The organism is Colwellia marinimaniae, assembly GCF_002207865.1.
In the GTDB taxonomy this organism is placed as follows: Bacteria; Pseudomonadota; Gammaproteobacteria; order Enterobacterales; family Alteromonadaceae; genus Colwellia; species Colwellia marinimaniae.
The window spans coordinates 1-57,671 of the sequence record NZ_BDQM01000019.1 but is presented as its reverse complement, the minus strand read 5'-3'; the positions used below and the strand labels follow the sequence as shown (position 1 = coordinate 57,671).

Below are 57,671 nucleotides of genomic sequence, written 5' to 3'. Positions count from 1 at the left end.
AGAGACTTCGAAGATGACGTTTACAAAGAGTTCCAGAGTATACTACATAGGCATGTAAATTTATAACCTAAGCCTTTGACTAATACAACTGCTTCAGTTTGATTTAAACATAATTAAACCGCAAGTTATTCACCTAAGACCCCCTTTATGCTGCCATAAACTCGTTCAAGTGCAGTGTAGTACGAATGGGATATTTTAAAATCACTTGCGGTGTCACCTAGGTGACACCTTTTACCCGCCACTATTATAAAGTCCAATTATGATTTTTTGATTGGACACTATTATGTCAGCCCCTATTCTTAACCGCCGCGATATTGAGTTTTTTCTTTACGAGATGTTTGACGTGGAATCGTTAACCAATCGTGAAAAATACCAAGATCATGATAGAACCACCTTTAATGGTGCAATCGACACCGCACAATCTATAGCTGAAAAGTACTTTATGCCTATTCGTCAGAAAGTTGATGCCAATGAGCCAACTTTTGATGGTAAAAAAATTCATTTAATACCTGAGATTAAAGTAGGTTTAGATGCCGTATTAGCAGCAGGTCTAAGCGCCCCAACCTCACTTTATGAAGATGGTGGTATGCAACTACCTATGGTTGCTGCCAGTGGCGCTTTTGCTTACCTTTCTGCTGTTGCTAGTACAAGCCTGGGTTACTTATCATTAACACACGCCAACTGTAACTTAATTGAAGCTCATGGCACTAAAGAACAAATTGAACAATGGGTTAAGCCCATGCGTGAAGGTCGTTACGCTGGTACCATGGCGATGACTGAGCCGGGTGCAGGCTCTGGTCTTGCAGATTTGACCACGACAGCAACCAAAGATGATCAAGGTAATTATCGCCTTACTGGCAATAAAATATTCATCTCTGGTGGCGATCACGACCTAAATGAAAATATCATTCACTTAGTACTGGCTCGTATTAAAGGCGCACCTAAAGGTATTAAAGGTATATCTCTATTTATTTGTGCCTAAATTTCTTGTCAATGAAGATGGCAGCATGGGTGATAACAATGAAGTTTCTTTGATAGTGCGTTTATCAATTTTTCCTGAGCCTAAACGCGGTAAGTGTTCATTGATAATTCAGACTTTACTAGGCACTTTAAATTTGGCTAAATGCTCAGCAACAAATTCTTGTAGTATCGCTCCGCTAATTTCTGCTGCAGCATTCTCTTCTGAAGTAAGGTCAACATAAACAACCGCGCCAACCACCTCCCCTAAACGTTCATCAGGTAAAGCAAAAACCGATGCTTCACCAACTAAGCTATGTTTATAAAGTGATGTTTCTACTTCTAAACATGAAATATTTTCACCACCTCGAATGATGATATCGTTAGCGCGGTCGACGATATAAATAAAACCCTCTTCATCTAAAAATCCTATATCACCCGTTCTAAAGTAGCCCTCAATTAAAGCTGCTTCTGTCGCTTGTTGGTTGCGCCAGTAGCCCAATATATTGGCCATGGTTTTAATAACAATTTCACCTGATTCACCCGCTGCCAGCGCTTTGTCGTCTTCATCCAGTATTTTTACTTCAACGATAGGTGGTGTAGGCAAACCGGCACTATTGGGTTTTTTCACATAGTCAACAGGTCCATTAACTGCACCTAAGGCATTAGTTTCGGTTAAACCATAACCACAACTCGGGTTACCTGATTTAAATGCGTCATAAATTTTACGAACATGTTCAGGGGGCCTAGCTGCGCCGCCAGCACATATATCGGTTAACGAACTTAAATCGTATTTTGATTTATTAGGATGATTCATTAACTCCATCGACATAGTGGGTACACCATTAAAATAGGTGATCTTTCTTTTTCTATTAGGCGTAACGCCATAACTTACAATATCTATTAATACATCAAGCTGCCCGCCAAAGGCACTATCGGTTCCTGTTCACCCCTTCATTATTCGTGCAACCAGTCCATCAGCCCAATCAAAAGTAACAGCCCAAATCATGCAAATGATAGCGGCTGCATAAACACCTATGATACAAAAATAAATTGCAAGTACTGTACAAGCCAGACCAGCAAGAGAGCAAAAGTTGGGAATATCCTTTACATAAGAGGGTATGGTTGGTTGCTGAGTTTCTGTTGTCATTCTGGTTCCTTGTAATTATTCAGTTCTACTTCATTTGAAGTGTGCTATCTTGGCTGCGAAATTATTACTATCATAGGATTATAAGAGAATGGTTGTTTATACAGTCGGTACATTTGATTTATTGCATGTTGGTCACCTTGCCTTGTTGGAATACTGCGCTAGCTTAGGTGATACAGTTGCCGTTGGTGTTGCCTCTGACGAAGTTGTTAAATTGTATAAGCCTAATGCTCCGGTTATTCCTCTTGAGCAACGTATAAAAATGCTTCTTGCTCTAGACTGTGTGGATATCGCACTTCCCTACCATGAACTTGATTATATCGCTGTTTGTAAGGAAGTTAAGGCTGATATTTTTGTGATTGGCGAAGACTGGGGGAGAAAACCTCATAATCAGGGTGTAGAAGAATATTTAAAAGATAATGGTAAGAAAATTGTTCAGGTTAACTATCATCCGCATAATTCATCGACTAAAATCAAAGCACAAATTATCGCTCAATATCAAATTGATGCAAATACATATAACAAATGATAAAATAAACTTGTGTAATGTCTTATATAAATAACAAAAGCATCTGAGGGACTTCCGCTTCGCCCGTCCCCGGATGCAGGGCGTTGGTACAAAATCTAATCCAAACCCTGTTTTTACAGTTTAAGCCTAATGTCGGCAGTGTGGTAGAAACGGTCTATATTAAATTATTATGTGTGGAACAGGGAACTTTAATACCGATAGGTGTTCTTATAATGCGTTTACTTGAATTCAGGTGAACGCTTTTTTTTGACCTGATTTTAAGTTTCTTTATTGATACAAAATATAATCCTAATCACTATTTTAACCAAATTAAATAATGTCTATTTTGTGGTAACAGTGTTCCTTATCTCGTAATCAATGACCAATAAAAAACAGATAACCGTAAGCTAACGGTGTTTTGAGTGTGATATTTTATTACTCTCCCGCAGTAATAAGCCTAGGTCTAGTTAACATAGACTAGGACTTACTTTAAAGGGTCATTCGAAGACATTAACGCCTGCTCAAACGCGGCCTTTAACACACCCTCAATTTTTGCTGGTTTTTCGGTTACTCTATCAACAAATACATGGGTCATAGTGCCATAAGCGCATTAAATATTGCCACGCCATATTCAACTGAAGATTTACCTATTCTGTTTACTCGAAAAGCGCCAAAAATTTTGTCTGGAAAAGCGATGCTCGAATAATAATTACAGGCTGAACTTACGATATAACCAATAATTGGACTGGTTTGAATATCGAAACCGGCATGTTCAATAAGGTAGTTATTGGCAATGCTATCAAAGTAAGAATAATAGGTGACATTATTGACATGCCCGTAGACGTCATTATCCATCCAACGCGTGGTAATTTCTTTCATAAGCGGCTTGGTAAATAGCCAAGACATCTTCATATAGCACATCTTTAGGATTATTAACCAATAAACGCGTTTGCATCATGGCATCTTGTGCCAACATGGCTAATTTATTCTCGGCTATGTTCATTGCTTTTAATGAGTTAGGTAACCCTAAACGTTGTATCAAATCTTCAAGGTAAGTAATTAAGTCATAACAAAGTAATTAAATAAAAGTAATTTGAACTTGCAGTATGTTTTGAGTGTATTCAAGTATTAGTTAACTAGATAATTTTGATAGATGATTTATTGAGTAAGTAAACCCTCTTTTGACATTGTCATTTCTATCACTTATAAACTATAAATGCGTAATTTCATTTTGAGCAAAAATCACTTTATTTTTTCCAGGTCCAACATCATCAAAAGCAAACAAGGAAGCAGCACTATACTCAGATGTATTAGCTTTGATACCAGCTAAGTCATCAATAAATGATCCTTATTTTCTTGGGTTGAGAATGTCTTTGAAGGAGACTAAACCTTACAACGAATTTATCAAAGATTGAGCTGACATAGCGATTATGTTCGGAAGTGTCTAAAACGAGAAAGGGCTGCACATTGTGCAGCCCTTTGAATGTGGCGGTGAATCCAGATTTGAACTCTATGCCGTAGGTGCTGCGCTACAAACCCTTGTTTTTTTTAACGTCAGAAAGCAAAAAACCCGTTAACCTTTCGATTAACGGGTTTTTCTAAATGTGGCGGTGAGATAGAGATTTGAACTCTAGGAGGGCTACAAACCCTCGCCGGTTTTCAAGACCGGTGCTTTCGACCACTCAGCCATCTCACCAAGTTACTTAAAAGGAAGGTTTTGCTATTCCTCGAAAGTGGGCGCATTCTAAATACTGGCACCTTCTTTGTAAAGCGTTAAATGCGAAAAATGTTAAATAAAGTCATCTAAACTGTTTGTTCGGCTTTTAAATAAGCAAGTTGTTTTAAAAATAAGCAAAACTTTGCTGATTTTACTTTCAAATAAAATATTATTTACTTAAGGTGTGACAGTGGTTAACAAATAGATATGAGTTGCATGATAGGATAAATCACCGGCTAGTCCTTTTAATGCTAACCCTATAAAACATAACTGATAAAAGTTTATAGTAAGGACTTTTTCTTATACATCTATAATCGCTTTTATATTTGTATTTATGCGATAATAGCTAAAAATACCGTTTAATTCATCGTTTTATCCTAGGTCGCGACGTTAGCATTATGATACCCACTGATTATTGGCTTAGCGCATAGTGTTTTATTTTAGGGCATTAGCCAGCGGCTTTTTTATACTTATCTTAAGTCACTCTGTTTACGCCAGTAATTTAATGGTCACACTCAACGGCCAATTGCCAAAAGTTGTCCATAACAATATACGTGCTCATTTAGGTAAGTTACCCAATAGTGTCTTAGAGCGCTCTGCTTTTATTTATAGCGCCAAAGATAACACCCGCGAAGCACTACAAGCGCTAGGCTATTATCAAGCAGAGATTATTAGCCAAGTAATTGACAACAATACTATTGCTGAAAAAACGAGTGCAAAGCCATGGCTGCTTAACCTTAACATAACGTTAAACGCTGCTACCTTAATAGATAAAGTGATTATTAGCCTTGATGGTGAAGCGAGTCAAGACCCCGCCTTCCAAGCATTACTTAATAATCATGGGATTAAACCAGGTGAAAACCTTCATCATGGCAAGTATGAAAAGTTAAAAGCAGATTTGCTTTCTTTAGCTTTACAGCGTGGGTATTTCAATGGTGCATTAACTGAAAGTAAAATAGTGATCAAAAATCAATATCATTACGCTGATATTACTTTGCGCTATACCAGTGGCCCTCGTTACCGGTTTGGCGACGTTACCTTTAATGATTTTGATCTAGAGCCTGAATTGTTATCCAATTTAATCCCCTTTCAGAAAAATCAATATTATAGTACCAGCGCTTTTCACCAACTACAGCATCAACTGGAAGCTACTCAGTACTTTGGCAGCATCATCGCAGTGCCCGCAGATAAAATTGAGGATAATATTAATCACCAATATACTTTACCCATTAATGTTGCTCTAACGCCCGCTAAAAGTCATCAATTCGACTTGGGCATTGGTTATGCCACCGATACCGATTTTCGTCTTTCTGCGGCTTGGCGTACGCCTTTAATTAATAAATATGGACACTTTCAAGAAACTAAATTTGAATATTCTGAAATAAATCCAACAGGTAAATTCATTTATAGTATTCCTTTAAACCACCTAAGCCGAGATTTACTGCAATTTCAAATGAACATTGAAAATGTGGATTATGCTGAGCAAAAAACAAAATTTTATTCCACTCAAATTGGCAGGCTGGTCAGTAATAATAAATGGCAAAGGCAAATTTATACTCGTTATCATAAAGAGGTCTGGCAATACGAACTTGATGAGCAAGTACCGAATATTGATTGGTCTGAGTTAGATGCAGCAAGTTATCTTATTCCTGGCATTACTTGGTCAAAAACAAAGCGCTCAGGCCCGCCATTAGATCCCAGTGAAGGCTTTCGCCAAACCTATAATATAGAAGGGGCGCATTTAAAAGCAGGTTCGGACAATAGTTTCTTTCGCATTCATGCCCGTTGGAATTACATTACCACATTGAAAACTAATCACCGTCTGGTTACCCGCGCCGAGTTTGGCGCCATTTATGTGGATAGAGACGCAGAATTAGCGCCATCATTACGTTTTTATGCCGGTGGTGATCAAAGCATTAGGGGCTTTGCCTATCAATCTATTGGTGCAACGATTCCCTCATCATCTGATCCTGAGCAAGGCGAGCCTATCGTGGTCGGCGGTACTCGCCTCTTAGTAGCAAGCATAGAATATCAATATTACCTGAACGATAAATGGCGTATTGCCCTATTTTCTGATGGTGGCAGCGCCGCCAATAAAGGTGAATTTAAACCCGTGTATTCTTTTGGCACAGGTTTACACTATATCTCCCCTGTGGGCGCGGTAAAATTTGATTTCGCCTATGGCATTGATGGTGATGATAGCAACTGGCGCATTCATATCAACTTAGGCGCCGAACTGTGATCTGGCGCAGAATAACCTATAAAATAGCAAAATGGTTAACGCTATTACTTTGTTTAGTCACTATTTTACTGACCACACCTATAGGCAGCCGCTTAACGATTAGCTTACTGAACAACATTGATGGCATTCATGCAGACTACAAAGCTGGCTCCTTAATCAGAGACATTGAACTCAACTCTTTTCATCTTAACTTAGCGACTTTAGACATTAAGATTAAGGATTTAGTTGCTGAAATTGATTTTTCATGTAGTTGGCAAAAAAAGTTATGTATTAAATCACTTAAGCTAGCTAGCTTTTCGCTAACCTATACAAAAAATAAAACGGCGGCTAAGCGTGCGAGTAATACGGTAAATGATGAGCGTTTGTTTGTTATGCCCTTTGCCATTGAAGCGCAAGCAATAACAATTAATAACAGCCATTTAGTCATTAACCAAACGGTAATAGATATTGAGCAGTTCACCGCGCAAGTAGATATTAAGGCAAGTCAATTTACTATCTTGCAGCCAAATGCCGACAAATTAACCATAACGTTCGACAAAAATAGCAACAATGAAAACAATAGTTCTAAACAAAATAACGCTGAAAACAGTAATAGCACAAATTCAATATATGCTGCTTTTAGTACACTACCAAAAGTCTATTTACCCATATCGTTAAATATTCAACAATTATTCGTTGATAAGTTACGCATAGTCGATGATCAAACACAGAAAAACATCACACTAAATAGTACCCTTAATAATGATATCCAATGGCCTTATCAACAAAACCACCTCACTGGCACTTGGGCTAAAAGTGATGTCAATATAACGGAGTTTAAGACCTCAACAGCAGACTATGCCATAAAACATTTAGCGCTAAACACGCAACTGATACCGCCTTATAAAATTAATGCTCAGTTGGTTGCACAATTAGATAAAGTACCACTTTGGCCGGAAGCGTCTGATTCAACCCTAGACATAAGATTGCAAGGTAGTGTTGATGAATTAAACGTAAAGCTAACCAGTCAGGGTAGCGTGGTATTAAACAGCCAAGGGACAATTAACTTAACCCACCAGCTACTTCCTTTTGAGCTACAATTATCGGCCGATAAACTACCCCTGCCCTGGTCTTTAGCGCAATACGGCCAGCCTTCATCACTTTACTTAGATCTGGTTGGTGATTTAAGCCAGCAAACAGTTAAATTAAGCAGCCAGCTCAATAGCTATGGTTATAAAAATGCCCAATTAAAGTTATCCGCTCATCACCAACAAGGTTTAATTAGCCTGGATAAATTAGCATTTAACGAGCCAGACTCAAATAGTCAATTAAATTTACATGGGCATATAGATTTTCAGTCTAAAGAAATAACGTGGCAATTATTTGCTGACTCTGCTGGTTTTACCTTGCCAGAAATTAACCTTAAAGCGTTAATTTTTCCAGAAAACACTGAGTTCAACATTAACACCAGCGCCAACGCCAGTGCAGACAAAAGCACTGAAGCCAAAACCAGCTTTATTGAAGACATATTACCAGATGTGATCAATGGACGAGTTTTAGGTAAAATAGCCAGTACTGGTGTCTGGTCAGAGTCACAATGGTCGCTCGCTATTACGGATACCGATGTTTCTGGCCGCATTAATGATTCGGAGCTAGTCATTCAAGGCGACATAGCCTTAAATCAATCTGGCTACTTCTCATCGGGTGATTTATCACAAGGTAAGCTGCTAATAGCCATTGATAATGATCAATTAACCTTACAAACGTCCCGCGATAATAACTGGCATGTTAACGGCCAACTCAGAATTAGTGACATTAACCGCTGGTATCCATTGGCTAGCGGCGCTATTACCAGTAATTTCACCATTAAGGGCAATAAACACCAGCCCATTATTGCCCTTAATAGTAAGCTAAAGCAGCTACATTGGCAGCAGTTTTATAGCCCCTCGGTAGAAATCACCGCGGTTTATCAGCCATTTAATAATCATAAAATCCAGCTAACAATACAAAATGAACGTTTGCACATCACTGTTAACAACGACAGCCTAAGTTTGCAAGATATAGCGCTTAATTTTTCTGGTGACTTTAATCAGCAGCAATTACAGCTCGATTGGTACGGCGATTTGGCGGGCAAACTAAAATTGTCAGGTCAATGGCATAACGCACTAAACGATTGGCAAGGCATAGTTGAATACAGTACCTTAACGTATAAAGACATCACTTGGCGCAATGATAACGCTTTTTCTTTAGCTTTTAATCTAGATAAACAGCAGTTACTCATCGAGAAACATTGCTGGCAAGGTACAGCAGTTAAAGTATGTTTACCTGACAATACCATTGTGGGTGCATCAGGTGATATTACTTTAGGGTTAAACATTGATTTATCCTTAATGGATGAATTGATTTTACCCGAGGGGGTACAACTAAAGGGTAATGTTGCCGGTGAAATAACCGCACAATGGTCACCCACTCAGGCAATATCGGCACAGGCTAACTTTGCCTTGTCACCAGGTAACATAAAGGTAAATGACGAGTACCATAAACAACAAATTGGCCAGTGGCACCAAGGTGGGTTTTCGTTCAAGGTAAACAAAAAGCAATGTACCAGTAAATTTCAGTTACAAGATATTCAAGAACAAGTACTTATTAACATCAACTCAACAGTTAACTTTATTGATGATTTTCCCATTGATGGGCAAATAGAAGTTAATCAGTTTAATTTACAACCTTTTCAAGCACTAATTAGCAAGGTAGTTCATTTACAAGGTTTGGTAACGGCCATGCTCAGCGTTAGCGGTACAATAAAGGCTCCTGTAGTCAACGGTAGTTTAGCACTAGAGAGTGGCGAGCTATTATTGAGTCAAAACCCCAACAAACTGACAGACATTAACGCTGAACTGCACATTAACAATAATCAGGCAACGCTGCTTGGGGAATTTTCTATAAAAGGTGACCAGGCCATGTTAAAGGGTCAGCTTGGCTGGCAAGATGGTTTTACTATGGAGTTAGATCTTACTGCCAAGCAGATACCCTTAGTATTTCCGCCACAATTGCTAATGACAATATCACCCGCATTGAATTTCTCTGTGCAAGATAAAGTATTAACCATTAGTGGCAATGTAACTGTGCTAGACGGTAGTTATAATATTGAAAAACTGCCACAAGGCAGTATTACCTTAAGTGATGATGTCATTATAGTTGATCAATATGGACGGGAAGTTGTTAAAAAATCATCTGGATTTGATATTAAAACCAATGTCAGCATTCATATCACCAAAGCGTTTAAAGTCTCTGGCCAAGGGTTAAAAAGTAATTTGTTTGGCCAATTACACGTTAGTCAACAGCTGAATCAACCGTTACAAATTTTCGGTAATATTCAATCAGCAAAGGGTACCTACCAAGCCTACGGACAACGATTAACGATTGAAAAAGGAGAACTGAGCTTTAACGGGCCGATTAATAATCCCTACTTTAATTTACGTGCGAGTAGACATATTAAAGCCGAAGATATTGAAGTTGGACTAAAAATAACTGGCTTAGCTGACACTTTAGCTATAGAACTATTCTCGACACCAACGATGGAAGCGCCTGAAATACTGTCTTATTTAGCCAGAGGGCGAGGTTTAGATTCTGGTGGCAGTAATGGCACAGCAGCGGCAAGTATGCTCATTGGTTTTGGCGTAACGAATAGTGTCGGCTTATTTGATCGATTAGAGCAGCTACCATTTATTAGTAATATTGCTATAGATACTGAAGGCGAAGGCGATACCACACAAGCGATCATAAGTGGCTATATTGGCAACCGTATCTATGTAAAATATGGTATTGGTGTCTTTGAGCCTATTAATGAATTGACGGTAAGGCTGTATTTACTTAATCGCTTATGGTTAGAAATTGTCAGTGGCATTGAACAATCAAGTGATCTCTATTATTCCTTTGATATTGATTGAAGGCCATAGATAAACGTTTTGTCTGGTAAATATTCAAAATAAATAAGCATCGCGTCGGGGGATTTCATCAATAAAGTAAATTACGGTGAATTACTCATTGATTGGCAACAAGACGATCCACAAATCACACTGAGTTTAAAAGAAGTTGATGGTAAGGTTTTTAGTCGACAAAAAATATCATAGTCGAGCATCAGCCCTTACGATAAAGAATAAAATATAGCGTTAAATCAAAAACGACAGCTATGTTTATTGCCATTTATAACGAGCATTATTTTTAAATTAGAGTTTCATAGGGATTGCTAGTATATTAGCTGATAACATCATTAACCTATTATTGACCTTTTATTGACACTATGATATTTACTCATTCTAAATTCTATCCGAGCAACGCATGCTAAAGTCTCACTTTATTCCACACGGAAGTATCGATATACAGCTGGATAATGACCTAGTTTCTATGGATATTTCAGGACCTTGCAATACTGAGTTTTTTGAACTTATGGCGGAAAAATTAGCGAAACTTATACCACAGCTAAATATGAATAACTATACTGGCTTAGTCATACTTCGCGATGAGGCACTAGCAACACCTGAAGCGATGGCATACTTCACCAACTATTTAAAAACAGTGCAAGTACGTGCTGTCGCCATCAACTTGCAGCATAGCCTTACTCCGTCAACCACTCATGACATTTGCAAAAAAGCTTACACTGAGGCCGGCGTAGAGCATCGCTTTTTCTATGATAACCATAGTGCTAATGCTTGGCTAAGAAGCTGTATGGCTACCCCGAGATAACATATTTAGCTAAAACGTTTTTAACATGGTTTAGGATAAACAGATCGTCCACATAAACCGCTAACCTTTCGATTAGCGGTTTTTCTATATGTGGCGGTGAATCCAGATTTAAACTCTACGTCGTGGCTGCTGCACTACCAACCCTCGTCGGTTTTCAAGACCAGCCCTAAATCATAATAATCCATTAGCTAACTGATTAATTCCGAATAAAAAACTCAGCTACAGGCCAATAAGAGCAAATTAAGGGTTAATAATATTGGTAAAACTATTAATAGATTTTATCTTTGTCTGTCAAATAACAGCTCAGCTAATTTATCGACTCAAATTTATAAATAATTTTCCGCTGATATTGTTGCTTTGGCATCAATATATTACTGGGGAAATGTTTATGATTGTCCGCATCGGTATAGTTTTGCGCTTCTAAACATAAACCTTGGTACGAGCTAAATTTGCCAGTTAAGTAAAAGCCCGTATAAAGCTGTATCGTTGCTTGGTCGGTATAAACAGACACACTTATTTGATTTTTTAATGAAGTAAGAATTGCTTTAGGCTGTTCAAACGGCGTGTTATCCAAAATAAAACAGTGATCATAACCGTTTTTTGTTTTAAGGGATTCATCTTCAGTATGCTGTTGTCGATGGCCAATAGCTGCAGGCTCTCTAAAGTTATAATCTGTCTCTGCTACCGAGATAATATTACCCGTAGGTATATTGGCTGAATCAGTTTCAAGTAATGCCGATGACATCATTTGTAAATAGAGTGATTGGCAATCTTTTTCACCCAAATTGAAATAAGCATGGTTAGTCAAATTTATTGGCGTAGCTGAATCAGTATTGGCCGAGTACGCTATAGTCAGTTTATTGTCAGCACTTAACTGATAAGTAACAGACAACTCAAGTTTTCCTGGAAAACCTTGATCGCCATTAGGGGAAATAAGCAATAATGTCACCGCAGAAGCAGTGACTGTTTCTTTATCTACTTGCCAATAACGCACGGAAAAATTATCGGGTCCGCCGTGTAAACAGTTGTCACCATCATTTAAGGCTAACTGAACTTGACGACCAGCAAGCTCAAACTTACCACCGGCAATACGATTACAGACTCGACCACAAGTTGCCCCTAAATAAAACTCATCGGTTAAGTAATCGCTAGCCGAGGCATAGCCCAATATCATTTCCGTGGCTTTAGCGTTAACGGGAAACTTAATTGACTTAATTCGGGCACCAAAATTCATAATTTCAACTGACATGCCAAAGTCATTGGTCAATGTTACTGTTGCCAATTCGGTTTCCACTTTTGTTATCACTTCTCTTGCCATGGGGAGCATTAAGCTACAGTCCCTTTAAAGTTGTTTGACTGCCAACGCCAGATATCCATCATCATGTTCTGAACTTTTATAGCCTTCGCCCAAAATACAGCAAGATCTCCTGCTGTTCTAGGCGACACTTAAAATTGGATGGCTGAAACACCGTAAATTCACTATGACGATTTAACCAAGCTACAGCCGGAACACTGCATTTGGCTAAATCCATCACCTGTTAATAACCACGTTATCCGCTACCATCAGTGGTAGCATAAGAGCTTTTCACGCTTACCACCAAGTGGCGTATAAAGCGGTAAGAATAAGTACCACACCTACTGCGGCGACATTAAAAGACTTAGTGGTAGCAAAACTCACTTGTGATAAATCAACACTGCTATCTTCCGTTGGCGGTTTACCTGCCATAGAAACAAAGTAACAAAGCGCTAAACACAGTAAGAACACTAAGCCAACACGATCCATAAACGGTAGTTCAGGCCAAGCAAACTTAAGTATTAATGAAAATACTGCCGAGCCTAAGGCGGCCGATAAAGCGCCCATTGAGGTAGCTCTTTTCCAGAACATGCCCAAAACAAATATCACTACTATGCCAGGGGTAAAGAAACCCGTAAATTCTTGGATGTATTGGAACGCTTGGTCAAATTCACCCAATAATGGCTGAGCGACGATTAAGGCGATACACAATGAGACTAACGCGGCAATACGGCCGATATGCACATAATGACGTTGGCTTTCATTAGGTTTAAATTGGCTATAAATATCCATGGTAAAGATGGTAGAAATACTGTTAGTCATTGATGCCAGCGATGACACTATCGCAGCGACTAAGGCGGCAAAGACTAAACCTTTAATACCGACAGGCAACATTGCCATCATCGATGGATAAGCTTGGTCTGGTGTGGTTAAGGTAGGATAAAGTACAACCGCGGCAATGCCGGGCAAAACCACAACAATCGGCATCAGCAATTTAAGATAGGCCGCAAAAGCAATGCCTTTTTGCGCTTCTTTCAGGTCTTTAGCGGCCAAGGCGCGCTGAATAATATACTGGTTAAAGCCCCAATAACTAAAATTCATCACCCACATGCCGCCAATTAACACCGAGATGCCCGGCAGGCTCATATAATGTTCATTTTCTGGGCTTAAGATCATATCAAAATGCTCTGGCATTTGCTCGGTCAGTATGCCAAAACCAACTAAGACCCCTTGACCATCAGCAACCGCATCTAAGGCCAAGTAACTTAGTAACAGGCCGCCCAAGACTAATAACACCACTTGTAAGATGTCGGTAAAAGCCACCGCTTTCAAACCACCATATAAAGAATAAGCAACCGAGAATACCGCTAAAAATATCATGCCGAACATCCAATCGACGCCCGCCACGGTTTCAATAGCCATGCCGCCTAACCATAACACCGCCGTTAAGTTAACAAAGGTGTAGACCGCCAGCCAAAAAATGGCCATGGTCGTTTTTACCTTGTTATCAAAGCGTTGTTCAAGATATTGCGGCATGGTAAATATTTCATTTTTCAGGAAAATAGGCAGCATATATTTACCGACTAACACCAAGGTAATAGCAGCCATCCACTCGTAGGAAGCAATCGCTAAACCGATGGCGTAACCCGAGCCTGACATGCCGATAATTTGTTCAGCGGAAATATTGGCAGCGATTAAAGAAGCGCCGATAGCCCACCAAGGCAAGGATTTACTGGCTAAAAAATAATCTTCGGTATTCGCTCCCTCGGCCTTCTCATTGCGAGAAATCCATAACGCTAGGCACAACAGTCCTATGACATAGACAATAAAGATGGTGCTATCTATCGTGCCCAATTTGTTGGTAAATTCCATATATCTCCCCTTTTACTTTTAATTGTAATTATTTGTTTTTATTAATTTTTATTATATTTTATTTTTATAAAATGTTAGCTTTATTCAATTCTAACTTTAGCAATTATCTAAATGCACCTTGTGTCGCCGTACAGTAATATATACTCGGCTTTAAACCAAATTCCTTCTCATAGTTGTTGTTGACAACCTGCTTTACCTGTTCGACCAAAGCCGTTGGCACTAAAGCGACCACACAGCCACCAAAACCACCGCCGGTCATGCGCACGCCGCCTTTTGAGCCTAAGACACCATCAATCATGTCAACTAAGCCATCCATTTCCTTGGTAGTGACTTCAAAATCATCACGCAAAGAAATATGAGACGCTCTCATCGCGACACTGATTGTTGCCATATCATTATTTTTAAGCGCCTTGAAAGTAGCAAGCGCTCGAGAATTTTCACTGATCACATGACGGGCGCGCTTGAACAATACCGGCTCAAGTTGCTCTTTGGCTGAATTAAGTTGCTCTATGGTGACCTCCCGTAGGGCAGAAACACCAAAGTACTTGGCAACTTGTTCACATTGCTGACGCCTTAAGTTATAGGCACTGTCTACCAAGCCACGTTTTACCTTGGAATTTACGATAAACAGCGTTAAATCATCTGGAATAGGCGCATTTTCAAACGATAAATCTTTGCAATCAAGTAACATGGCATGCCCTTGCTGTCCCAGGGCTGAGATAAGTTGATCCATAATGCCGCAGTTACAACCAACAAAATTATTCTCCGCTTGTTGGCCAATAAGCGCGGCATTAACACCATTTAAATCTAATTGATAAAGCTGGCTAAAGGCTTTTAAGATAGCAATCTCAAAACTGGCAGAAGAGCTTAAACCAGCACCTTGTGGTACATTTCCGGTAACCACTAAGTTTGCGCCATTAATTTCAGGGTACTTTTTCATTAATGCTTGTAATGTACCTCTAACATAATTACTCCACATCATCTGTTGATCAAACACTATCTCAGTCAAATTAAATTCATTAGTTTGTTGTTCACAATCATGAGCATAAACTTTAATGACCTTATCTTCGCGAGCTGATGCAGCAATGGTAGTGCCGTAATTAATAGCGGCGGGCAGAACAAAACCATCATTGTAATCGGTATGATCGCCAATTAAATTGACTCGGCCAGGGGCATGACAAACAAGCTCAGCTGAGCGTTGAAATTGCTGTTGAAATAATTGTAGGGCAAGTTCTTGTAGTTCAATATTCACTTGAGTCATTCACTTGCCGCCTTATAATGAATATTTGGCAAATCACGCAATTTTTGGGCTGCTTGCTCTGCCGTAATATCTCGTTGCGCTTCAGCCATCATTTCATAACCGACCATAAATTTACGCACCGTGGCCGACCTTAATAGTGGCGGGAAGAAACTGGCATGTAGAGTCCATTCATCATGTTGTTGGCCATCAAAAGGCGCACCGTGCCAACCCATAGAATAAGGAAATGAACAATTGAATAAATTGTCATACTTGATGGTGATTTTTTTAAGAATATCAGCCAGAGATAACTTTTGCGCGGCATTTAGCTCAGTTATACGTGCCACGGAAAAGCGTGGTAGTAGTAAAGTTTCAAACGGCCATGCGGCCCAATAAGGTACTACCACTAGCCAATCATCATTTTTCACCACAATACGTTCTTTATTTTCGACTTCTCTGTTTACATAGTCTTGCAATAAATTGCTGCCATGTTGCTCAAAGTAGGCCAACTGTGCCTTGTGCTTTTTCATCACCAAGGTCGGTAGTTGCTGTTGCGCCCAAATTTGTCCATGGGGATGTGGGTTAGAGCAACCCATAATACTGCCTTTATTTTCAAAGATCTGCACGCTGGTATAGCTTTGCCCTAATTCTTGACATTGACTTTGCCAAGTATCAACAATATGAGAAATTTCCGCTATTGATAACTCCGGCAAGGTTTTACTATGATCCGGTGAAAAACAGATAACACGACTTTCGCCCTGCTCTGTCGCCATTTTAAAAAGTGGATCATCACTACTCACGATTGGAGTGTCTTTTTTTATCGCGGCAAAATCATTAGTAAAAACAAAGGTATATTTATAGTCATCGTTAACTTCACCATTGATGCGAGTATTACCCGGACATAAAAAGCATTCTTGGTCATAGGCAGGCTTTTGCTGTTCATCAAGCTTTTCTATCTGCCCTTGCCAAGGCCGCTTTGCTCGGTGAGGAGAAACCAACACCCATTCATCAATAAGTGGGTTATATCTTCTGTGCGGGTGTTCCGTTGGGTCAAATTCTACCGTCATAATATTTTTCAAAGTCCATAAGTGAAAACTTTAACCCAAGGGTAAACGTTTACCCTTTTATCTGCAAGGTAAAATTTCATTAAGGATAATATTGATGATAGGCCATTAATTAGTGTATATTTACTGAGTATTTAACTAAATCCAACAATGTAAACATTTACCCTATGGCAACAATAAAAGACGTAGCTCGCAGCGCTGGTGTTTCAGTGGCATCCGTTTCACGCGTATTAAACAAGGGTCCAAAAGTCAGTCAAAAGACTATTGAAAATGTATTAAAGGTGGTGAAAGAGTTAAACTACAGCCCTAATGCTAATGCTAGAGCCTTAGTCACACAAAAAAGTACCACGATAGGTGTGGTTATTCCTGAGCTAGTCGACCCGTTTTTTGCCTCATTAGCTCATGGTGTTGAACAAGTAGCCCGCAAAAAAAACATGCAATTATTATTAAGTACCGGACTAGTTAGTGCAGCAACAGAAATGCAGGCCATCAATTTACTGATTGAAAGGCGCTGTGAGGTCATGGTGGTGCATAGCAAAAAATTATCGGATGAAACCTTAATTGAGTTAGCCAATAACGTCCCTGGCTTAGTACTGATTGATCGCTATATTGAAGCAATAGCTCACCGTTGTGTTTGGTTAGATAATCTAGAAGGTGGTAAAATCGCCGCTCGGCATTTATTAGCTTTAAATCATCAAAGCTTTGCCTGCATATCCAGTAAACATCAAATAGACGACCCACTACTGCGTCTACAAGGCTTTCAAAGCGAATTACAATCGGCTGGTGCCGATATTGAAGAAAGCCTGATTGAATATGGCGAGCCGACCCTGCAAGGTGGGGAAATGGCCACGCAAAAGCTACTCGCCTCTGGCAAGCATTTTTCTGCCTTGTTTGTTTATAACGATGCCATGGCAATAGGGGCAATTTCGACCTTAGAAGATAATGGTTTTAAAGTGCCATCTGATATTTCAGTACTCGGTTTTGATGATGTGTTACTGTCAAGGTATTCTAGACCAAAATTGAGTACCCTCAATTACCCCATTGAAGAAATGGCCATGCAAGCCGCCAATATCGGGCTTGAGCTAACTGCCAAGCGACCTACAAACACTAGTGACGTAAACTGCAAGCATATACCAAGATTGGTCAAACGAGAATCGACAAGTTTTAAACAGTAGCGGTGAATCCAGATTTAAACTCTATGTCGTGGGTGCTGCGCTACAAACCCTTTGCCTACTTTTAAACACTTTAAATGCAAAAAACCCGTTAACCTTTCGATTAACGGGTTTTTCTAAATGTGGCGGTCAGATTGAAATTTGAACTCTACGTCGTGGGTGCTGCGCTACAAACCCTTTGCTACTTTTAAACATTGTAAAAGCAAAAAGCCCGTTAATCTTTCGATTAACGGGCTTTTCTAAATGTGGCGGTGAGATAGAAATTTGAACTCTATGTCGTAGGTGCTGCGCTACAAACCCTTTGCTACTTTTAAACATTGTAAAAGCAAAAAACCCGTTAACCTTTCGATTAACGGGTTTTTCTAAATGTGGCAGTGAGATTGAAATTTAAACTCTACGTCGTAGGTGCTGCGCTACAAACCCTTGTTTTTTTTAACGTCATAATGCAAAAAACCGCAACTCGTTAAAGTTGCGGTTTCTTAGAATGTGGCGGTGAGATAGAGATTTGAACTCTAGGAGGGCTACAAACCCTCGCCGGTTTTCAAGACCGGTGCTTTCGACCACTCAGCCATCTCACCTGAAGTTAACAAATAAGCTGATAAAACAATGCTTGCTTGAGAACGAGGCGAATATTAAAGTCTCTCCAATGGCTTGTAAAGCACTATTTTAGTATTTATGCTTGTTTTAAGTTTGTTTGCTAAAAAAACAACCAGCTTGCTTTTTTTTCCAGCAATTTAATTAACATCAAAGAAGGAATGTCCCAATGACAGCTGAAAATACCTGCCGTTGCCCTTGGTTAGACACAACGAAGCTAGACTATGTTAAATACCATGATGAAGAATGGGGGGTTCCTGTTCTTGATGATGATAAGATGTTTGAATACCTTGTACTTGAATCAGCTCAGGCGGGTTTAAGTTGGTATACCATATTAAAGCGACGTGATGGCTACAGAAAAGCCTTTGCAAACTTTGATGTTAATAAAGTCGCTTTATTTACTTTGGCGGATGAACAACGTCTAGTGCTCGATGCCAGTATTATTCGTCACCAGGGAAAATTGCCGCCACCGTTAATAACGCTAAATGTTTTATTGCCATACAAAAGGAATTTGGTAGTTTTATTAACTACATTTGGGCATTTGTCGATAACAAGGTACAAGTCAGTAATTTACAGCAATTGAGTGATTATCCGGCCACCTCCCCTATTTCGGATAATTTAAGTAAGGATTTAAAAAAGCGGGGCTTCAAATTTGTCGGTTCAACCACTCTATATGCTCATTTACAAGCCTCAGGTTTGATTAACGATCACAGTAATGACTGTAAAAGAAAACAAGAGATTATCGACAGTTATAAAACTTTAGGACTAAACTGGCAACAGTGTTAACTAACGCCCTTTTGTTTAGCACCTTAAGCAATGCATAGGTAAAAGGGTTATCCTTTGTTACAAAAAAAAACAACTTATTGCCACTGTTAAACAAAGCAAAGCATAGTATTTTAAAAATCACCATGCCATAATATGTCATAAGGCAGCAAGTTAGCGTAAGTCGGTTATACAGTTATATAAATAATAAAAACTTGAACTTATCTAAAATGACCTTATCTTAGCTTATAACAAGTAAATAGAATTAAATTCTTAAGGAAGTTTTATGCAATCTAATATGAGTTTTCAAACGGCGAGTCAAAGTACGGCGCTAGAAATTAATAAAGTATTGAAAAATACTTATATGTTGTTATCAATGACACTAGGGTTCAGTGCCGTAACAGCAGGCATTTCCATGGCGATGAACCTACCATCCGGTGCTGCGCTTGTTATGACGTTAGTGGCTTTTGGTTTAATGTTTGTTGTTAACAAAAAAGCAGATTCTGCCAGTGGTATTTATTGGATTTTTGCGTTCACCGGTTTAATGGGTGCTTCTTTAGGGCCAATGTTAAGTTCTTACGCGGCAATGCCGGGTGGCGGCGCGTTAATCATGCAAGCACTTGGTGGTACAGCATTAATATTTTTTGCGCTTTCAGGTTATGCACTAACCAGTAAAAAAGACTTCTCATTTATGGGCGGCTTCTTAATGGTCGGTATGGTTGTGGCATTGGTGGCAATGGTTGCTAATTTCTTCTTTCAAATTCCAGCGCTTTCTTTAGCGATTAGTGCAGCAATCATTATGATTATGTCAGGCTTAATCTTATATGATACTAGCCGTATTATTAATGGTGGTGAGCGTAACTACATTCGTGCCACTATTTCTTTATACTTAAGCATCTATAACATTTTTGTCCACTTACTTATGTTATTAGGCGTATTAAACAACGATGATTAGTTAATACTAAAAATTTAGCTGAAAAAGCTTTATAATCATTTATAATAAAAGCCTCGCAATTGCGGGGCTTTTTTTTGATTTATTTTTTATGATGGATGTGTTGTGAAAACTCTTGCTGTAGTAATAACTACTCCCCCCTATAGCCACCTAACGATTACCGCGTTAACGTATGTCGAGGCGGCATTAGTCGCTGGCATCAACGTTATTGGCGTGTTCTTTTACCAAGATGGCGTAATGCATGCGAATGAAAATATTAGCATTGCTAGTGATGAATACCAGGCTATTGAACACTGGCAACGACTGCAAAAACAGTATCAATTACCACTACATATTTGCATTACTGCAGCAGAAAAACGTGGTATAGCTTGTGATGCCATAGATAATGACAAAATAAATAAAGCCTTTACCGTCTCAGGTTTAGGTGAATTAGTTGAGTTAACAACAAAAGCATCGCGCTTGGTACAATTTTAATGACCTCAATAGAGCAAAACTCCTCTGCATCGCCACAAGAAAGTGTTCTGGCAATCATTAACAGTAAAGCGCCTTTTAGTAGTAGCCATGGTAAAGATGCCCTTGATGTTGCGTTAATTTTTGCTGCATTTGAACAAAAGGTTTCGTTATTCTTTCAAGGTGATGGTGTTTATCAACTGATGGATAAGCAAGACGGCAGCTTGCTTGGCATTAAAGATTATTTAAAAACGTTTTCGGCTTTTGAGTTCTATGATATTGAAGACATATACGTTTGCCAGCCGTCATTAGCCAGTCGTCAACTCGATGAAGATTTTCATATTGATGATGTACAAGTATTATCGAGTATTGAATTTGGTTTAGCGCTTAACCGCCACCAACATGTACTGAGGTTTTAAGGCTTTATATTTAAGAGCTTTTATTTAAGGAAACGAACATGAGTACTTTACATTTAATACGACAATCCGCTTTTGCTAGCAATGACTTTGCCCAATGTTTAAGTGTGCTAGACCATCGAGACTCCGTAGTATTGATGGATGATGGCTGTTATAACCTTAAACACTCGTTGATGGATAGCTTAATCAAACGAGTAGGCTCGGTTAATATCAATATTATCGCCAGTCATGCACAGGCAAGAGCCATTGAAATCATAACAGCGGTCAACACCATTGAAATTAGCGATGTTGTTGAATTAACCTTTACCCATAATAAAGTGATCACATGGCAATAGCATTAATTTTTCAAGACAAAATTATTCCAACAGATAAACACGGATATTTACTTGATCATCAGTTGTGGCAAAAAGAATTAGCCTTGGTTATGGCAAATCATGATAATTTTGAGCTAACGGATGCCCATTGGGAAGTGATTAACTTTGTCAGAGAGTTTTATCTCACCTATAACACCTCTCCTGCTATTAGGGCACTCACCAAAGCGATGAAAGCAGAGTTTGGTGCAGAAAAGGCTAGCAGTCGTTATTTGTATAAGTTATTTCCTGAGGGACCCGCTAAACAAGCAACAAAATATGCAGGATTACCTAAACCTGCTCGTTGTATTTAAGCGACACCTAGTTTGACAAATACCCTTGGTAAGTCAGGGCCATAAGATAAAGGCTTTACACCTTAATATTGACTTGAAAACCACTATTGCCCATAGGCGCGGGCACATTATTTATATTGGCTGATTGAATAAGCTGTAATACCATTTGTCCCTCTAATTCTTGCTGGCTTTTAGCTACTGCTGCAGTGAGAAATTCAGCACCAAAGTTAGATTGCGCAGCAACAGAATTATTTTGACCTAAGCTGATAGACATAAATCCCCCTTGTGTATTAATTAGCAATAAACATTTATCGGCCGACCGCTGAAAAACATAAGTATTATACCAATTTGATTAAATTTCTTCCCAACTCAGAGTTATGCTCGATGTTCAATAACAAGGTAAATTCGTTTCGGTTTAGTCACTCTAAATCAAATGAATTTAACGAAGTTAGTGGTCATCGAGTAAGCTCCCGAGGGCGAGTTTAAAAGGCTTACACACAGCGTTATTGATTTGGAGAAGGGAGTAACCATTCTCTTCAATCAATGCCTTGTCTCTAAGCCTTTTAATTCTCGCTGAGTGGGAAAGAACTTAATCAATTTGGTATTAAGTGAGTTGTTATTACCAGCCACTAAAAAATAACGACTACTAAAACAAAAAAGCGCATATTATTATATAATATGCGCTTTTTTTATTCACTTATGTTTATTAAGTGAATTTATTTATGCGGTAAGCTAGGTACCGTAATTCCTGACATTTCAAGCATAACTTGCAATACTTGACAGCTATAACCAAACTCATTGTCATACCAAATGTATAATACCGCACGATCACCCTCAACAATTGTTGCTTGTGAATCAACAACACCCGCATAACGTGAGCCAACTAAATCGCTAGAAACGATTTCGGTCGAAGCGGTATAATCAATTTGGTTTTGTAAAGGCGAGTTCAATGAAATATTACGTAAGTAATCATTTAACGCTGCTTTATCCGTTGATTTTTTCAGGTTCAAGTTCAAGATAGCCATGGAAACATTTGGCGTTGGCACTCGAATTGCGTTACCCGTTAATAAACCTTTCAGCTCAGGTAATGCTTTAGCCACCGCTTTAGCTGCACCCGTAGTGCTGATAACCATATTTAAAGGCGCACTGCGACCACGACGTGGTGCTGGATGGTAATTATCAATCAAGTTTTGATCGTTGGTATATGAGTGGATAGTTTCCACATGGCCATTGCGAATACCGTATTCATCATTAATCGCTTTTAATACCGGGGTAATCGCATTCGTTGTACAACTAGCAGCAGAAATAATTTTATCTGAAGCTAATATCATATCGTGGTTAACACCATAAACGATGTTTTTAATATCACCTTTAGCCGGTGCTGTTAGTAATACTTTACCAACACCTTTAGATTTAAGATGTTGCCCTAAACCTTCTTCATCCGTCCAGATACCGGTATTATCAACAACTAAGGCGTTATTAATACCATATGCAGTGTAATCGATTTCAGCCGGTGAATTGGCATAAATCACTTTGATAAAGGCACCGTTGGCTTTAATGACATTATTTTCTTTATCAATAGTAATGCTGCCATTAAAAGCACCATGAACGGAATCACGACGGAGTAAACTCGCACGTTTTTCTAGATCATCGGCGCCTTTACTGGGACGTAAAACGATAGCACGAAGGTTTAGTGTCGCATTTGGTCCGGCACGCTCAATTAATAAACGCGCTAACAAGCGACCAATTCGACCAAAACCATAAAGCACTACGTCTTGGCTTTTTTGACCGGTGTTTTCACGACTTTCTACTGATAACTCTTTCTCTAAGTATTGTTCAATCGATAGGTCATTGGCTTTACCAAGGTATAAATAACTATAGGCTAGTTTACCGACATCAATGCGAGCAGGTGCTAGTTCCATTTTGCTAATGGCTTCAACAAAAGGGAAACTTTCACGTAAACGTAATTTGCTTGCTTCATGTAGAGCAACAGACTTATGTGCTTTAATAATATCAATAGGAGACGCATTTAATAACTGGCGACCGTACACTGAAATTTCAATGCCTTTATTACGATACAACTGTCCAATAAGGGGTTGCATATTTTCTGCGAACGTTTGACGCTCTTGCCAGCTTGCTTGATATTTTTCCTCAAGATGAGAAGTCATTACTTAAACCTTTTATTTCAGTCAATTAAACAATAGGCTATTATCATAGTGTTCTAGAATCGATAATAGCTAGTTGGGTTATACTCACGGGCGTATTGTAATTCAGTATGAATTATTTCTCTACCGGTTACAAAAATCTTTTTGGTGTTTTTATGATTGCTTTTCGAAAAATAATACAGTTACGATTTCCCTCGGTTAGCAAATGCTGGCCCCTCATTTTAGTGCTAACTCTTAATGCCTGTGACAGCAGTGTTACCTTGATGCAATTGTGTAAGGAAAATGAAGATATATGTAATGATTTTGGCCAAGATAGCTGGTGTAAAACCCAACGAAACCAAGTCATTTTTGCACGAATTAATGTCAAAGATAAAAACCTTGATGTTGATAAATACAGCTTACTTGTTGCTTATGAGGGGTATATTAAATGTATGTCACTGGCTTCTCAAATCCAACACATCAAATTAAAAGAAAAAACCACGCTAAGAAAAGATAATTTAATAAAAGCTCAAGCGAATTTATCATTACTAACCGAACAAAGTGCTCAGGCTAAGCACCCACACCTGCTTTATTATCACTGGTCCCGGGAAGGAAATACCTTGGCCCTAGCCGAGTTTTTAAAACTAGAAGGCACACCGATACTTGAAAACTCAACGGCACAACTGCATTTAGCCACCTATTATATAAAACGAGACCGCAATAAAACCTTGGGCTTGTTATACCGTGCCCTTGAACTTCATCAACCTGGCACTGAACTGCCTGCTGAAATATTACAGACCCTAGCCACGATATTCACGCAGAAGAAGCAATATAAGCAAGCATATATATGGTTACGGATATACCAGTTATTACAAGATAAGCCCGACCAGAGGATAGAAGCTAACCTTAAGAACTATCAACAAGCTAAAAGCCTAGATGCAAAGTTTCTTGATAAAGTCGCGCGCACTACCTTTGCTAAAATTACCGCGGGACAATTTACTAGCCCAAGTTATTAATCTGGGTAAGTACCTGGTTAAGGGGGCAGCGATAGTGCTATATACGACTAAGCAACATTGCTGTTACCGCTTATGTAGGCTGAAAGTTTAAGCTAAGTGAGTTAACGCAATAACGTTTACCCGTAGGTTTCGGGCCATCGTCAAAGACATGCCCAAGATGAGATAAACAGTTTTGGCACTGAATCTCTACCCGTTGCATGCCATTTGAGCTATCCGTTTTATATAGCACTTGTTTTTCAATACTGGCAAAGAAGCTAGGCCAGCCACAGCCGGTATCAAACTTACTTTCACTGGTAAATAAAGCTTGCTCACAGCAGGCACAATGATATGTGCCCTGCTGCCAGTGATCATTATAAATACCACTAAAGGGCTGTTCAGTAGCCGCTAACCGACATACTTTATAAGCATCATCGGTGAGTTTATTTTTATAATCATCATTATTTGTCATAATTTGAACCCTTAGCTATCAACAACGACAGTTTCTCTGTCCTTGGTTGACCACTGCACATGATATTTTTTACCCGGCGTTTTATCAATTCGCTCAAAAGTATGAGCACCAAAAAAATCTCGCTGAGCTTGCAACAAATTAGCGGGTAATGTTTCACATCGCATTGAATCATAATAAGCAAGTGAAGACGACAAGGCCCCTATAGGTACACCCTGCATAGTTGCAAAACATATCGCTTTGCGCCAGTTTAATTGTCGCTCATTTAGTTGCTTAATAAAGAAATCATCTAGCATTAAATTATCTAAATGCTCATTTTGCTGATAAGCATTGGTTATCGACTGCAAGAATGCGGCTCGAATGATGCAACCCGCACGCCAAATTTTAGCAATACTGGCAAAATCTAAGGTCCAACCATGCTCTTTGCCGGCAAGTTTCATTAACTGGAAACCTTGGGCATAAGCACAAATTTTAGCGCAGTACATGGCATCATGTAATTGCTCAATAATTTCTTGCTGCTCTGCTGCAGGTAAAGCTGTCTGTTGTGGGCCAGTGAGCAATGCTGATGCCTGAGTTCGTAGCTCTTTAAATGATGAAATAGAGCGAGCATAAACCGCTTGAGCTATGGTAGGTGCTGGACAACCCAATTCTAAGCTACTCATTGCCGTCCAAAGCCCAGTGCCTTTTTGCCCCGCTTTATCTAGAATCAACTCAACCAAGGGAGTATTAGTATCCTTGGTTTTATGGCGTAATACTTCGACCGATATTTCCAATAAATAACTGTCTAATGGACCCTTATTCCACTGGGAAAATATATCAGCAATTTCATCGCACGTTAAACGTAACGCCGATTTTAATACGTGATAGGCTTCACAAATTATTTGCATATCCGCATATTCAATACCGTTGTGCACCATTTTAACGTAATGGCCTGCTCCCGCTGGACCAATATAAGTAGTACAAGGCTCACCATCAGTGATAACTTGCCCAGGTTGAGTACGCTCGATAGGTTTACCCGTTTTCTTATCAACTTTAGCGGCAATAGCTTCCCAAATTGGTTTAACACGAGCCCAAGCATAAGGAGAGCCACTTGGCATTAATGATGGACCAAAACGTGCGCCAACTTCGCCCCCGGATACTGCCGAAGAAAACAACAAGAAATTACTCTTGTACTTTTTTTCTCTAGCAACGGTATCAAGCCATAAGCTGTTACCGGTATCAATAATGATATCGTCTGGCTGAATACCCGCACCAATAAGGTTTTCACAGATTTGGTCAACCGGATCCCCCGCAGGAACACTTAAGACAATAAGGTGAGGAGCTTTAAGTTGCGACAATAATTCAGTATAAGAGGAGCAGCCATACACACGTGGAGTGCCGGTAGTGTTCTCAATTTCATCTTGAGCAATAAGGGCTTGAACCTTTTCATCACTTAAATCAAATGCTGCAATATTGTAGCCATTATCTGCTAAATTAAGCACCAGATTTTTACCCATAACACCTAGGCCAATAAAGCCAATGTCACACAAAAATTTATCTTGTGTCATAAATATTTTTCCTCTGCCAAATAAGGTCGGGAGTCTTGGCTCGCAACTATTCTTCAAAATTTTGCGCATTCTATCATGCTATTTCTAAAGTATTGTACAAAATACGCAATTAATTAAGCTGTAAATACAAAGTTTTGTAATTAAAACAAAACAACAGGCTAAATATGAAATATTAAGTCAAAAAAGCTATGTTTAGCTTGTAATAATCTCAAAATGGTGTAATTTTACTACATAATGAAGTTAAGAGGTTCTCCATGAAAATTAAAGTTGGTATTAATGGTTTTGGCCGTATTGGCCGTTTTGTATTTAGAGCAGCCGCAGTACGTGATGACATTGAAATTGTTGGTATCAACGATTTGATGGATATCGAATACATGGCCTATATGTTGAAATATGATTCAACTCATGGCCGTTTTCAGGGCACTGTTGATGTAATTGACGGGCAGTTAGTGGTAAATGATAAAGTAATTCGTGTCACCGCTGAGCGTAACCCTGAAGATTTAAAATGGAATGAAATTGATGTAGATGTTGTGGTTGAATCTACTGGTTTATTCCTAACCGATGAAACAGCGCGCAAACACATTACTGCCGGTGCCAAGCAAGTGGTCTTAAGTGCACCGTCAAAAGATGATACCCCTATGTTTGTTTGTGGTGTTAACTTAGACACCTATGACGGGCAAGATATTGTTTCAAATGCCTCTTGTACCACTAACTGTTTAGCGCCTATCGCTAAAGTATTGCATGATAATTGGGGCATCGAACATGGCCTGATGACCACAGTACATGCGACCACCGCGACGCAAAAAACAGTAGATAGCCCTTCAGCTAAAGATTGGCGCGGTGGTCGTGGTGCCAGTCAAAATATCATCCCGTCATCAACGGGTGCGGCAAAAGCGGTTGGTAAAGTTATTCCTGAGTTAAATGGTAAGTTAACCGGTATGGCATTTCGTGTACCAACCCCGAATGTATCGGTAGTTGATTTAACGGTAAACTTGAAAAAACCAGCCACTTACGCAGAAATTTGTCAAGCCATGAGCGCGGCTGCAGAAGGTGAGCTAAAAGGTATTTTAGATTACACTGAAGATGCTGTGGTCTCGAATGATTTTATCGGTGCAACCTGTACATCAATATTTGATGCGACAGCAGGTATTTCTTTAACCGATACCTTTGTTAAAGTTATTGCTTGGTACGATAATGAAATTGGTTATTCAAACAAGGTACTCGATTTAGTTGCCTTCATACACCAATACGAAAAATAAACGCCGGTGAAATAAACACTCTGGTATAAAAAAGCTAGGTCATTCATTGAGCTAGCTTTTTTTTGTCTTGTTTTTATAAAGTATTATAAAAAATATGCATTATTAATACAGAAAATAACGTTAGCTTATGGAAGCATTAATTTGTTGTAAGACAAGTTGTGGATCTTTTGCTTTAGTAATGGGGCGTCCGATCACCAAATAGTCGACACCCACATTCATTGCTTGCTCTGGCGTCATAATCCGCTGTTGATCATCTTGCGCCGAGCCTGCCGGTCTTATGCCAGGGGTTATCAATTTAAATTCTTTACCTAAATCCAATTTTAATTGCTCAGCTTCCCATGCAGAACAAACAACACCATGCAAACCACTTTGTTTGGCTAGATTCGCTAAAAAACTCACCTGCTCTGCCGGAGATTTAGTAATGCCTAAACCACGTAGGTCATCCTCGCTCATACTTGTTAATACGGTGACCGCTATTAATAACGGCGCATCTTTGCCGTAATGATCTAATGCCTGCTTAGCTTTAGTCATCATTTGGCTACCACCACTAGCATGAACATTCACCATCCAGACACCTAAATCAGCAGCTGCGGTAACCGCTTTTGCCACAGTATTAGGAATATCATGAAATTTTAAATCGAGAAATACATCAAAGCCCTTCCCTGTCAGTTGCTTGACAAACTCAGGACCAAAGTAGGTAAACATTTCTTTACCGACTTTTAAGCGAGCATCTGTGGGTTGAATCTTATCAACAAATGATAACGCAGCTTCTTTTTTATCAAAGTCTAGAGCGACTACTACTTTTGGATCGTTCATGATTTTTCCTTTGTGTTCTTTACTTAAGGCCTTCAATTAATTCCTGAAGGTCTAGTTTGTTGCTAACTTTTAATATTACTAACAGAAAATTAATAAACTGGATATTCAAAGCGAGTTTCTTCAATATTGAGAAAAAAGCACGGAGCTGACGAATGTCAGTGAGTACTTTTGACAATAATATAGTTGAAAGTAGCAACGAATATGCTGTTTATTCGCCTTCGAGCCCGCGGATCGGTTTCAATTGCTCCCACTCATGACATGATGGACATGACCAATAATGAATCTGGCTATTAAAGCCACAAGTACGGCAGCTATATCTGTGTTTAATTTTCAAATATTCACTGATCAATTCTTTAATTAAATCTAAGCCGGTATTGCTGACCGGCCCATCTGTCGATGTCATTTGCATATTGACGAAGTGTTCAAAGCCACGGATAGTCGGTCTACGCTTTAACGCTGACACAATAAATTCTAATGCTTTTTTCTTACCGTGTTTTTGCTCTACATAGCTAAGGTAGCAGATTAACGCCCCTGAGCTTGCCGTTTCATCATAAACCATTTTAATAAAGCTATAGAATTCTTCCAGAGCATCTAAGCGAGTATAACAAGCTAACATTTGGTCAATAACATCAGGAAAAAACTCATTATCTTGATGATAAATAGCTTGATAACACTTAGCCGCTAACTCACATTGCTGATGACTCTCATAAATTTTAGCCATCAGCCAATTTGCGCGACATGAATTGGGATCGAGTAACAGTGCTTGCTCTAGTAATTCAATCACTTCAATAAATTGATCTTGTTCAAAAGCTGTGGTCGCTAATTCACAATAAAAGTTAGCTAGGGTATGCAATAAGCGTTTATCTTTATATTTTACGATTAATTTTTTTCTGTCTATGCCATGCTGCCAATCTTTTGTTGATTGAAAGATTTTCAATAAATACGATAACGATTTTACCCCATAATCTTTCGACTTTAACAACTTGGTAAACATAGTTTCCGCACGATCATACAAACCTGCGCTTAAAAAATCTTTACCTAACTCAAAGACCGCTTGCTGTTTATCTTTAGTGGGGAGGTGATTTAACCTAACAAGATGCTCGTGAACTTTTAATGCACGGTCTAACTCACCACGTTTACGAAATAAATTGGCCATAGCAAAATGTGCTTCAACACTATCATCTTCAACCTTTAGCGCATCGAGCAATGAATCAATAGCTTTATCTTGCTGGTTCGATAGTAAGTAATTTAAGCCAGTAGAGTATTTTATCGATAGATCTTGTTTTGCTGTTTGTTGGTTTTGTTTGATGCTATTACGCCCCATAAACCAGCCATAAGCCATAGCAACGGGTAATAATAAAAAGAGTAATTCAATCATTTGATCTCTTGAGACAGGTGGTATAAAGAAAGAGAGAAGTCTAGTGTTAAGTCATATGACACTACACTTCCTGAGATTTATTTTTCGCGAATGCTTTTTTACTTTTTCGTACAATACGCCAAAGAATAGTAACTAATAAACCTAAGAAAAATCCTAGACCAGTAAATAAACTCACCGCGGCAGCCACAGTTAATTCTGTGCGCGCAATTAAATAGTTTAAGGTCAGTAATTGCTCGTTTTGGCTACCAAAAATAAATGCTACGGTAAGTAAAACTAAGATAAAAAAGAGTGTAGTATATAATCGCATTTTCATCGGCCTTGTTAAATTTTGCAAAAAAAAACGGCATGGTTAACATGCCGTTTATTATCTAATTTTTTAGTTAGCTTTGCAATTTATGCTACAGAAAGATTAACTCTTTCACGTAACTCTTTGCCTGGCTTAAAGTGAGGAACGTATTTCCCGCTTAACTCAACCGATTCACCGGTCTTTGGATTTCTTCCAACTCTAGGTGCGCGATAATGCAATGAAAAACTCCCAAAACCTCGAATTTCAATGCGCTCACCTTTTGATAAAGATTGTGCCATTAATTCTAAGATTTCTTTGATTGATTTTTCCACGTCTTTAGCGGATAAATGACTTAATTTATCGGATAATTTTTCAATAAGTTCTGACTTAGTCATGCTCGACCTCTCAGTATTTACCTAGCACCGCGCAACTTTACTTATCGTATAAAGTTGGCTCCGCCGATGGCGTTTAAAATAAGAAAAGAGTATCACCACAATAGTGATAAATACTCTTTTCACTTGCTGTAATAATTACAGCACCATTGCAAAGTAAAACTAATTCCGTTTAAGGAATATTAGTTTTTAGCGTTTTTAAACGCTGCAGCCATAGCACTTAAACCACTTTCTTCAACTTGGTTTAGGTTATCCATTGCTTCACGTTCGTCAGCTTGATCTTTTGCTTTGATAGATAAGCTAATAGTACGATTCTTACGATCCACACCCATAAACTTAGCTTCAACGTCGTCACCAACTTTAATTACTGTAGAGGCATCTTCGATACGGTCTACAGAAATGTCGCTAACACGTAGGTAACCAACAACACTTTCAGCTAACTCAATAGTTGCGCCTTTAGCATCAACTTCAATTACCTTACCAGTAACAATAGCACCTTTTTTCTTATCTGTCAGATACATATTGAACGGGTCGTCTTCAGCTTGTTTAACGCCTAACGAGATACGCTCACGTTCTGGGTCAACTTGTAAAACGATAGCGTCGATTTCATCACCTTTCTTATAATCACGAACGGCTTCTTCACCACCAGCCCATGAAATATCAGATAAGTGAACTAAACCATCAATGCCGCCGTCAAGACCGATGAAGATACCAAAGTCAGTGATTGACTTGATCTTACCTGAAACTTTATCACCTTTGTTGAAGTTTTTAGCAAACTCTTCCCAAGGGTTAGCAATACACTGTTTAAGACCTAGAGAAATACGACGACGTTCTTCGTCAATTTCTAATACTAGCACTTCAACTGTGTCACCTAAGCTAACAACTTTAGATGGGTGGATATTTTTGTTAGTCCAATCCATTTCAGAAACGTGAACTAAACCTTCAACGCCTTCTTGGATTTCAACAAAACAACCGTAGTCAGTTAAGTTAGTTACGCGACCAGAAAGTTTAGAACCTTCTGGGTAACGGTTAGCAATTGCTACCCATGGATCTTCGCCTAACTGCTTCATACCTAGAGATACACGAGTACGCTCACGGTCAAATTTCAATACTTTAACTTGAATTTCATCGCCAACATTTACGATTTCACTTGGGTGTTTAACACGTTTCCAAGCCATATCTGTGATATGTAATAAACCATCAATGCCGCCTAAATCAACGAATGCACCGTAGTCAGTAAGGTTCTTAACGATACCTTTAACTTCTTGGCCTTCCGCTAATGATTCAAGTAATTCATCACGTTCTGCACTGCCTTCAGCTTCAATAACAGCACGACGTGAAACAACTACGTTATTACGCTTTTGATCAAGCTTAATAACTTTGAATTCTAATTCTTTACCTTCAAGGTGAGCAGTGTCACGTACTGGACGAACATCTACTAATGAACCTGGTAAGAAAGCACGAATGTTGCTAACTTCAACAGTGAAACCACCTTTAACTTTACCGTTGATAACACCGATAACAGTTTCTTTTTCTTCGTATGCTTTTTCAAGCACTTGCCATGCTTCGTGACGTTTCGCTTTTTCACGAGAAAGAATCGTTTCACCGAAACCATCATCAGTTGCATCTAGGGCTACGTCAATTTCATCACCAACAACTACTTCAAGTTCACCAGCAGCGTTTTTAAATTGATCAATTGAGATAACACTCTCAGATTTAAGGCCAGCATCAACAATAACATTGTCTTTGTTAATGGCTACGATTGTACCCTTGATAATTGAACCAGGGCGTGTTTCGATTTCTTTTAAACTTTCTTCAAAAAGTTCTGCAAAATTTTCCATCATAACTTGTAATAACTCAGCTATTAATCCAGTCAACGTCAATGTTTCATGGGGTGGTTAAGTATGCCCAGTGCATCCATACAGTAGGCTTTCAAATAAAAGTTCTTTAATGCTAGCAGGTATTAATGATTAAGCTAACTTAAAGCTGGTTGTTTTACGTTAACTTGCCATTGGCAAACGACAGAATTTTATTGACCACTTCCGTAATGGAAATATCAGTAGAATCAATCATTAACGCACCCTCTGCTGGGATAAGCGGCGCCACCTTACGGTTTTGATCTCGCTCATCTCGTTGACGTATATCATCCAAAAGGCGGCCGATTTTAACATCAAAGCCCTTTTCTTTCAACTGATTAAAACGTCTTTGTGCGCGCTCTTCTGCACTGGCCGTTAGAAATATTTTAACTTCTGCTTGCGGGAAAACGACTGTGCCCATATCACGACCATCAGCAACCAGCCCTGGACTCACGCTAAAAGCACGTTGTCTGCGTAATAATGCTTCTCGAACACGAGGAAAGGCCGCCACTTGTGAAGCTAACTCACCGATTTCTTCGGTACGAATAATATCGGTAACATTCTCGCCTTCTAAAATAACGGTTCCTTCACCTTGATTATTAATTTCAAATTGCACATCTAAGTGGGCAGCCATAGGGATAAGCGGCTCTTCATCATCTAAGGAGAGTTGATGATGCTGAATTGCCACCGCTAAGACACGGTAAATAGCACCACTATCGAGCAGATGCCAACCCAATTGATCCGCTACTATCCGAGCAACGGTCCCCTTACCTGCACCACTTGGACCATCAATGGTAATAATGGGGAATTTTTCATTCATATAGTTTTCCTTTCTTTACGCCACAGTACGTTATTCATTTTAAAGCATTATAAACAATTTAACGCGACAACACTCTGTTGTTTTGTAACATTATCACCCAACTTACGCTTGAGTAATGGATAAACCTACTTCATTTGCTAAACTAACAAAATTAGGAAAAGAGGTGGCTACATTATCACAATCTAAAATAGTAATACTACCGGTTGCTCTTAATGAACTAATAGCAAATGACATGGCGATTCGGTGATCATCATGACTATGAATGGTACCTGAGCCGATTTCCCCACCGGTAATGTCAATACCATCGTCAAAAACAGTACACTCTATACCAAGTTCAACAAGGCCGTCAGCCATCGCCTGGATACGATCACTTTCTTTTACTCTTAACTCTTCTGCGCCGCGTAATCTCGTTGTACCATTAGCACAGGCTGCGGCAATAAATATTGCTGGAAATTCATCGATAGCGAGCGGCACATCACGTTCACTAATATCTATGCCCTGTAATTGCGATGCTTTAACAACAATATCAGCAACGGGCTCACCACCAGCCATGCGTTCATTGATAATGGTTAAATCACCTTGCATTGCTTTTAAAATATTTATAGCACCGATGCGGGTTGGGTTCATGCCTACATTACGAATCGTCAGTTGCCCTGACTTAGCAATTAAGCCAGCAACCATAAAAAAGGTAGCCGAAGAAATATCACCCGGTATTTGAATATCACAAGCGGTCAATTCATGGCCACCTTCAATAGAAATACGTGTTTTTTGTTCGTCTCCGTCGATATTTTTCTCAACAGTAACAGGGTAACCAAAAGCGGTTAACATACGTTCAGTATGATCACGAGTAATGCCAGGTTCAATCACGCTAGTAACACCTTCTGCATACATGCCAGCTAAAATAACGCAAGACTTCACCTGAGCGCTAGCCATAGGCAATATATAATCGATAGCTTTGAGCTTTTGATTTTCTGCAAGTCCCTGACAAACAACCGGTGGTGTGCCATCTTCACGTGCACTTATATTAGCAGCCATTAATTGTAATGGCTCAACGACACGTGCCATAGGTCTTTTATTTAACGATACATCACCGGCCATAGAAGAACTAAACTGCTGTCCAGCTAGGATGCCCGAAAGCAAACGAATAGAGGTACCTGAGTTGCCAATATCAAGCTGTTCTTTCGGCTGTGATAAACCATGTAAACCTTTACCGTGAACAGTCACATTATGATCGCTATCTGGCCCTTCAATTTCTATGCCCATCGCTTTAAAGCAATTCATAGTCGCTAAACAGTCTTGACCCGGTAAAAAGCCTTTAATATGGGTAGTACCATTGGCTAATGAACCAAACATGATTGAGCGATGAGAAACTGATTTATCGCCAGGTACTATAATATCACCTGAAACGCTATGACCAGGGCGAGTAGTAAAGGTTAACGCCTTTTTTGCTTGAGACATGGATATTCCAACTATTAATAATATTGTTCTAGAAAGTGTTAAAAATAATTTTTCTTTGTTTTATTGTTAAGTAAGAGCCACTAACTTTTATTTTCTTGCTCAAACTTTGCCATAAAGGCAACAAGGGCTTGCACACCTGCCAGTGGCATGGCGTTATAAATGCTTGCCCGCATACCGCCAACCATTCTATGGCCTTCTAGCGCCATTAAACCCGCAGCTTCAGATTCACTTAAAAACTTATCATTTAAGCTGTCATCTTTTAGCCAAAAAGGAATATTCATCTTGCTACGATACTGGCTTTCTATGTGATTAAGGTAGAAGTCACTTTTATCGATAGCTTGATACAATAGCTCAGCTTTAACTTTATTTACTTTAGCCATTGCCTTTACCCCACCTAACTCTTTGAGCCACTGAAAGACCAAACCGGCAAGATACCAAGCATACGTTGGCGGCGTGTTATACATAGAATTATGATCGGCAGATGTTTTATAATTCATAATACATGGCGTTGCTATTTGTGCATGACCAAGTAAATCTTCTCGAATAATAACAATGGTTAAACCAGATGGACCAATGTTTTTTTGTGCCCCTGCGTAAATTAAAGCAAACTTACTGACATCCACTTCATGGGATAAAATAGTTGATGACATATCAGCGACTAAAGGCACACCATGTGTTTCTGGAATAGTATTAATTTCAAGACCATTAACGGTTTCATTGGGACAGTAATGGACATAAGCGGCATCGGGGTTAAGTGGCCAGTCTGAACTGGCTAAAAGGCTCAAGCTGATATCATTGTCTTGGTTGATATTAATGGTATTAATGTCACCAAAGTTTTTGGCTTCAACCGCCGCCGCTTTTGACCAAGAGCCTGAGACAATGTAATCCGCAGACTTACCCTGAGGTAACAAGTTAAGTGGTACCGCAGAAAATTGTCCTCGTCCACCACCATGGCAAAACAATACTTGGTAATTATCAGGAATAGACATCAACTCACGCAAGTCTGCTTCTGCTTTTTTAGCCATAGCGATATAAATATCACTACGGTGACTGAGTTCCATCACAGAGCATCCTGTGTCTTGCCAATTAACAAATTCTTGCTGTGCTTTTGCCATTACCGCTGTCGGTAACATGGCCGGTCCAGCACAAAAATTAAAAACTTTAGACATTATCATTCCTAATCATGTTAACTATGCCCGTTAAAGTCACTTTAAACCCCATCGAAGAAGCGTTTGAGCAACATCACTTCATCGTTGCTGTAACTTATAATGGCACAACCATTATTTCATCACTACACCTTGAATTGAAATGACTTAAGCACTCTGAAACATGCATCTTGAATGGTAACGGGTATGGTATCTTAAATATTATTTTTTATTAATAAAATCACATTAAAAAAGGCGGTTATTAGCCGCCCTTGTCATTGTTACTACGACAATTACTCTTGTTTGTCGTCTTGTTTTTCGTCTTGTGTGCTATCTGCACTATCCTGCTGAGCGCTATGCTCTGGACTGTTTTCAGAATTGGGCTCGGCACTCGTTTCGACTATCTCGTCACCCTCAGCAACTTCTTCAACGTGTTCGGGCTCCTCAATTTCATCAATACGTTGTAGTGCAACCACATGCTCATTCTCTGCTGTACGAATCAGACGTACCCCTTGAGTATTGCGGCCGATAACGCTCACTTCATTAACGCGGGTACGAACTAGAGTACCATTATCAGTAATTAGCATAATTTCATCAAGTTCTTCAACTTGCACTGCGCCAACAACTTTACCATTACGTTCGCTGACTTTAATAGAAACAACACCTTTCGTCGCTCTACTTTTCGCTGGATATTCTGCTAATTCAGTACGCTTACCAAAACCATTTTCGGTAATGGTTAGAATGGCACCATTATTTTTAGGCACAATAAGCGAAACAACTTTTTGATCACCGTCAAGTCGAATACCACGAACACCTGTACCGGTACGACCAATGGAGCGTAAGGCTAGTATTTCTTCGCCAGTTTCAGGATCAATTTTAACTGCACCTGTTTCACTATCACGAGCTTTCTCATTGAAACGCACCACTTTACCTGCATCAGAGAAAAGCATTATATCGCTTTCACCGTTAGTAATATCAACACCAATTAAGGTATCGTCATCACGCAAGTTCAAAGCAATGATGCCATTGGCACGTTGATTTGAATAAGCCTTCAATGGTGTTTTCTTAACGGTGCCCGAAGCAGTGGCCATAATGATAAATTTATCATCTTCATATTCACGCACGGGTAAAATAGCAGTAATACGTTCATTACTTTCTAATGGTAAGATGTTTACAATCGGTCTACCTCTGGCAGTACGGCTTGCTAACGGTAATTGGTAAACTTTCAACCAATATAATTTACCACGATTTGAGAAACATAAGATGGTGTCATGGGTATTCGCCACTAATAAACGTTCGATGAAGTCTTCTTCCTTCATCTTAGTTGCCGCTTTGCCTTTACCACCACGACGCTGAGCTTCGTAATCACTTAATATTTGGTACTTAACATAACCTTCGTGAGATAAGGTCACGACAACATCTTCTTCAGTGATTAAATCTTCTAACGATAAATCATGGGAAGCGTCAGTGATTTCAGTTCGACGTTCATCGCCAAATTCTTCACGAATAGCAATAAGCTCTTCACAAATAATTTCCATTAAACGTGATGGCGTAGTCAAAATATGCAGTAATTGCGCAATTAGCTCTAATAGCGATTTGTACTCGCTTAAAATCTTTTCGTGTTCCATGCCCGACAATTTATATAACTGCAAGTCCACGATGGCTTTTGCTTGTTCTGCGGTTAAATAATATAAACCCTCACGAATACCGTATTCTGCTTCTAACCACTCAGGGCGTGCGGCATCATTGCCTGACGCGCTAAGCATATCGGCAACAGCACCTAATGCCCAACCTTGGGCAATCAGTTTTTCTTCGGAATCTTTTCTATTGCTTGAATTTTTAATTAATTCAATGATCGGGTCAATATTTATTAAGGCAATCGATAAGCCTTCTAAGATATGAGCACGTTCGCGTGCTTTCTTTAATTCAAAAATTGTTCTACGAGTAACCACTTCACGGCGATGTAAAACAAACTCTTCAAGCATCTCTTTAATGTTAAATAATTTTGGTTGACCGTTAGTTAACGCCACCATATTAAAACCAAAAGAGACCTGCATCTGTGTGAGTTTAAATAAGTTATTTAAAACAACTTCACCGACTTCGCCACGTTTGATTTCGATAACCATGCGCATGCCGTCTTTATCCGACTCATCACGCAAAGCTGAAACACCCTCAAGACGTTTATCTTTCACTAGCTCGGCCATTTTTTCAATGAGACGTGCTTTATTTACTTGATACGGTAATTCATGGACAATAATGGTTTCTTTACCCGTAGTTTCGTGCACTTCAATGCTGGCGCGAGCACGAATCTTTATTTTACCACGACCCGTACGATAGGCTTCTTCGATACCCGCACGGCCACTGATAATACCTGCTGTTGGAAAGTCAGGTCCTGGGATAATTTCTAATAACTGTTCAAATGATATTTCACTGTTTTCAATAAGCGCTAAACAGCCATTGATGACTTCAGTCAAGTTATGTGGCGGGATATTGGTTGCCATACCTACCGCAATACCACTACTACCATTGACTAACAAGTTAGGCACACGCGTTGGCATAACCACGGGGATAAATTCAGTGCCATCATAGTTAGGCACAAAATCAACGGTTTCTTTCTCTAAATCAGCTAAAATAGAATGGGCAATTTTAGACATACGGATTTCGGTATAACGCATTGCCGCGGCACTATCACCATCAACAGAACCAAAGTTACCCTGCCCGTCTATCAGCATGTAACGTAATGAGAATGGTTGCGCCATACGAACGATGGTATCGTAAACAGCCGTATCACCATGGGGGTGATACTTACCAATAACATCACCAACCACACGGGCTGATTTCTTATACGCTTTGTTCCAATCATTACCTAAGACATCCATGGCGAATAAGACGCGGCGATGTACAGGTTTTAAGCCATCACGAACATCAGGCAATGCACGCCCAACTATTACGCTCATGGCATAATCTAAATAGGAGGTTTTTAGTTCATCTTCAATATTAACTTGAACTATTTGTTTGGCCAGATCGGACATAAATCGATGGTATCCCTTAACTAATTCTTTTGCTTAACAAAACATCTAATATAGCGAGGCTAATTATTAGCGTCTTGAAAAACGCTATTTTAAAGATTTTATTGTTATCTAATAGACACTAACAATAGTAATCAACGCAGCATACTAGCATAAAAATGTTTGATGCCATACCGCTTTATTTAAAGCATTTTTAAGGGGTTATAATCAGTTTAAAAAAACAACAAAATAGCCTTGATTTGATCTATACCCTTTGTTTCAAAATAACTTTGGTTTAGAATAAAATAATGAAAAGTTAACTTGAAGCTTAAAATACTATGTCAACCAAACCGCTTAACGTAAATGAAGATGAAATTGCAAAATTTAATAAAATTGCCAGTCAATGGTGGGATTTAAATGGAGACTTTAAACCCTTACATCAAATCAACCCATTAAGAGTACAATTTATATGTCAACATATTGCCTGGCTAGATAACGACACTCAAGCAAATAATGGCTTGTATGATAAGCAAGTCATCGATGTAGGTTGCGGAGGTGGCATCTTATCTGAATCATTAACAAAGTTAGGTGCTAAAGTCACCGGGATAGATATGGGCATGGAACCCTTAAATGTTGCTAAATTACATGCACTAGAAACCAGTTTATCCATAGATTATCAGAAGATTACCGCAGAAGAAAAGGCGCTAGCATGTAGTGAAACGTTTGATGTGGTTACCTGTATGGAAATGCTTGAACATGTGCCTGACCCTGCTTCCGTGGTGCAAGCGTGTGCGACATTAGTCAAACCGGGTGGTTTGGTGTTCTTTTCAACGCTAAATAAGGGTATTAAGTCATATTTACTGGCCATAGTTGCCGCAGAAAAAATCTTGAAAATTGTTCCCGACGGTACCCATGACCATGATAAATTCATTCGCCCTTCACAACTCATTAGCTGGGCAGCATTACATGGCTTAAAGTGTATTGATGCCAGTGGCATTCACTACAATCCGTTAACGGGCAATCACAAACTGATAGACTCTCTTGATGTTAATTATATTATCTGTTGTCGTAAGCTTTGATAGCAAGCGATAGACCTAGCTAAATTAAAGAATGCTAGTGCTTAACGTAAGGAATAAGAGTGTTGTATTAATAGCCAAGTTGTTTAAACATTAATCTGCTGTTGCCATTAATTCATAAGTCATTGTTATTAATACACATTAAATCCGTTATACTAAATCATTATAGCGAGCAGATATTTTTACTAAAAATAATTTATGAAATTGAGTGCAGACTAAAATAACTAAAATAATCGTTGCTTTTGGTAAATTCCAAAATGAAATAGTCTTGCTAGGTTAGTCAACACTAACCCTGGTTTTTTGGAAATAAAAATGGCAACGATGAACGTGTTTTATCACTTGCAAAACAGCTCAAACCCCATTATCTTGTGTTTGAAATTATAAAAAACCCTAGATATTGTGCATTTGCTGCTCAGTCGTTATTTTAAAATACTTCGTTTTTAGGCTGCTATTTGCTAAAACGAGTGTGGGATTTTTTATTAGGGAAGTTTTAGACCCTTTTTATTAGGGACGATAAATAAGCAATCACAATAATCTCTTTACAGGTACTTCATGAATAACAACCTCTTTGTAACCAAACGAAATGGCGAGAAAGAAGCCATTGACCTTGAAAAAATTCACCGTGTTATTGCTTGGGCCGCGGAAGGACTTGAAAAAGTCTCTGTTTCTCATGTAGAGCTCAAATCTCATATTCAATTTTATGATGGCATAAAGACTGAAGATATTCACGAAACCATTATAAAATCTGCCGCGGATCTTATTTCAGAAGAAACACCTGATTATCAATACCTTTCGGCAAGGTTAGCAGTATTTCATTTGCGTAAAAAAGCCTATGGTCAATTTGAACCGCCGGCGCTTTACACCCACGTTGTTAAAATGGTGCAAGCAGGGAAATATGATCAACACTTATTAACCGATTACACTCAAGATGACTTTGAGCATATGGAAAAGTTTTTAGATCATAGTCGTGATCTAGCCTTTAGTTATGCCGCGGTAAAACAGCTTGAAGGTAAATACTTAGTCCAAAACCGTGTTACCGGTGAAATTTACGAGAGCGCACAATTTCTTTATTTGTTAGTTGCTGCCTGTTTATTTGCTAAATATCCAAGTGAAACACGATTACAGTATGTAGAAAAATTCTATCATGCTATCTCAACCTTCAAAATTTCATTACCGACACCTATTATGGCTGGCGTACGCACACCTACCCGCCAATTTTCATCTTGTGTATTAATCGAATGTGGTGATAGTTTAGACTCAATTAATGCTACCTCTAGTGCCATTGTGAAATATGTTTCTCAACGTGCTGGTATTGGTGTTAATGCGGGAAGAATTCGTGCCTTAGGGAGCACTATACGAAACGGTGAAGCATTTCATACCGGTTGCATTCCCTTTTACAAACACTTTCAAACCGCAGTAAAAAGTTGTTCACAAGGTGGTGTCCGTGGCGGTGCTGCAACCCTCTTCTATCCCTTGTGGCATTTAGAAGTAGAAAGTTTACTGGTGTTAAAAAATAACCGTGGGGTCGAAGAAAACCGTGTTCGTCATTTAGACTATGGCGTGCAATTTAATAAATTAATGTATCAACGCCTCATTAAAGGGGGGGTTATTACCTTATTTAGTCCCAGTGATGTACCTGGCCTTTACGATGCATTTTTTGAAGACCAAGAAAAATTCGAACAACTTTATGTACAATATGAAAATGATGATTCTATCCGTAAAAAACGTATTAAAGCGATAGAGTTATTTACCTTGTTTGCTCAAGAACGTGCCAGCACAGGTCGTATCTACTTACAAAATGTCGACCACTGTAATACTCACAGTCCGTTCGATCCCAGCAAAGCCCCGATTCGTCAAAGTAACTTGTGTTTAGAAATTGCCTTACCGACTAAACCCATGAATGACATTAACGATGAAGAGGGTGAAGTGGCTCTTTGTACACTGTCGGCATTTAACCTAGGCGCTATCGATTCATTAGATGAATTAGAGGGTTTAGCCGATCTAGCGGTTCGTGCCTTAGATAGTTTACTTGATTACCAAGACTACCCGCTTGCTGCCGCAAAAAGTGCCAGTATGGCACGCAGAACACTTGGTATAGGTGTTATCAATTATGCTTATTACCTCGCAAAAAACGGTCTTTATTATTCCAATGGTAGCGCGAATAATCTAACCCATCGTACGTTTGAAGCTATTCAGTTTTATTTATTAAAAGCGTCCAATGAATTAGCGAAAGAGCGAGGTGCTTGTCCTAAATTTGATGAAACTCGCTTAAGCCAAGGTATATTACCCATTGATACGTATAAAAAGACCATTGATGATATTACGGGTGAGCCATTACATTTAGATTGGGAAAGTTTACGAGCAAGCATTAAAAAATACGGTGTAAGAAACTCAACTGTTTCCGCGTTAATGCCCTCTGAAACGTCATCACAAATATCTAATGCGACCAATGGCATTGAACCACCACGTGGTTTAATCAGTATTAAAGCGAGTAAAGACGGGGTATTGAAACAAGTAGTGCCTGAGTATGAAAGACTTAAAGATAACTACGAGTTATTGTGGAATATTCCTAATAACCAAGGTTACTTGGAATTAGTAGGCATAATGCAAAAATTTGTCGACCAAGCTATTTCAGCCAATACTAATTACGACCCTGCTAAGTTTGAAGGTGGTAAAGTACCAGTAAAACAAATTCTAAAAGACATTTTAACCGCGTATAAACTAGGCATTAAAACCTTGTATTATCATAATACCCGAGATGGTGCTAGTGATAATATTGAGCTAGAAGATGATAGTTGTGCTGACGGCGCTTGTAAGATTTAATTTGTAAGAAAAACTTACTCAGCTTACCATTTATACATAAAAAAGAGCCTAGCTAAATACTGGGCTCTCGTTACTACTAGCCTAAGAGCAATAAGGCTAGTAGTACTCCAAAGGAATAAGATTCATGACGTATACCACGTTTAACCAAACTCCAAATAATGCGTTATTAGAGCCCATGTTTTTAGGCAATAACGTCAATATATCTCGTTATGATCAACAACGTTATATGGCTTTTGAGAAATTAATTGAAAAACAACTTTCATTTTTTTGGCGCCCTGAAGAAGTTGATGTCTCTAAAGACAGAGCCGACTGGCAGGGATTAACCGACTCTGAAAAACATATTTTCATTTCTAATTTAAAGTACCAAATATTATTAGACTCAATGGCAGCACGCTCTGTTAATGCCGTGTTTTTGCCGTTAGTTTCTTTACCTGAAGTAGAAACCTGGGTGGAAACGTGGGCCTTCAGTGAGACAATTCACTCTCGCTCTTATACTCATATTTTACGAAACTTATTCACCAACCCCAGTGAAGTATTCGATGACATCATTGTTAACCCAGCAATTTTAAAACGCGCAACTAGCATTGCTAAGTATTTTGATGATGTCATTTTGACCACTCAGTTATTGCAATCTCAAGGTGAAGGTAGTTATGAGGTTGAGGGGAAAACAATTGAAGTTAGCACTCGAAAGTTAAAAGAACGTTTATACTTAGCCGTGTGCTCTCTTAATGCCTTAGAAGCTGTTCGCTTTTACGTTAGTTTTGCTTGTTCTTTTGCTTTTGCCGAGCGTGAGTTGCTTGAAGGCAATGCTAAAATCATTAAATTGATAGCCCGCGATGAAGCACTACATTTAACAGGTACTCAACATATTCTAAATAATTGGAAATCAGGAAACGATGATCCTGAAATGAAGATTATTTGTGAAGATATGCGCGATGAGGGTTTGCAAATATTCTTAGAGGTGGTCGAACAAGAAAAAGAATGGGCACAATATTTGTTTAAAGATGGCTCAATGATTGGCCTTAACGCTGAAATACTGAACCAATATATCGAATATATTTCAAATCAACGCTTAACTGCCATTGGCTATGAGGCACCTTTCGATATAAAAAGTAACCCCTTACCTTGGATGAGTGCTTACCTTGTTAGTGATAACGTGCAGGTTGCTCCTCAAGAGACCGAAATATCGAGCTATTTAGTTGGTCAAGTTGACTCTTCTGTTGATGTTGCTGATTTTGACGGTTTTGACTTATAGAGATAAAATGATGGTGATACTAGCCTTAATTTAGGCTGGTTGCATGAATATGAAAGTAAAAAATACCAGTCAAAACATGAAGGACATCATCAAATTGCAGCCTAAAATTACCGTTCAGGGTAAAGTTGTTCCTTTTGAAAATAACGAACAAACTTTACTCGACTGTTTAGAGTCTGCCAACATCGAAGTACATTATCATTGCCGTGATGGCTTTTGTGGTGCATGTCGGGTAACTTTAGTTACCGGCGAAATTAACTATCCCTTAGGGGAACCCTTAGCTTTTGTCGGTGAAAATGAAATCTTACCCTGCTGCTGTGTTCCTGTCACCGACATTAGCATTGCAATAGACGAGTAGCGCCTGTCTTGATAATGTCTAGTAAATGCCTAGCTAACATCCAAGTGTAATTCTATGCCCTTCATCACCCGGCTGAGCTCTGGAGAAAGCAGGGAAAACAAGCCATCAAAATCATCTTGCTGATTATCATTGATAGCGATATCTAGGGCTTTTGTTGCTTCAAACAAAGCCATAGCACCCACTGAACCAGCAACGCCTTTTAAGGTATGAGCTATATGTTTAGCGCTAGCAATATCTTGCTCTTGTATGGCACTTTGTAACTTCTGAGCATCAAGATGGTGATCTTGATAAAACATCACTAAAATTTCTTTAAATAAGTTTTCATCACCTAAGACATTATTAACGCCTACTTCAAAGTCAATACCATCATAATTAAGAACAATAGCATTGCCAACAGTGACGGATAAAACATTATCAGTAGCCATTAAGCTGGCTCTAATGGGATCATCGTCGATGTCGACCAGATTAGTCAGTGAGGCAACATCAATAACTTGATTACGGCCATTTTCTTTCGCAAAATATAGCGCACTATCCGCTTGTTTTAATAATTCATCAATGGTTAAGTAATCATCGTCAGCTAGGACTAGGCCAACACTGACAGTAATTTTTATTTCTGTCTTTTTACTATCCGCATGAGTGATGTTGATACTAAGCTGCTCAACTTGTTGCCGTAACCTCTCGCAAGCAATATAGGCATCGCCACTACTGGTATTAGGCAAACAGACAGCAAATTCTTCACCGCCAATTCGACCAACAATATCATAATCTCTAAATACCTCGGTCATGCTTTGACCAAAAGCGCGCAATACTTGATCGCCCGCATCATGACCGAAATTATCATTAACTTTTTTAAAAAAATCAATATCAAACATTGCTACGACTAATGGTTGCTCTGCTCTATTAGCTAAACTTATGGCTTTACTACTTAGTCCAAAAAAACTGCCACGATTATTCAAATTGGTAAGAAAGTCTGTTTTAGCTAAATATTCAAGTTGAGCGGTCTTTTCTTTTAATCTTATGGCAGTCCTAATGCGCGCAAGCAGCACTTTAGCGACATAAGGTTTGATCACATAATCCCCTGCGCCAAGCTCTAAAGAAGCAACCACTTCATCTTCATCTGTTGAGGCGGATAACATAATCACAGGAATTTGAGCACTTTTTGGTTGAGCTTTAATTTTTGCTAACGTTTCTAAGCCGGAAAGGCCCGGCATATACATATCGAGTAAAATAAGGTCTATTGCCAAGGTATCTAAAAAAACCAATGACTCTTCGCCACTATCACAGCTTGTGACCTGATAGCCGGCAGTACCAAGATCAAACTCTAATAGTAACTGAGTATCTTTGGCATCATCAACTACAAGTATTCTATATGCTTTATCTAAGATCATTTAGCATTCACCCGACAATAAGTTTTAAATCACATCGCTAAAAATTCAGCTAATTCCTTCGAATTAAAAGGTTTTCTAAGGACCGGATAATCCCAGCTTCTATCTTCAATGGCTATGTAGCCACTAATAGAAAACACATTAATATCAGGGAACTTTTCCATCACCAAATTAACCGCTTCTTTACCTGATAAGTCAGGTAAAATCATATCCGTGATAAAGATATCAAAGCCAATATCCGAATTAATTCTGTCTATCAGTTCTTTTTTATTATTGGCGACAACAACGTTTGCCCCTTTACTCTCCAGAAACAATGCCACAAACTCCGCAATACTAACCTCATCATCAAGCACTAAAATGTTGGTATTTTTATAACGTAACGAGTTTGATTTAGGCTCCTTGGCTAAAAACTTTTCTATTAATACTTTGCATTTAAATACTAGGGTAAAATGAGCGCCACCAAGGGCTCCATACCCTTCCACCTGAATCAAGCCATTATGTTTATACATAGTACTATATACATTTGCCAAACCAATACCATTACCTTTATTAACAGATTTAGAGCTATAAAATGGATCAAATATCTTGGTTAAATTTTCTTTTTCTATACCAATACCGCTATCTTTTACATGAATTTCTAAACGATTATTATCCAGTAAGTTTGCTGAAATCTCAATGTGACCACTAAGTCCTTTTTCTTGAATAGCATCTTGAGCATTCAGTACTAAGTTTAATAAAATATTAATAAACTCACCCTGAGGGAAGTTGATTAAACAGTGCATAGGTTTAAAGTTAAAAGTAATCTTGATAGTGCTTAGCAATAACTGTTTAAATAAATATTGATTATCGAAAATGTCTTGTATAGGATCAAAGCTAACAACTTTCACGGTAGGCCGCCGCGTAAATGCCAATAAACGCTCAGTAACATCTTTACCTTTATCTATGGCATTTTTGACTCTGTCGATATAATCAGAAATATCTTCGCCCCGGGAAAACTTTATCTCCAACATTTCAATAGCACCAAGCGCCACGCCTAATACATTATTAATATCATGGGAGACATTACCAAAGGTATTACCTAACAAAGCTAAACGATTAGAGATCACTTGTTGCTGCTCTGTCCGAAACTTATCTGTTACATTCTCCACTATCCAAATATAAATACCTTCATCGGCCTCATAGGTAACTGATAAATCAAACACCGTGGTGTATTTATCAAAGCTAACGTTATTCTCTTTTATTTGACCTTGTTCTTTAGCGAGCTTTTTAAACTCCATATATTCAGTAATGCTAAAATTTATATAATTAAAAAGCACGCCACTGATGCCATCATGATGAGGAGAGATATCTTGATAAACAACATTATCATTATCATCAATAAAGAAGATCGGTACTTTTATGGTAAAATTTACCATAGCCAAAAGCTTTAACTTTTCAAATAAATCTTCACTGCGAGTGATGTCCTTATAAACGCCGAAAACGGCAAGGGCAACGCCATTACTATCACGTTCTACTTCGGCAATGACTTCCACTTTGATTTTTTTTCCCGACGGTTGCGTAAGCGCTGTTTTGAGATAAAAAGGCTGCTGTTGGTGAATAGCATTATGAAAACTAGTGCGAAACTTTGCTCTATCTTTGGCTAAAAGTACATCAACCGCTTTATCAAAAGTGGGTACTATCGATTTATTCGTTAGCCCATGAATACGAAATACTTCTGCCGACCAATCGAGTGTTGCTGATTGGATATCAAAGCGCCAATGACCAGAATTGCTGATACGCTCGGCTAACATTAACCAATCATTTTGTTTTTTTAATTGAACTATCATGTTCTTGGTTTCAGTAACATCTTTTACTGTGCCAAACATTAAACTAGCTCTGCCATCAATATGTTCAACAACTTTACCAACCGCATGTAACCATAACTTATGACCTTGGTGGTTTACAATCGGTATAGTAATATCAATACGATCTATTTCGCCCTTTAAATGTTGTTGTATTTTGCTATGCACATCCTCTAGCGTATTACGATCCAAATGTTTTTCCCATATAACACTTGTGCCTATTTTCTCTTTATTTTCATAGCCCAGTATTTTCATTAACTGGGCGGAATAAAAAATGCTTTCATTAACAAGATCCCATTGCCAATAGGCCTCATCAATGCCCGTTAATACCTTGTGTGTTAATTCGTGTGATTGTGAGCTCAAAATAGTTCATCCTCATCATCAAAATCATAAGTATTATCAATTTGGTCATTCTCGGTATTTAATTGTTGCAGTTGATCAATACTAAATAAAGCTTGATCAAGTAACTGGGTAACTTCTAGAAAATTTATATCATCTTGGCTATGTTTTTTTAGCGCTCCATGCACTAAATCCATAAGGTAATCTTCTTGCTCTTGGGTCATATCTAAAATATGGAAGCTAGTACCCATCTTTTGCACTATTTCATTCATTACTTCTTGTTGATGATGTTTAGATATTTCCACCATTTTTTTAGTTGTACTCACCGCGGTCTTTATTTGTTCTTGCACACTAACCAGTGAATTTTTATAGGTAATGAAGGCAATTCTAGAACCAATACATTCGATAACTGAGGCTAAAGCATCAATAAATATGTCAGTATCAACCGTGTCATTTTCAAGGTTAAGAATAAATAATGATACCAAGGTATGATTGAATATGGTTCTTGAGCCAAAGCGATAAAGACGTGATTTAAACTTCAACAGCTCCATTACTTCAATTTCGACCGGTGAGCACACACCTTTTTGAGCACTATAGAAACTAGGTTTATCATTAATTGGATAAAAAGCAATACAACCATGCAAATCCATACGATTAAAATATGAAAAGACTTCATCTCTAATTTGCTCATAAGAAAAACAATGATTGAGTTTAGAGGTCAATTGCATACAACTGCCATATTTTGATGCTTGCGCCATTGAGACATTGATGACATTATTTTTTGATTTAATTTCATCTTCAAAATCATGTATTTTATCTTGATATTCAATCAGTTTCTCAAGCTTTGAATTAAGGGCTAATAAGGAAAATGGTTTTGCTAAAAAATCATCGGCGCCGCACTCTAAGCCTTTTAATATTGCCTCTTCAGTAGCCATACCTGAATAAAGTACAAATGAGGTTGGCGAATTTTCATGCCCTTGCTGGGATTTAATCCAAGCAGAGCCTTTCTCATTGCCAATATTTTCATCAACTAAAGCGATATCAAATTTGATATTTTCTTTTAGTAAATCTTGAGCTGCCGATAGGTTATGGGCACATTTCACCTCGAAAGAATCTTCTAAACTTTCAGCCAATAACTTTAAGTAGTCAATATCATCATCAATAATTAATAAATTATGTTTCACCATCTTACTATCCTTTTATGATACTTAACGCTACTTAGTCGTGCCAAATATAACTGGCTATCACTAAAGTACCTTGCTCTTGATAATCCAAGGTGTCACAAAGTTGATTGACTAACTCCACCCCTCGACCACTTAACTTTAAACCGTCATTCATGGCCATGCTGTTATCTTTCATAACATCCAAAATATCAAACCCTTGGCCACTGTCTTTAATATTTATTATCATCTTGCCACCTTTAGTCAGGGGAAAGTATTTAAGGGTAATGCCAACAAAATCTTCAGAGCCTTGAATATCACCATTCCCCAACATCTCTAGCCTGTTTGCTCGCTCTTTAAAATATTGACTGAAACCTTCCGCTGAATTTTTTAATGAGGAGTTCAACTCGAGTACCCCATGATCTAGGGCATTAATAAACAGCTCTGTTAATATAGTATATAAACTTTGCCAATGCTCACCAGCGCCTTCTAAATCATTAATTTGATTCATAACTAACGGGATTGGATTAACCTTTTTGAGTAACTCTCCCGTTAAATGTAAGTGATAAGACCAAGTGGGTAATAAATTTTTCACGGTAGAAAAATAGTTATCCTCTTCGGTAAAACCTTCAGGTATTGTTACTTTATTACTCAATTTAATTTGTTGCCAGCCACTACAGGGAACATCGACCAATGAAATATCATCTTCTTGGGCGCAGTTCTGGCAAAAATCATCAAGGCTATTCAAAACCGTGTTTACTAGCATTTTTTTGCCTATGCCATCCATAGCTGCTTTTTCAAAACGCGAAAAGCCAAAGAGTTCACCTGCTTGATTACGGGCTTCAACAATGCCATCAGTGATAAATACTATGCGGTCATTAGCCATAACTTGCACCACTTCGACCTGAGCATCGGCAAGCAATTTCGGTAAAATGCCTAAAGGGGGATGTGTTGAAACAAATTGTTGTTTTATGTTTGCCTGGACATCAAATAAATAGCCATGGGGTAAACCGGCATTAAATATATATGCCGATTTTTCATGCTCTGAAATACAAGCAAAACTGGCCGCAAAAAACAAATCTCCGGGTAATAAGGTAAACATTTGTCGGTTTAATTGAGCGACTATTTCTAATAGGGAAAAGCCCTTTTTAGTCATTGCTCTGAACGTTTCAGTGACTGGAATAGCACCAATGGATGCCCGTAAGCCATGGCCGGTGAAATCCCCAAGTAAAATATGCAGATCACCATTAGGACATAAGGCACTCAACTGGATATCACCGCTAAAAATTGTGGCGGCTTTTTTAATAACACCAATCTTATCTAAGGCAAAGTTTCTCGCTTCAATAACTCCTGACATCATTTTTTCAGCAAGCTCAGCATCTTTCTGTTGCTCTAGTTGTAGACCTTTTACTTGGTCAACTAAATCACTAATCCTTTGAATAGACTTTATTTTTGCCTTGAAAACCCTAGGCGTAAAAGGCCGTACCAAAATACTATCACCGCCAGCCTCGACACTATCGATAAAGGCTTGTTCGCTATCCATGCTGGTAATAAATATAAGTGGCGCTAGTGTGCCCTCCCCCGACAGTTTCTTTATTCTCCTGCTCGCTTCAAAACCGTCCATAATAGGCATATTAATATCCATTAAGACAAGATCTGGTTGGTGTTCAATATACATTTGCACACCACTAGCACCATCATTAGCAATAATTACTTGATAATTTTCCTCATTCAATAACACAGTTAACAATTTACATTGCATTTTTGAATCATCAACAACTAAAGCAAGTTTTTGATTTTTATGCATATATTACCCTTGGTATCGGTAAAAAGAAGGTATCAGATTATTCAATCGTCATTAGCCGTTGAAATTGCGCTATTTCTAAAATTTTCCTTACGGTCTCGCTTGGTTTTGAAATAGTTAATTGTCCCGCATAAAGTTGTACATGATCTTTAAGTAATAAAATCATACCCAAAGCGGAACTGTCCATATATTCTGTTTTGCTTAAATCAAGTACGTAGCTTAAATCTTGAGTGGTAATACTGGTGTAAGCATCACGAAATAGCTGGTGTAATGAGAAATCAAAACGAGCATCAATGGCAATAACGAGTTCTTTTCCATCTGGTGAAATTCTACGGCTAACGGTCATAACAGCATTCCTTATATAGTTAAATAATTAAACAAGTTAAAATAAATCTACTTCACCTTCTTCCATATTAAGCTGTAATACACTCCGTGAGTTATCTGCTTTTTGAGTCGCTTGATAGACACTTTGACAAGTACATTTGAGCTTAACTAATTGTTCGTGCATATCTTCATCAGTGTTTTTATTAAACATTGCCAAGACATCACTTATTTCATGAATACTACTGATATTCAGTTGTAAGGATTCTAATGACTGTCGGGTTATGTCTTCAAATTGCAAAGAACGAATACCAAGGCTTACTGCTTGAGTTATCTGAGGTGCTAGGGTGGCAAGTTCTGCCACACTTTTAGCCGTTTGAATGTTGACCTGCTCAACATGACTCATCATGACAGACATCTGCTCCTTTGCTTCAAGGGTTGAAGTCATATCTGCCGAGGCCATTATTTCAACGGATGAACGAAGGTTGGCAATGATGCCCTTAGCTTTATTTATTTCAATACGAATATCCTCATTGAGTGCTGTTGAGCCGATAGACAATGAACGTACTTCATGAGCAACGACGGCAAAACCACGACCAGCTTCGCCGGCTCTTGCCGCTTCAATGGCGGCATTTAAGGCCAATAAGTTAGTTTGACTTGCTAAGCCTTCTACCTGAGACAACAACTTAAATATGCGGTTAAATTGTGACACCATTTCATCGGTATAAGTCATAGTTACCAGGCTTTGCTTACTGGTATTAATAATGACACTAACAAAGTCATCTAAGGTTTTATTGGAATCAGTGACAAAGTTTTCTAATGTTACACCGTCGCCCTCTTCTGTCCTGCCAGAATGAGAAATCAGTACTTTGATCATATGCTGCTGCTCTTCACTTAGTCTCTGCAGATTCTTAAAACTATCCGATATGCCCGTTACGGCATCAGCGACAACGTTCTTTGTCCGCGCTAATTCTTGTTCAACGATATTAATTTCTTGATGAATAAATTGTTGTAATTCAAAAATAACGCTATGGATAAGTTCCTCATCAACCACAGGCATGCCCGTCTCAGTCGTAGTCATACATTCTTGTTGGATTATTTTATTAACTTGAGCCGCTAAAGCGAGCAATAGGATGAGTAATATAGCTAATAACAGCATAAGAATTGTTTTATCATCAGTAAAGAGGTAACTGGTCAATGACAGCAGACATAAAAAGCACGAGGCATACAAACCCTTTTTTAAATTTCTCATAAAACGCCGCCAACACAATTTTTAGCTAAGACATCTTGCATTTCAACACGAGTTAAACCGGCGTAATCAAGAAGATGTTTAGTCACTTCAAGCAAAGGAGCTTGCATAGTATGAGCCGATATTGCATGGGCTTTGCCCGGCATACCCCATATTAAGCTCGAATTTTTATCTTGAATAATAGTGCGTGAACCCAATTCTTTTAGCCGTAACATGCCTTTGGCGCCATCTTGTCCCATGCCAGTTAACAAAACAGCTTGTACATTGTCGGCAAAATCAAGCATTGAATGGAACAAAACATCCACAGCAGGTTTATGCCTATTTACCTCGTCCCCATCACTTAAAGTACAAAATAAAGCGCCATTTTTATAGACAACCTCTAGATGTTTATCACCTGGCGCTATATAAACATGTCCCACTTTGATTTTTTGACCATGAGTTGCCTCATGTACCTCCACTTGACAGTGTTCATTGAGGCGCTGGGCAAAACGTAAACTAAAGGTTTTAGGTATGTGTTGGGTTATGACAATGGCGGGAGCATTACTCGGTAAGCTGACAAGAAGTTTTTTAATCGCTTCGGTGCCACCTGTAGAAGCGCCTATAGCAACAAGGTGATTAGCCCGTTTGATACCAGTAAAAGATAATATATTGCCACTCTCTTTGATTACTTTACCACTGGCTAAGTTATCCGATAACTTAAAATTCTTTTGGTCTATGGTGACTGCTTGAGTTATTTTGTCAATGAGCACTTCTTTAAAGCTGGCTTGGGGAGCCAGTAACTCTTGAACAGTTGGCTTAGCAATAAAGTCTACCGCTCCAATTTCAAGTGCTTGTAAGGTAATATCAGCGCCTTTAGTGGTAAGAGTCGACAGCATAATGACCGGCATAGGTCGCAAGCGCATCAAATTAATAAGAAAAGTAATACCGTCCATTTTAGGCATTTCTACATCTAGGGTTAATACATCAGGGTTTAACTTTTTAATTAGTTCTCGGGCAACTAAAGGATCTTCAGCCTCGCCAACAACTTTAATATATGGGCTATGGCTTAATGCATCCCTGATGATATTACGAATAACAGTAGAGTCATCAACAATAAGTACTTTAATTATATCCATACAATTTAATTCCTCTGCGGTAACCACTAAAAAATTTCAATATCGCCACTAACCTCTTTTTTATTAATTTGACTGCGATAGTCACTTTCTCGGCGAATAATAGTGTCATTGTGCAAGTTATCCAGTCGCTTAATAAATACTCGCCCACTACAAGGCTCAAAAATCACTTTTCTGGGGTAAATATCACCAATGTCACTACTTTCAATGACAATCTCTTCTTGGTCTAAATAAGACAAGGCAAAATCAATGTTCTTTTGGCCAACATCAGACATTTGATTAAGTACTTTTGCGCCACCAAACAATTTAGCTTTTAAGTTTATTTTACGACCTCCCGACCTTAAAATAGTATTGATGAGGTGCTCCATAGCGAAGTTGCCATACCGGGTCGCATCCGTCGTTCTATCTCTTTGCCCCCAATTAACTTGATGTGCTTCTTTATTGGTGATCGGGAGCATAAAGTGATTCATACCACCGATACGAATTTTCTCATCCCAGATACAGGCTGAAATACAGGAACCCAGTGTTGTTGCTATCGCGACATTCTCAGTGGTCATGTAAAATTCACCGGGTAAAATTTTAGCAACCACCATATCTCGTTGTTTATCCCAATAATGATTAATTTGCATAAATTCAGGCAAACACTGCGCCATATATTCAGCTATTTGTGGATGATCATTTCGTAGCACAAAACGTCCTCACTAAAGCAGACTTTAGTTAACTAATTAGGGTTTTCTAAAAATGGTCCGACCAACATTACTAAAATACTGTTGATAATTACCTAAATTCTCACTGTGCCCTAGAAATAGTAAGCCACCTGGCGCTAGCATTTCATAATAGCGGGCAAATAATTCTTGCTGCGTTTTTTTATCAAAATAGATGATAACGTTGCGACAGAAAATAGCATCAAATGGCCCTTTCATTGGCCAGTCATGTAATAAATTAAGTTGCTTAAAAGTGATGATGCTTTTTAGATCTTTATGTACTTTAACACTTTCACTACTTTGTCCTGACCCCTGAAGAAAGTAACTTTTTTTGAGCTTGAGTGGCAGTTCTTCAATGCGGTTAACATCATAGATTCCTGCTTTGCCTTTCGCTAACACATTACTATCAATGTCTGTGGCAAGAATTTTCACATCCCACTGGGCAAGTTCTTTTTTCAGCGCTTCAAGTATAGTGATGGCAATACTGTAAGGTTCTTCTCCGGTCGAGCATGCTGAAGACCATACTCGAAGTTGTTTTTTTCCGTTTATGTTTGCGGTTTTGTTTTTTATCAAGGTGGGAATCACTTCGCTAGTTAGATATTCAAAGTGATGATTTTCTCGAAAAAAACTGGTTAGGTTTGTGGTTATCGCATTAATAAAAAAGTCTTTTTCTTGCTCGCCGTGATCTCTTAATAACTGACAATAATCAGTGAAGGAGTTAAGCTTTCGTTCTCTGATTATGCGAGTTAATCGTCGGTATAACATCTCTCTTTTACTGTCATTTAGTACAATGCCAGTTGTTTTATATACAAACTTACAAATAAACTTAAAATCGTCTTCAGACAATTTCATCGCCTGTTCTCTATTTACCCGACGATCTTGCGGATGACCTGGCCTATTAGTTCTCTTCCTCCTTAGCTCAGTCATCTGCATATCTCTCCATCATGTCAATGTTAGTATTCTACTTTTACCATCCTATTTTTACCGCTAGAACTCTTCCCATTCTTGATCAACCGGTGTACTAGGTCGTTTGGCCCGGCGAGTTGTCGCCGGAGTTGATGCTGGACGCCTATCGGTGGGAGCAGGAGTTGATGCTGGACTAAAATTTGATTGCCTAGCAGCTGGAGCAGCTGGAGCGGCTTGTCTTGCTGGTCTTGGTTGTCTTGGTTGTCTTGGTTGTGTACTACGCTGTTGGCGCTGGACGGCAACGGGTTGTTGCTCAACTGTTTCACCATTATTAAAGAAGGCAACTTGATCTAATAATAACTGAGCTTGCTCTTCCATCGACTTACTGGAAGCTGAGGCTTCTTCAACCAAGGCAGCATTTTGTTGAGTCATTTCATCCATCTGACTCACCGCAGCACTTACTTCACTAATCCCAGCAGATTGCTCTTTACCGGCATTATCAATATCACTGATCATTCTACTGACATCTTCAATGGCAGTAACCAGCTCACTAAAGGTTTTCCCCGTTTCATCAACCAACTTAGTACCTTGACCAACAGCCTCGACACTGTCGTTAATCAAACCTTTAATTTCTTTCGCTGCCCCTGCTGAGCGTTGTGCTAAATTTCGCACTTCCGCGGCAACAACAGCAAAGCCTCGTCCTTGCTCACCAGCTCTAGCAGCCTCTACCGCAGCATTAAGCGCAAGTAGATTGGTTTGGAAAGCTATTTCATCGATAACACTAATAATGTCGGCAATTTTTTTGCTCGATTTATTAATATCACCCATGGCAACAATAGCACTTCGAACCACAGAGCCGCCATTACTGGCTTTCTCCATAACAGACTTCGATAACTTACTTGCTTCTGACGAGTTCTCGGCATTTTGCTGAACCGTACTGGTTAACTCTTCCATGGCAGAAGCCGTTTCTTCTAAGCTAGAAGCTTGAGATTCAGTCCGGTGACTTAACTCATTATTACCAGCGGCAATTTCGCGTGCTGAATCAAAGACATTATTGGAAGCATTACGTATTTCATCAACCATATTACTTATATTTTCAATGGAGCCATTAATCGCATTAGCGAGTGCCAGGAATTCACCACCGTAATCATTGCGCATGGTTTGAGTTAAATCACCTTCGGCTAGCGCCGTGGCAATATTAATAGCATCATTAATAGGTTCAACTATAGAATCCATCAAACTATTAATATTATTGCCTAATTCTTTCATAAAGCCTTCATATTCAGCCGTATCAATACGGCTATCTAATTTGCCGGCGATAGCATCTGAAATTAATCTATCTATCTGACTTTGCGCGTCTTTTTCTTCGGTTAAATCTACCCATTGCACCCCTGTGCCAACATGATTTCCGTCGTTATCGAGTAAAGCCATGGCAATAAGTTGAAAGGTTAACCCTGCCACCGAAATTTCAGTGGTATAGGGTAAGTTATTAGGATTACCTAATAGATTTTGTTGATGTGCCGGGTTTTTATGGAAGGTATCAAAGTTAGTGCCTACCATGGTATCAACACTAAAAGACGGTAAAACCGTGCGTAATGTAGCTTCACGGCGACGTAACATGGTTACTACCGCAGGATTGGCGTAGACAATATTACCCTGAGTATCAGCCATCATTATATTTGTCGTCATGCCTTCCATGGTCGAGGTTAAACGCCCTACTTCAATAGCGTTTTGTCTTGCTGCGGTGACATCTTGCCATTCTAGGGCATTGCCTATGTACGCGCCGCTAGCATCCATGATCGCGGTGACATTGAGCTCAAAGGATAAATGTTTAATTTGAATATCGGTTTTAAACGGTAAATTATTTGGGTCATCGAGTAATTTACGTTGATGTGCCGGGTTTTTATGGAAACTATCAATACAAGTGCCAATAATCACTTCGGGATCGGCGACAAAACCCGGCCAATTCTCAGCAAAGACAGCTTCATGTTCTTTCAGTAAAGCTAAGGTCGCGGCATT

The 57,671-nt window shown here is 38.8% G+C and carries 48 protein-coding genes, 2 tRNA genes and 1 pseudogene; 18 read left to right on the top strand and 33 right to left on the bottom strand.

All coding sequences use genetic code 11. The features are described 5' to 3' along the window. The first annotated feature begins 283 nt into the window (after positions 1-283). Positions 284-982: an acyl-CoA dehydrogenase family protein gene (locus tag MTCD1_RS11965; RefSeq protein ID WP_231733028.1), complete on the top strand. Its 699-nt coding sequence runs from the start codon at positions 284-286 to the stop codon at positions 980-982. A 108-nt stretch (positions 983-1,090) separates the two neighbouring features. Here MTCD1_RS11965 and MTCD1_RS11960 read toward each other — a convergent pair whose 3' ends face one another. Both MTCD1_RS11960 and MTCD1_RS20730 read right to left on the bottom strand, forming a co-directional pair. Beyond that, positions 1,091-1,789, bottom strand: coding sequence for an ANL family adenylate-forming protein (locus tag MTCD1_RS11960; protein ID WP_143760120.1), 699 nt, complete (start codon positions 1,787-1,789; stop codon positions 1,091-1,093). A gap of 114 nt (positions 1,790-1,903) precedes the next feature. Then, entirely contained in the window at positions 1,904-2,107 is a 204-nt protein-coding gene (locus MTCD1_RS20730; RefSeq protein ID WP_197410274.1) for a CDP-alcohol phosphatidyltransferase family protein, read from the bottom strand. An 88-nt stretch (positions 2,108-2,195) separates the two neighbouring features. Here MTCD1_RS20730 and MTCD1_RS11955 point away from each other — a divergent pair, with 88 nt between their 5' ends. Next, entirely contained in the window at positions 2,196-2,633 is a 438-nt protein-coding gene (locus MTCD1_RS11955; RefSeq protein ID WP_057181065.1) for an FAD synthase family protein, read from the top strand. 570 nt (positions 2,634-3,203) lie between these two features. Here the strand turns inward: MTCD1_RS11955 and MTCD1_RS11950 are convergent. From MTCD1_RS11950 to MTCD1_RS11940, 3 genes are all read right to left on the bottom strand, one after another. Beyond that, a complete protein-coding gene (locus MTCD1_RS11950; protein ID WP_307188505.1) occupies positions 3,204-3,491 on the bottom strand; it encodes an acyl-CoA thioesterase in 288 nt (95 codons plus the stop codon). Beyond that, a complete protein-coding gene (locus tag MTCD1_RS11945) occupies positions 3,460-3,654 on the bottom strand; it encodes a hypothetical protein (protein WP_231733029.1) in 195 nt (64 codons plus the stop codon). The genes MTCD1_RS11950 and MTCD1_RS11945 overlap by 32 nt, the downstream gene beginning before the upstream one ends. Before the next feature lie 563 nt (positions 3,655-4,217). Then, a tRNA-Ser gene (locus MTCD1_RS11940) sits at positions 4,218-4,308 on the bottom strand. Positions 4,309-4,834: 526 nt separating this feature from the next. Between MTCD1_RS11940 and MTCD1_RS11935 the strand changes: the two genes are divergently transcribed. From MTCD1_RS11935 to MTCD1_RS11925, 3 genes are all read left to right on the top strand, one after another. Beyond that, a complete protein-coding gene (locus tag MTCD1_RS11935) occupies positions 4,835-6,571 on the top strand; it encodes an autotransporter assembly complex protein TamA (protein WP_231733030.1) in 1,737 nt (578 codons plus the stop codon). Further along, positions 6,568-10,500, top strand: a complete 3,933-nt coding sequence (locus MTCD1_RS11930; protein WP_057181067.1) for a translocation/assembly module TamB domain-containing protein — start codon at positions 6,568-6,570, stop codon at positions 10,498-10,500. The genes MTCD1_RS11935 and MTCD1_RS11930 overlap by 4 nt, the downstream gene beginning before the upstream one ends. A 391-nt stretch (positions 10,501-10,891) precedes the next feature. Beyond that, positions 10,892-11,296, top strand: coding sequence for a hypothetical protein (locus tag MTCD1_RS11925; protein WP_143760116.1), 405 nt, complete (start codon positions 10,892-10,894; stop codon positions 11,294-11,296). Positions 11,297-11,603: 307 nt separating this feature from the next. On the opposite strand, the gene MTCD1_RS11920 is transcribed toward MTCD1_RS11925, so the two are convergent. The 4 genes from MTCD1_RS11920 to MTCD1_RS11905 all read right to left on the bottom strand — a co-directional run bounded on the left by MTCD1_RS11920 (position 11,604) and on the right by MTCD1_RS11905 (position 16,766). Next, entirely contained in the window at positions 11,604-12,623 is a 1,020-nt protein-coding gene (locus MTCD1_RS11920) for an aldose epimerase family protein (protein WP_057181069.1), read from the bottom strand. Positions 12,624-12,887: 264 nt separating this feature from the next. After that, the gene (locus MTCD1_RS11915) at positions 12,888-14,462 is read right to left on the bottom strand and encodes a sodium/sugar symporter (RefSeq protein WP_057181070.1); all 1,575 of its coding nucleotides are present in this window, start codon (positions 14,460-14,462) and stop codon (positions 12,888-12,890) included. 103 nt (positions 14,463-14,565) lie between these two features. Further along, complete coding sequence (gene galK, locus MTCD1_RS11910) at positions 14,566-15,723, bottom strand: galactokinase (RefSeq protein WP_197410275.1); 1,158 nt, start codon at positions 15,721-15,723, stop codon at positions 14,566-14,568. After that, positions 15,720-16,766 carry a UDP-glucose--hexose-1-phosphate uridylyltransferase gene (locus tag MTCD1_RS11905; RefSeq protein ID WP_057181071.1) on the bottom strand — a complete coding sequence of 349 codons (1,047 nt, stop codon included), beginning with the start codon at positions 16,764-16,766 and terminating at the stop codon, positions 15,720-15,722. Before MTCD1_RS11905 ends, galK begins: the two co-directional genes overlap by 4 nt. Before the next feature lie 164 nt (positions 16,767-16,930). On the opposite strand from MTCD1_RS11905, the gene MTCD1_RS11900 reads away from it, so the two are divergent. Continuing rightward, on the top strand, positions 16,931-17,938 hold the full coding sequence (locus tag MTCD1_RS11900; protein WP_057181072.1) for a LacI family DNA-binding transcriptional regulator: 1,008 nt from the start codon (positions 16,931-16,933) through the stop codon (positions 17,936-17,938). Positions 17,939-18,422: 484 nt separating this feature from the next. Here MTCD1_RS11900 and MTCD1_RS11895 read toward each other — a convergent pair. After that, positions 18,423-18,513: transfer RNA gene (locus tag MTCD1_RS11895), tRNA-Ser, on the bottom strand. A 185-nt stretch (positions 18,514-18,698) separates the two neighbouring features. Between MTCD1_RS11895 and MTCD1_RS11890 the strand changes: the two are divergent. From MTCD1_RS11890 to MTCD1_RS11865, 6 genes and pseudogenes are all read left to right on the top strand, one after another. Then, positions 18,699-19,315 (top strand): annotated as a pseudogene (locus MTCD1_RS11890) (DNA-3-methyladenine glycosylase I). Between the two features lie 262 nt (positions 19,316-19,577). Next, positions 19,578-20,246: a Bax inhibitor-1/YccA family protein gene (locus tag MTCD1_RS11885; RefSeq protein WP_057181073.1), complete on the top strand. Its 669-nt coding sequence runs from the start codon at positions 19,578-19,580 to the stop codon at positions 20,244-20,246. A gap of 102 nt (positions 20,247-20,348) precedes the next feature. Continuing rightward, positions 20,349-20,717, top strand: coding sequence for a sulfurtransferase complex subunit TusD (gene tusD / locus MTCD1_RS11880; RefSeq protein ID WP_057181074.1), 369 nt, complete (start codon positions 20,349-20,351; stop codon positions 20,715-20,717). Continuing rightward, on the top strand, positions 20,717-21,112 hold the full coding sequence (gene tusC / locus MTCD1_RS11875; RefSeq protein ID WP_057181075.1) for a sulfurtransferase complex subunit TusC: 396 nt from the start codon (positions 20,717-20,719) through the stop codon (positions 21,110-21,112). Before tusD ends, tusC begins: the two co-directional genes overlap by 1 nt. A 38-nt stretch (positions 21,113-21,150) precedes the next feature. Next, on the top strand, positions 21,151-21,444 hold the full coding sequence (gene tusB / locus MTCD1_RS11870; RefSeq protein WP_057181076.1) for a sulfurtransferase complex subunit TusB: 294 nt from the start codon (positions 21,151-21,153) through the stop codon (positions 21,442-21,444). After that, complete coding sequence (locus MTCD1_RS11865; protein ID WP_057181077.1) at positions 21,435-21,773, top strand: TusE/DsrC/DsvC family sulfur relay protein; 339 nt, start codon at positions 21,435-21,437, stop codon at positions 21,771-21,773. Before tusB ends, MTCD1_RS11865 begins: the two co-directional genes overlap by 10 nt. Positions 21,774-21,828: 55 nt before the next feature. Here the strand turns inward: MTCD1_RS11865 and MTCD1_RS11860 are convergent, their stop codons facing one another. Then, complete coding sequence (locus MTCD1_RS11860) at positions 21,829-22,026, bottom strand: hypothetical protein (RefSeq protein ID WP_057181078.1); 198 nt, start codon at positions 22,024-22,026, stop codon at positions 21,829-21,831. Positions 22,027-22,468: 442 nt separating this feature from the next. Then, positions 22,469-23,920 (bottom strand): glyceraldehyde-3-phosphate dehydrogenase, encoded by a 1,452-nt coding sequence (locus tag MTCD1_RS11855; protein ID WP_057181079.1) that lies wholly within the window; start codon positions 23,918-23,920, stop codon positions 22,469-22,471. Between the two features lie 107 nt (positions 23,921-24,027). Between MTCD1_RS11855 and MTCD1_RS11850 the strand changes: the two genes are divergently transcribed. Continuing rightward, positions 24,028-24,912, top strand: coding sequence for a DUF2989 domain-containing protein (locus tag MTCD1_RS11850; protein WP_231733031.1), 885 nt, complete (start codon positions 24,028-24,030; stop codon positions 24,910-24,912). A gap of 70 nt (positions 24,913-24,982) precedes the next feature. On the opposite strand, the gene msrB is transcribed toward MTCD1_RS11850, so the two are convergent. Then, positions 24,983-25,360 carry a peptide-methionine (R)-S-oxide reductase MsrB gene (gene msrB / locus MTCD1_RS11845; protein WP_057181081.1) on the bottom strand — a complete coding sequence of 126 codons (378 nt, stop codon included), beginning with the start codon at positions 25,358-25,360 and terminating at the stop codon, positions 24,983-24,985. Between the two features lie 11 nt (positions 25,361-25,371). Further along, positions 25,372-26,904, bottom strand: a complete 1,533-nt coding sequence (gnd, locus tag MTCD1_RS11840) for an NADP-dependent phosphogluconate dehydrogenase (RefSeq protein ID WP_057181082.1) — start codon at positions 26,902-26,904, stop codon at positions 25,372-25,374. 254 nt (positions 26,905-27,158) lie between these two features. Here gnd and gap point away from each other — a divergent pair, with 254 nt between their 5' ends. Next, positions 27,159-28,163, top strand: a complete 1,005-nt coding sequence (gene gap, locus MTCD1_RS11835) for a type I glyceraldehyde-3-phosphate dehydrogenase (RefSeq protein ID WP_057181083.1) — start codon at positions 27,159-27,161, stop codon at positions 28,161-28,163. A gap of 120 nt (positions 28,164-28,283) precedes the next feature. On the opposite strand, the gene pyrF is transcribed toward gap, so the two are convergent. The 9 genes from pyrF to gyrA all read right to left on the bottom strand — a co-directional run bounded on the left by pyrF (position 28,284) and on the right by gyrA (position 39,346). Then, complete coding sequence (gene pyrF / locus MTCD1_RS11830; protein ID WP_057181084.1) at positions 28,284-28,979, bottom strand: orotidine-5'-phosphate decarboxylase; 696 nt, start codon at positions 28,977-28,979, stop codon at positions 28,284-28,286. A 208-nt stretch (positions 28,980-29,187) separates the two neighbouring features. Then, a complete protein-coding gene (gene lapB / locus MTCD1_RS11825; protein ID WP_057181085.1) occupies positions 29,188-30,357 on the bottom strand; it encodes a lipopolysaccharide assembly protein LapB in 1,170 nt (389 codons plus the stop codon). Between the two features lie 61 nt (positions 30,358-30,418). Beyond that, entirely contained in the window at positions 30,419-30,664 is a 246-nt protein-coding gene (locus MTCD1_RS11820) for a lipopolysaccharide assembly protein LapA domain-containing protein (RefSeq protein WP_231733032.1), read from the bottom strand. An 86-nt stretch (positions 30,665-30,750) separates the two neighbouring features. Then, positions 30,751-31,038, bottom strand: coding sequence for an integration host factor subunit beta (gene ihfB, locus MTCD1_RS11815; protein ID WP_057181087.1), 288 nt, complete (start codon positions 31,036-31,038; stop codon positions 30,751-30,753). Between the two features lie 179 nt (positions 31,039-31,217). Beyond that, the gene (rpsA, locus tag MTCD1_RS11810; RefSeq protein ID WP_057181336.1) at positions 31,218-32,879 is read right to left on the bottom strand and encodes a 30S ribosomal protein S1; all 1,662 of its coding nucleotides are present in this window, start codon (positions 32,877-32,879) and stop codon (positions 31,218-31,220) included. A 151-nt stretch (positions 32,880-33,030) separates the two neighbouring features. Beyond that, positions 33,031-33,711, bottom strand: coding sequence for a (d)CMP kinase (gene cmk, locus MTCD1_RS11805; protein ID WP_057181088.1), 681 nt, complete (start codon positions 33,709-33,711; stop codon positions 33,031-33,033). Between the two features lie 102 nt (positions 33,712-33,813). Next, positions 33,814-35,169, bottom strand: coding sequence for a 3-phosphoshikimate 1-carboxyvinyltransferase (aroA, locus tag MTCD1_RS11800; protein WP_057181089.1), 1,356 nt, complete (start codon positions 35,167-35,169; stop codon positions 33,814-33,816). A gap of 80 nt (positions 35,170-35,249) precedes the next feature. Next, on the bottom strand, positions 35,250-36,338 hold the full coding sequence (gene serC, locus MTCD1_RS11795) for a 3-phosphoserine/phosphohydroxythreonine transaminase (RefSeq protein WP_057181090.1): 1,089 nt from the start codon (positions 36,336-36,338) through the stop codon (positions 35,250-35,252). Between the two features lie 269 nt (positions 36,339-36,607). Next, complete coding sequence (gyrA, locus tag MTCD1_RS11790; RefSeq protein ID WP_057181091.1) at positions 36,608-39,346, bottom strand: DNA topoisomerase (ATP-hydrolyzing) subunit A; 2,739 nt, start codon at positions 39,344-39,346, stop codon at positions 36,608-36,610. 314 nt (positions 39,347-39,660) lie between these two features. Here gyrA and ubiG point away from each other — a divergent pair, with 314 nt between their 5' ends. The 4 genes from ubiG (at position 39,661) to yfaE (ending at position 44,831) form a co-directional block, all read left to right on the top strand. Further along, a complete protein-coding gene (gene ubiG / locus MTCD1_RS11785; protein WP_057181092.1) occupies positions 39,661-40,401 on the top strand; it encodes a bifunctional 2-polyprenyl-6-hydroxyphenol methylase/3-demethylubiquinol 3-O-methyltransferase UbiG in 741 nt (246 codons plus the stop codon). Positions 40,402-40,950: 549 nt separating this feature from the next. Continuing rightward, a complete protein-coding gene (nrdA, locus tag MTCD1_RS11780; RefSeq protein ID WP_057181093.1) occupies positions 40,951-43,221 on the top strand; it encodes a class 1a ribonucleoside-diphosphate reductase subunit alpha in 2,271 nt (756 codons plus the stop codon). A gap of 124 nt (positions 43,222-43,345) precedes the next feature. Continuing rightward, a complete protein-coding gene (gene nrdB / locus MTCD1_RS11775) occupies positions 43,346-44,476 on the top strand; it encodes a class Ia ribonucleoside-diphosphate reductase subunit beta (protein ID WP_057181094.1) in 1,131 nt (376 codons plus the stop codon). Positions 44,477-44,519: 43 nt separating this feature from the next. Next, positions 44,520-44,831 (top strand): class I ribonucleotide reductase maintenance protein YfaE, encoded by a 312-nt coding sequence (yfaE, locus tag MTCD1_RS11770; protein ID WP_082606499.1) that lies wholly within the window; start codon positions 44,520-44,522, stop codon positions 44,829-44,831. A 29-nt stretch (positions 44,832-44,860) separates the two neighbouring features. Here the strand turns inward: yfaE and MTCD1_RS11765 are convergent, their stop codons facing one another. The 10 genes from MTCD1_RS11765 to MTCD1_RS11720 all read right to left on the bottom strand — a co-directional run. After that, the gene (locus MTCD1_RS11765) at positions 44,861-46,219 is read right to left on the bottom strand and encodes a diguanylate cyclase (RefSeq protein WP_057181095.1); all 1,359 of its coding nucleotides are present in this window, start codon (positions 46,217-46,219) and stop codon (positions 44,861-44,863) included. Between the two features lie 29 nt (positions 46,220-46,248). Next, the gene (locus tag MTCD1_RS11760; RefSeq protein WP_057181096.1) at positions 46,249-48,420 is read right to left on the bottom strand and encodes an ATP-binding protein; all 2,172 of its coding nucleotides are present in this window, start codon (positions 48,418-48,420) and stop codon (positions 46,249-46,251) included. Further along, positions 48,417-49,583, bottom strand: coding sequence for a response regulator transcription factor (locus MTCD1_RS11755; RefSeq protein ID WP_057181097.1), 1,167 nt, complete (start codon positions 49,581-49,583; stop codon positions 48,417-48,419). The genes MTCD1_RS11760 and MTCD1_RS11755 overlap by 4 nt, the downstream gene beginning before the upstream one ends. A 31-nt stretch (positions 49,584-49,614) precedes the next feature. Then, positions 49,615-51,363: an ATP-binding SpoIIE family protein phosphatase gene (locus MTCD1_RS11750; protein WP_057181098.1), complete on the bottom strand. Its 1,749-nt coding sequence runs from the start codon at positions 51,361-51,363 to the stop codon at positions 49,615-49,617. A 37-nt stretch (positions 51,364-51,400) separates the two neighbouring features. Beyond that, positions 51,401-51,706 carry an STAS domain-containing protein gene (locus MTCD1_RS11745; RefSeq protein WP_057181099.1) on the bottom strand — a complete coding sequence of 102 codons (306 nt, stop codon included), beginning with the start codon at positions 51,704-51,706 and terminating at the stop codon, positions 51,401-51,403. Positions 51,707-51,742: 36 nt separating this feature from the next. Then, a complete protein-coding gene (locus tag MTCD1_RS21235; RefSeq protein WP_057181100.1) occupies positions 51,743-52,933 on the bottom strand; it encodes a methyl-accepting chemotaxis protein in 1,191 nt (396 codons plus the stop codon). Further along, positions 52,930-54,039: a protein-glutamate methylesterase/protein-glutamine glutaminase gene (locus tag MTCD1_RS11735; protein ID WP_057181338.1), complete on the bottom strand. Its 1,110-nt coding sequence runs from the start codon at positions 54,037-54,039 to the stop codon at positions 52,930-52,932. The genes MTCD1_RS21235 and MTCD1_RS11735 overlap by 4 nt, the downstream gene beginning before the upstream one ends. Positions 54,040-54,071: 32 nt before the next feature. Further along, the gene (cheD, locus tag MTCD1_RS11730) at positions 54,072-54,731 is read right to left on the bottom strand and encodes a chemoreceptor glutamine deamidase CheD (protein ID WP_231733033.1); all 660 of its coding nucleotides are present in this window, start codon (positions 54,729-54,731) and stop codon (positions 54,072-54,074) included. Positions 54,732-54,767: 36 nt separating this feature from the next. Beyond that, a complete protein-coding gene (locus MTCD1_RS11725; RefSeq protein WP_057181102.1) occupies positions 54,768-55,598 on the bottom strand; it encodes a CheR family methyltransferase in 831 nt (276 codons plus the stop codon). A 135-nt stretch (positions 55,599-55,733) separates the two neighbouring features. Then, positions 55,734-57,671, bottom strand: a 1,938-nt coding sequence (locus MTCD1_RS11720) for a methyl-accepting chemotaxis protein (RefSeq protein ID WP_143760115.1), incomplete at its 5' end; no start/stop codon positions are given.

What these genes read in the sequence shown, in the direction of transcription:
- MTCD1_RS11965 (WP_231733028.1), top strand. Translation starts at nt 284, where the DNA reads ATGTCAGCCCCTATTCTTAACCGCCGCGATATTGAGTTTTTTCTTTAC.
- MTCD1_RS11960 (WP_143760120.1), bottom strand. Translation starts at nt 1,789, where the DNA reads ATGTCGATGGAGTTAATGAATCATCCTAATAAATCAAAATACGATTTA.
- MTCD1_RS20730 (WP_197410274.1), bottom strand. Translation starts at nt 2,107, where the DNA reads ATGACAACAGAAACTCAGCAACCAACCATACCCTCTTATGTAAAGGAT.
- MTCD1_RS11955 (WP_057181065.1), top strand. Translation starts at nt 2,196, where the DNA reads ATGGTTGTTTATACAGTCGGTACATTTGATTTATTGCATGTTGGTCAC.
- MTCD1_RS11950 (WP_307188505.1), bottom strand. Translation starts at nt 3,491, where the DNA reads ATGAAAGAAATTACCACGCGTTGGATGGATAATGACGTCTACGGGCAT.
- MTCD1_RS11935 (WP_231733030.1), top strand. Translation starts at nt 4,835, where the DNA reads ATGGTCACACTCAACGGCCAATTGCCAAAAGTTGTCCATAACAATATA.
- MTCD1_RS11925 (WP_143760116.1), top strand. Translation starts at nt 10,892, where the DNA reads ATGCTAAAGTCTCACTTTATTCCACACGGAAGTATCGATATACAGCTG.
- MTCD1_RS11920 (WP_057181069.1), bottom strand. Translation starts at nt 12,623, where the DNA reads ATGCTCCCCATGGCAAGAGAAGTGATAACAAAAGTGGAAACCGAATTG.
- MTCD1_RS11915 (WP_057181070.1), bottom strand. Translation starts at nt 14,462, where the DNA reads ATGGAATTTACCAACAAATTGGGCACGATAGATAGCACCATCTTTATT.
- galK (WP_197410275.1), bottom strand. Translation starts at nt 15,723, where the DNA reads ATGACTCAAGTGAATATTGAACTACAAGAACTTGCCCTACAATTATTT.
- MTCD1_RS11905 (WP_057181071.1), bottom strand. Translation starts at nt 16,766, where the DNA reads ATGACGGTAGAATTTGACCCAACGGAACACCCGCACAGAAGATATAAC.
- MTCD1_RS11900 (WP_057181072.1), top strand. Translation starts at nt 16,931, where the DNA reads ATGGCAACAATAAAAGACGTAGCTCGCAGCGCTGGTGTTTCAGTGGCA.
- MTCD1_RS11885 (WP_057181073.1), top strand. Translation starts at nt 19,578, where the DNA reads ATGCAATCTAATATGAGTTTTCAAACGGCGAGTCAAAGTACGGCGCTA.
- tusC (WP_057181075.1), top strand. Translation starts at nt 20,717, where the DNA reads ATGACCTCAATAGAGCAAAACTCCTCTGCATCGCCACAAGAAAGTGTT.
- tusB (WP_057181076.1), top strand. Translation starts at nt 21,151, where the DNA reads ATGAGTACTTTACATTTAATACGACAATCCGCTTTTGCTAGCAATGAC.
- MTCD1_RS11865 (WP_057181077.1), top strand. Translation starts at nt 21,435, where the DNA reads ATGGCAATAGCATTAATTTTTCAAGACAAAATTATTCCAACAGATAAA.
- MTCD1_RS11860 (WP_057181078.1), bottom strand. Translation starts at nt 22,026, where the DNA reads ATGTCTATCAGCTTAGGTCAAAATAATTCTGTTGCTGCGCAATCTAAC.
- MTCD1_RS11855 (WP_057181079.1), bottom strand. Translation starts at nt 23,920, where the DNA reads ATGACTTCTCATCTTGAGGAAAAATATCAAGCAAGCTGGCAAGAGCGT.
- MTCD1_RS11850 (WP_231733031.1), top strand. Translation starts at nt 24,028, where the DNA reads ATGAATTATTTCTCTACCGGTTACAAAAATCTTTTTGGTGTTTTTATG.
- msrB (WP_057181081.1), bottom strand. Translation starts at nt 25,360, where the DNA reads ATGACAAATAATGATGATTATAAAAATAAACTCACCGATGATGCTTAT.
- gnd (WP_057181082.1), bottom strand. Translation starts at nt 26,904, where the DNA reads ATGACACAAGATAAATTTTTGTGTGACATTGGCTTTATTGGCCTAGGT.
- gap (WP_057181083.1), top strand. Translation starts at nt 27,159, where the DNA reads ATGAAAATTAAAGTTGGTATTAATGGTTTTGGCCGTATTGGCCGTTTT.
- pyrF (WP_057181084.1), bottom strand. Translation starts at nt 28,979, where the DNA reads ATGAACGATCCAAAAGTAGTAGTCGCTCTAGACTTTGATAAAAAAGAA.
- lapB (WP_057181085.1), bottom strand. Translation starts at nt 30,357, where the DNA reads ATGATTGAATTACTCTTTTTATTATTACCCGTTGCTATGGCTTATGGC.
- MTCD1_RS11820 (WP_231733032.1), bottom strand. Translation starts at nt 30,664, where the DNA reads ATGCGATTATATACTACACTCTTTTTTATCTTAGTTTTACTTACCGTA.
- ihfB (WP_057181087.1), bottom strand. Translation starts at nt 31,038, where the DNA reads ATGACTAAGTCAGAACTTATTGAAAAATTATCCGATAAATTAAGTCAT.
- rpsA (WP_057181336.1), bottom strand. Translation starts at nt 32,879, where the DNA reads ATGATGGAAAATTTTGCAGAACTTTTTGAAGAAAGTTTAAAAGAAATC.
- cmk (WP_057181088.1), bottom strand. Translation starts at nt 33,711, where the DNA reads ATGAATGAAAAATTCCCCATTATTACCATTGATGGTCCAAGTGGTGCA.
- aroA (WP_057181089.1), bottom strand. Translation starts at nt 35,169, where the DNA reads ATGTCTCAAGCAAAAAAGGCGTTAACCTTTACTACTCGCCCTGGTCAT.
- serC (WP_057181090.1), bottom strand. Translation starts at nt 36,338, where the DNA reads ATGTCTAAAGTTTTTAATTTTTGTGCTGGACCGGCCATGTTACCGACA.
- gyrA (WP_057181091.1), bottom strand. Translation starts at nt 39,346, where the DNA reads ATGTCCGATCTGGCCAAACAAATAGTTCAAGTTAATATTGAAGATGAA.
- ubiG (WP_057181092.1), top strand. Translation starts at nt 39,661, where the DNA reads ATGTCAACCAAACCGCTTAACGTAAATGAAGATGAAATTGCAAAATTT.
- nrdA (WP_057181093.1), top strand. Translation starts at nt 40,951, where the DNA reads ATGAATAACAACCTCTTTGTAACCAAACGAAATGGCGAGAAAGAAGCC.
- nrdB (WP_057181094.1), top strand. Translation starts at nt 43,346, where the DNA reads ATGACGTATACCACGTTTAACCAAACTCCAAATAATGCGTTATTAGAG.
- yfaE (WP_082606499.1), top strand. Translation starts at nt 44,520, where the DNA reads ATGAATATGAAAGTAAAAAATACCAGTCAAAACATGAAGGACATCATC.
- MTCD1_RS11765 (WP_057181095.1), bottom strand. Translation starts at nt 46,219, where the DNA reads ATGATCTTAGATAAAGCATATAGAATACTTGTAGTTGATGATGCCAAA.
- MTCD1_RS11755 (WP_057181097.1), bottom strand. Translation starts at nt 49,583, where the DNA reads ATGGTGAAACATAATTTATTAATTATTGATGATGATATTGACTACTTA.
- MTCD1_RS11750 (WP_057181098.1), bottom strand. Translation starts at nt 51,363, where the DNA reads ATGCATAAAAATCAAAAACTTGCTTTAGTTGTTGATGATTCAAAAATG.
- MTCD1_RS11745 (WP_057181099.1), bottom strand. Translation starts at nt 51,706, where the DNA reads ATGACCGTTAGCCGTAGAATTTCACCAGATGGAAAAGAACTCGTTATT.
- MTCD1_RS21235 (WP_057181100.1), bottom strand. Translation starts at nt 52,933, where the DNA reads ATGAGAAATTTAAAAAAGGGTTTGTATGCCTCGTGCTTTTTATGTCTG.
- MTCD1_RS11725 (WP_057181102.1), bottom strand. Translation starts at nt 55,598, where the DNA reads ATGAAATTGTCTGAAGACGATTTTAAGTTTATTTGTAAGTTTGTATAT.